The sequence below is a fragment of the Mesorhizobium sp. WSM4828 genome (assembly GCF_055811175.1).
The window spans coordinates 1-53,982 of the sequence record NZ_JBVVQK010000012.1 but is presented as its reverse complement, the minus strand read 5'-3'; the positions used below and the strand labels follow the sequence as shown (position 1 = coordinate 53,982).

At 63.0% G+C, this 53,982-nt stretch carries 60 protein-coding genes and 1 riboswitch (1 of these 61 only partly in view); of the genes, 24 read left to right on the top strand and 36 right to left on the bottom strand.

Annotation, left to right across the window (positions count from 1 at the left end):
* Position 1, top strand: a 1-nt sliver of a protein-coding gene (locus tag AC0L2X_RS15785) for a DUF1330 domain-containing protein (RefSeq protein WP_473599980.1). Its footprint begins 320 nt before the window's first position; only 1 of the gene's 321 nt is visible here; its start codon lies beyond the left edge, outside the window; the stop codon is cut by the window's left edge — 1 of its three bases falls inside, at position 1.
* A 25-nt stretch (positions 2-26) separates the two neighbouring features.
* On the opposite strand, the gene metW is transcribed toward AC0L2X_RS15785, so the two are convergent.
* Positions 27-641, bottom strand: a complete 615-nt coding sequence (metW, locus tag AC0L2X_RS15780; RefSeq protein WP_023677909.1) for a methionine biosynthesis protein MetW — start codon at positions 639-641, stop codon at positions 27-29.
* A 115-nt stretch (positions 642-756) separates the two neighbouring features.
* Positions 757-1,926, bottom strand: a complete 1,170-nt coding sequence (metX, locus tag AC0L2X_RS15775) for a homoserine O-acetyltransferase MetX (RefSeq protein WP_292661143.1) — start codon at positions 1,924-1,926, stop codon at positions 757-759.
* Between the two features lie 93 nt (positions 1,927-2,019).
* A riboswitch (SAM riboswitch) is annotated at positions 2,020-2,097 on the bottom strand.
* Positions 2,098-2,234: 137 nt separating this feature from the next.
* On the opposite strand from metX, the gene hisC reads away from it, so the two are divergent.
* Together hisC and AC0L2X_RS15765 are read left to right on the top strand one after the other, a co-directional pair.
* On the top strand, positions 2,235-3,344 hold the full coding sequence (gene hisC, locus AC0L2X_RS15770; RefSeq protein ID WP_473599979.1) for a histidinol-phosphate transaminase: 1,110 nt from the start codon (positions 2,235-2,237) through the stop codon (positions 3,342-3,344).
* Between the two features lie 6 nt (positions 3,345-3,350).
* Positions 3,351-4,286, top strand: coding sequence for a prephenate/arogenate dehydrogenase family protein (locus AC0L2X_RS15765; RefSeq protein ID WP_473599978.1), 936 nt, complete (start codon positions 3,351-3,353; stop codon positions 4,284-4,286).
* A 30-nt stretch (positions 4,287-4,316) separates the two neighbouring features.
* On the opposite strand, the gene AC0L2X_RS15760 is transcribed toward AC0L2X_RS15765, so the two are convergent.
* Complete coding sequence (locus tag AC0L2X_RS15760) at positions 4,317-5,318, bottom strand: DUF2125 domain-containing protein (protein WP_473599977.1); 1,002 nt, start codon at positions 5,316-5,318, stop codon at positions 4,317-4,319.
* A 114-nt stretch (positions 5,319-5,432) separates the two neighbouring features.
* Here AC0L2X_RS15760 and AC0L2X_RS15755 point away from each other — a divergent pair, with 114 nt between their 5' ends.
* A complete protein-coding gene (locus AC0L2X_RS15755; protein WP_473600044.1) occupies positions 5,433-5,966 on the top strand; it encodes a gamma-glutamylcyclotransferase in 534 nt (177 codons plus the stop codon).
* A gap of 20 nt (positions 5,967-5,986) precedes the next feature.
* On the opposite strand, the gene AC0L2X_RS15750 is transcribed toward AC0L2X_RS15755, so the two are convergent.
* Positions 5,987-6,967 carry a quinone oxidoreductase family protein gene (locus AC0L2X_RS15750; RefSeq protein ID WP_473599976.1) on the bottom strand — a complete coding sequence of 327 codons (981 nt, stop codon included), beginning with the start codon at positions 6,965-6,967 and terminating at the stop codon, positions 5,987-5,989.
* Between the two features lie 324 nt (positions 6,968-7,291).
* On the opposite strand from AC0L2X_RS15750, the gene AC0L2X_RS15745 reads away from it, so the two are divergent.
* Together AC0L2X_RS15745 and AC0L2X_RS15740 are read left to right on the top strand one after the other, a co-directional pair.
* A complete protein-coding gene (locus AC0L2X_RS15745) occupies positions 7,292-8,239 on the top strand; it encodes an aldo/keto reductase (protein WP_473599975.1) in 948 nt (315 codons plus the stop codon).
* 77 nt (positions 8,240-8,316) lie between these two features.
* Positions 8,317-8,937 (top strand): LysE family translocator, encoded by a 621-nt coding sequence (locus AC0L2X_RS15740; RefSeq protein WP_473555166.1) that lies wholly within the window; start codon positions 8,317-8,319, stop codon positions 8,935-8,937.
* A gap of 27 nt (positions 8,938-8,964) precedes the next feature.
* On the opposite strand, the gene AC0L2X_RS15735 is transcribed toward AC0L2X_RS15740, so the two are convergent.
* Both AC0L2X_RS15735 and AC0L2X_RS15730 read right to left on the bottom strand, forming a co-directional pair.
* Positions 8,965-9,765: a lysophospholipid acyltransferase family protein gene (locus AC0L2X_RS15735; RefSeq protein WP_473555169.1), complete on the bottom strand. Its 801-nt coding sequence runs from the start codon at positions 9,763-9,765 to the stop codon at positions 8,965-8,967.
* 107 nt (positions 9,766-9,872) lie between these two features.
* A complete protein-coding gene (locus tag AC0L2X_RS15730; protein WP_473599974.1) occupies positions 9,873-10,781 on the bottom strand; it encodes a LysR family transcriptional regulator in 909 nt (302 codons plus the stop codon).
* Between the two features lie 132 nt (positions 10,782-10,913).
* On the opposite strand from AC0L2X_RS15730, the gene AC0L2X_RS15725 reads away from it, so the two are divergent.
* Positions 10,914-11,534, top strand: coding sequence for a pyridoxamine 5'-phosphate oxidase family protein (locus AC0L2X_RS15725; protein WP_352489416.1), 621 nt, complete (start codon positions 10,914-10,916; stop codon positions 11,532-11,534).
* Between the two features lie 30 nt (positions 11,535-11,564).
* Here the strand turns inward: AC0L2X_RS15725 and AC0L2X_RS15720 are convergent, their stop codons facing one another.
* From AC0L2X_RS15720 to ftsE, 3 genes are all read right to left on the bottom strand, one after another.
* On the bottom strand, positions 11,565-12,152 hold the full coding sequence (locus AC0L2X_RS15720; RefSeq protein ID WP_473555344.1) for a YdcF family protein: 588 nt from the start codon (positions 12,150-12,152) through the stop codon (positions 11,565-11,567).
* A gap of 262 nt (positions 12,153-12,414) precedes the next feature.
* Positions 12,415-13,398 carry a cell division protein FtsX gene (locus AC0L2X_RS15715; protein ID WP_473555172.1) on the bottom strand — a complete coding sequence of 328 codons (984 nt, stop codon included), beginning with the start codon at positions 13,396-13,398 and terminating at the stop codon, positions 12,415-12,417.
* On the bottom strand, positions 13,391-14,050 hold the full coding sequence (gene ftsE, locus AC0L2X_RS15710) for a cell division ATP-binding protein FtsE (protein WP_023677923.1): 660 nt from the start codon (positions 14,048-14,050) through the stop codon (positions 13,391-13,393). Before ftsE ends, AC0L2X_RS15715 begins: the two co-directional genes overlap by 8 nt.
* A 236-nt stretch (positions 14,051-14,286) precedes the next feature.
* On the opposite strand from ftsE, the gene AC0L2X_RS15705 reads away from it, so the two are divergent.
* The 3 genes from AC0L2X_RS15705 to AC0L2X_RS15695 all read left to right on the top strand — a co-directional run bounded on the left by AC0L2X_RS15705 (position 14,287) and on the right by AC0L2X_RS15695 (position 15,736).
* On the top strand, positions 14,287-14,577 hold the full coding sequence (locus AC0L2X_RS15705) for a hypothetical protein (RefSeq protein ID WP_352489419.1): 291 nt from the start codon (positions 14,287-14,289) through the stop codon (positions 14,575-14,577).
* Between the two features lie 183 nt (positions 14,578-14,760).
* Complete coding sequence (hpt, locus tag AC0L2X_RS15700) at positions 14,761-15,303, top strand: hypoxanthine phosphoribosyltransferase (protein WP_254816654.1); 543 nt, start codon at positions 14,761-14,763, stop codon at positions 15,301-15,303.
* A 61-nt stretch (positions 15,304-15,364) separates the two neighbouring features.
* The gene (locus tag AC0L2X_RS15695; RefSeq protein ID WP_473555174.1) at positions 15,365-15,736 is read left to right on the top strand and encodes a response regulator; all 372 of its coding nucleotides are present in this window, start codon (positions 15,365-15,367) and stop codon (positions 15,734-15,736) included.
* Positions 15,737-15,760: 24 nt separating this feature from the next.
* On the opposite strand, the gene AC0L2X_RS15690 is transcribed toward AC0L2X_RS15695, so the two are convergent.
* Positions 15,761-16,711, bottom strand: coding sequence for a DMT family transporter (locus AC0L2X_RS15690; RefSeq protein ID WP_473555176.1), 951 nt, complete (start codon positions 16,709-16,711; stop codon positions 15,761-15,763).
* Positions 16,712-16,934: 223 nt separating this feature from the next.
* On the opposite strand from AC0L2X_RS15690, the gene AC0L2X_RS15685 reads away from it, so the two are divergent.
* Entirely contained in the window at positions 16,935-17,792 is an 858-nt protein-coding gene (locus AC0L2X_RS15685; RefSeq protein WP_473555178.1) for a LysR family transcriptional regulator, read from the top strand.
* 53 nt (positions 17,793-17,845) lie between these two features.
* Here AC0L2X_RS15685 and AC0L2X_RS15680 read toward each other — a convergent pair whose 3' ends face one another.
* Together AC0L2X_RS15680 and AC0L2X_RS15675 are read right to left on the bottom strand one after the other, a co-directional pair.
* A complete protein-coding gene (locus AC0L2X_RS15680; protein ID WP_473599973.1) occupies positions 17,846-20,461 on the bottom strand; it encodes a TIGR02302 family protein in 2,616 nt (871 codons plus the stop codon).
* Positions 20,462-20,673: 212 nt separating this feature from the next.
* The gene (locus AC0L2X_RS15675; RefSeq protein ID WP_473599972.1) at positions 20,674-21,615 is read right to left on the bottom strand and encodes a threonine/serine dehydratase; all 942 of its coding nucleotides are present in this window, start codon (positions 21,613-21,615) and stop codon (positions 20,674-20,676) included.
* 64 nt (positions 21,616-21,679) lie between these two features.
* Here AC0L2X_RS15675 and AC0L2X_RS15670 point away from each other — a divergent pair, with 64 nt between their 5' ends.
* On the top strand, positions 21,680-21,982 hold the full coding sequence (locus tag AC0L2X_RS15670; protein WP_023677929.1) for an ArsR/SmtB family transcription factor: 303 nt from the start codon (positions 21,680-21,682) through the stop codon (positions 21,980-21,982).
* Positions 21,983-21,992: 10 nt separating this feature from the next.
* Here the strand turns inward: AC0L2X_RS15670 and lysA are convergent, their stop codons facing one another.
* From lysA to argH, 3 genes are all read right to left on the bottom strand, one after another.
* The gene (gene lysA / locus AC0L2X_RS15665) at positions 21,993-23,261 is read right to left on the bottom strand and encodes a diaminopimelate decarboxylase (RefSeq protein WP_473599971.1); all 1,269 of its coding nucleotides are present in this window, start codon (positions 23,259-23,261) and stop codon (positions 21,993-21,995) included.
* A gap of 18 nt (positions 23,262-23,279) precedes the next feature.
* Positions 23,280-23,486 (bottom strand): hypothetical protein, encoded by a 207-nt coding sequence (locus AC0L2X_RS15660; RefSeq protein ID WP_023677931.1) that lies wholly within the window; start codon positions 23,484-23,486, stop codon positions 23,280-23,282.
* Positions 23,487-23,557: 71 nt separating this feature from the next.
* Entirely contained in the window at positions 23,558-24,958 is a 1,401-nt protein-coding gene (gene argH, locus AC0L2X_RS15655; RefSeq protein ID WP_473599970.1) for an argininosuccinate lyase, read from the bottom strand.
* 35 nt (positions 24,959-24,993) lie between these two features.
* Here argH and tlpA point away from each other — a divergent pair, with 35 nt between their 5' ends.
* Positions 24,994-25,677, top strand: a complete 684-nt coding sequence (gene tlpA, locus AC0L2X_RS15650) for a thiol:disulfide interchange protein TlpA (RefSeq protein WP_473599969.1) — start codon at positions 24,994-24,996, stop codon at positions 25,675-25,677.
* Positions 25,678-25,679: 2 nt separating this feature from the next.
* Here the strand turns inward: tlpA and AC0L2X_RS15645 are convergent, their stop codons facing one another.
* A complete protein-coding gene (locus tag AC0L2X_RS15645) occupies positions 25,680-28,112 on the bottom strand; it encodes a bifunctional diguanylate cyclase/phosphodiesterase (RefSeq protein WP_473599968.1) in 2,433 nt (810 codons plus the stop codon).
* A 293-nt stretch (positions 28,113-28,405) separates the two neighbouring features.
* Between AC0L2X_RS15645 and ugpB the strand changes: the two genes are divergently transcribed.
* From ugpB to ugpC, 4 genes are all read left to right on the top strand, one after another.
* Complete coding sequence (ugpB, locus tag AC0L2X_RS15640; RefSeq protein WP_473599967.1) at positions 28,406-29,716, top strand: sn-glycerol-3-phosphate ABC transporter substrate-binding protein UgpB; 1,311 nt, start codon at positions 28,406-28,408, stop codon at positions 29,714-29,716.
* Positions 29,717-29,901: 185 nt separating this feature from the next.
* Complete coding sequence (gene ugpA / locus AC0L2X_RS15635) at positions 29,902-30,786, top strand: sn-glycerol-3-phosphate ABC transporter permease UgpA (RefSeq protein WP_473600043.1); 885 nt, start codon at positions 29,902-29,904, stop codon at positions 30,784-30,786.
* A gap of 8 nt (positions 30,787-30,794) precedes the next feature.
* Entirely contained in the window at positions 30,795-31,643 is an 849-nt protein-coding gene (gene ugpE, locus AC0L2X_RS15630; protein WP_473599966.1) for a sn-glycerol-3-phosphate ABC transporter permease UgpE, read from the top strand.
* A 7-nt stretch (positions 31,644-31,650) separates the two neighbouring features.
* Positions 31,651-32,718, top strand: a complete 1,068-nt coding sequence (ugpC, locus tag AC0L2X_RS15625) for a sn-glycerol-3-phosphate ABC transporter ATP-binding protein UgpC (RefSeq protein WP_473599965.1) — start codon at positions 31,651-31,653, stop codon at positions 32,716-32,718.
* A 48-nt stretch (positions 32,719-32,766) separates the two neighbouring features.
* On the opposite strand, the gene AC0L2X_RS15620 is transcribed toward ugpC, so the two are convergent.
* The 3 genes from AC0L2X_RS15620 to AC0L2X_RS15610 form a co-directional block, all read right to left on the bottom strand.
* The gene (locus tag AC0L2X_RS15620) at positions 32,767-33,849 is read right to left on the bottom strand and encodes an ABC transporter ATP-binding protein (protein ID WP_473599964.1); all 1,083 of its coding nucleotides are present in this window, start codon (positions 33,847-33,849) and stop codon (positions 32,767-32,769) included.
* Positions 33,846-35,429, bottom strand: a complete 1,584-nt coding sequence (locus AC0L2X_RS15615) for an ABC transporter permease (RefSeq protein WP_473599963.1) — start codon at positions 35,427-35,429, stop codon at positions 33,846-33,848. Before AC0L2X_RS15615 ends, AC0L2X_RS15620 begins: the two co-directional genes overlap by 4 nt.
* A gap of 166 nt (positions 35,430-35,595) precedes the next feature.
* A complete protein-coding gene (locus tag AC0L2X_RS15610; protein WP_473599962.1) occupies positions 35,596-36,603 on the bottom strand; it encodes an iron ABC transporter substrate-binding protein in 1,008 nt (335 codons plus the stop codon).
* Between the two features lie 202 nt (positions 36,604-36,805).
* Between AC0L2X_RS15610 and AC0L2X_RS15605 the strand changes: the two genes are divergently transcribed.
* The gene (locus AC0L2X_RS15605; protein WP_352567368.1) at positions 36,806-37,348 is read left to right on the top strand and encodes a sigma-70 family RNA polymerase sigma factor; all 543 of its coding nucleotides are present in this window, start codon (positions 36,806-36,808) and stop codon (positions 37,346-37,348) included.
* A 1-nt stretch (position 37,349) separates the two neighbouring features.
* Positions 37,350-37,988: an NrsF family protein gene (locus AC0L2X_RS15600; protein ID WP_473599961.1), complete on the top strand. Its 639-nt coding sequence runs from the start codon at positions 37,350-37,352 to the stop codon at positions 37,986-37,988.
* 9 nt (positions 37,989-37,997) lie between these two features.
* Here AC0L2X_RS15600 and AC0L2X_RS15595 read toward each other — a convergent pair whose 3' ends face one another.
* The 7 genes from AC0L2X_RS15595 to AC0L2X_RS15565 form a co-directional block, all read right to left on the bottom strand.
* Positions 37,998-38,876, bottom strand: coding sequence for a 3-hydroxybutyryl-CoA dehydrogenase (locus tag AC0L2X_RS15595; RefSeq protein ID WP_473599960.1), 879 nt, complete (start codon positions 38,874-38,876; stop codon positions 37,998-38,000).
* Between the two features lie 113 nt (positions 38,877-38,989).
* A complete protein-coding gene (locus AC0L2X_RS15590) occupies positions 38,990-39,919 on the bottom strand; it encodes an electron transfer flavoprotein subunit alpha/FixB family protein (RefSeq protein ID WP_473599959.1) in 930 nt (309 codons plus the stop codon).
* A gap of 156 nt (positions 39,920-40,075) precedes the next feature.
* Positions 40,076-40,825, bottom strand: coding sequence for an electron transfer flavoprotein subunit beta/FixA family protein (locus AC0L2X_RS15585; protein WP_473599958.1), 750 nt, complete (start codon positions 40,823-40,825; stop codon positions 40,076-40,078).
* 207 nt (positions 40,826-41,032) lie between these two features.
* Entirely contained in the window at positions 41,033-41,836 is an 804-nt protein-coding gene (locus AC0L2X_RS15580; protein WP_473555215.1) for a rhomboid family intramembrane serine protease, read from the bottom strand.
* Between the two features lie 25 nt (positions 41,837-41,861).
* Entirely contained in the window at positions 41,862-42,443 is a 582-nt protein-coding gene (locus tag AC0L2X_RS15575; RefSeq protein ID WP_473555217.1) for a cob(I)yrinic acid a,c-diamide adenosyltransferase, read from the bottom strand.
* A gap of 29 nt (positions 42,444-42,472) precedes the next feature.
* A complete protein-coding gene (locus AC0L2X_RS15570) occupies positions 42,473-42,664 on the bottom strand; it encodes a twin transmembrane helix small protein (RefSeq protein ID WP_023677950.1) in 192 nt (63 codons plus the stop codon).
* Between the two features lie 24 nt (positions 42,665-42,688).
* Positions 42,689-43,555 (bottom strand): SDR family oxidoreductase, encoded by an 867-nt coding sequence (locus tag AC0L2X_RS15565; protein WP_473555220.1) that lies wholly within the window; start codon positions 43,553-43,555, stop codon positions 42,689-42,691.
* Positions 43,556-43,612: 57 nt separating this feature from the next.
* On the opposite strand from AC0L2X_RS15565, the gene AC0L2X_RS15560 reads away from it, so the two are divergent.
* On the top strand, positions 43,613-44,467 hold the full coding sequence (locus AC0L2X_RS15560) for a YihY/virulence factor BrkB family protein (protein WP_031212039.1): 855 nt from the start codon (positions 43,613-43,615) through the stop codon (positions 44,465-44,467).
* Here AC0L2X_RS15560 and AC0L2X_RS15555 read toward each other — a convergent pair.
* Positions 44,434-45,324, bottom strand: a complete 891-nt coding sequence (locus AC0L2X_RS15555; RefSeq protein WP_473555222.1) for a DMT family transporter — start codon at positions 45,322-45,324, stop codon at positions 44,434-44,436. The two genes, AC0L2X_RS15560 and AC0L2X_RS15555, sit on opposite strands and share 34 nt — an antisense overlap.
* Before the next feature lie 149 nt (positions 45,325-45,473).
* Complete coding sequence (gene gluQRS / locus AC0L2X_RS15550) at positions 45,474-46,349, bottom strand: tRNA glutamyl-Q(34) synthetase GluQRS (protein ID WP_473599957.1); 876 nt, start codon at positions 46,347-46,349, stop codon at positions 45,474-45,476.
* 122 nt (positions 46,350-46,471) lie between these two features.
* Between gluQRS and AC0L2X_RS15545 the strand changes: the two genes are divergently transcribed.
* The 3 genes from AC0L2X_RS15545 (at position 46,472) to AC0L2X_RS15535 (ending at position 48,099) form a co-directional block, all read left to right on the top strand.
* Positions 46,472-47,113 carry a DNA-3-methyladenine glycosylase family protein gene (locus AC0L2X_RS15545; protein WP_473599956.1) on the top strand — a complete coding sequence of 214 codons (642 nt, stop codon included), beginning with the start codon at positions 46,472-46,474 and terminating at the stop codon, positions 47,111-47,113.
* A gap of 129 nt (positions 47,114-47,242) precedes the next feature.
* Complete coding sequence (locus AC0L2X_RS15540; RefSeq protein WP_023677956.1) at positions 47,243-47,800, top strand: HNH endonuclease; 558 nt, start codon at positions 47,243-47,245, stop codon at positions 47,798-47,800.
* A gap of 35 nt (positions 47,801-47,835) precedes the next feature.
* Positions 47,836-48,099 carry a hypothetical protein gene (locus AC0L2X_RS15535; RefSeq protein WP_473599955.1) on the top strand — a complete coding sequence of 88 codons (264 nt, stop codon included), beginning with the start codon at positions 47,836-47,838 and terminating at the stop codon, positions 48,097-48,099.
* Between the two features lie 19 nt (positions 48,100-48,118).
* On the opposite strand, the gene AC0L2X_RS15530 is transcribed toward AC0L2X_RS15535, so the two are convergent.
* The 7 genes from AC0L2X_RS15530 to blh form a co-directional block, all read right to left on the bottom strand.
* Positions 48,119-48,637, bottom strand: coding sequence for a disulfide bond formation protein B (locus AC0L2X_RS15530; protein ID WP_473599954.1), 519 nt, complete (start codon positions 48,635-48,637; stop codon positions 48,119-48,121).
* Between the two features lie 29 nt (positions 48,638-48,666).
* Positions 48,667-49,254, bottom strand: coding sequence for a YqaA family protein (locus tag AC0L2X_RS15525; RefSeq protein WP_473599953.1), 588 nt, complete (start codon positions 49,252-49,254; stop codon positions 48,667-48,669).
* Between the two features lie 754 nt (positions 49,255-50,008).
* On the bottom strand, positions 50,009-50,767 hold the full coding sequence (locus AC0L2X_RS15520) for a sulfite exporter TauE/SafE family protein (protein WP_473600042.1): 759 nt from the start codon (positions 50,765-50,767) through the stop codon (positions 50,009-50,011).
* Positions 50,768-50,775: 8 nt separating this feature from the next.
* On the bottom strand, positions 50,776-51,210 hold the full coding sequence (locus AC0L2X_RS15515; protein ID WP_473599952.1) for a DUF6691 family protein: 435 nt from the start codon (positions 51,208-51,210) through the stop codon (positions 50,776-50,778).
* The gene (locus tag AC0L2X_RS15510; protein WP_473599951.1) at positions 51,207-51,617 is read right to left on the bottom strand and encodes a YeeE/YedE family protein; all 411 of its coding nucleotides are present in this window, start codon (positions 51,615-51,617) and stop codon (positions 51,207-51,209) included. Before AC0L2X_RS15510 ends, AC0L2X_RS15515 begins: the two co-directional genes overlap by 4 nt.
* Positions 51,614-51,946, bottom strand: coding sequence for a sulfite-sensing transcriptional repressor BigR (gene bigR / locus AC0L2X_RS15505; RefSeq protein ID WP_473600041.1), 333 nt, complete (start codon positions 51,944-51,946; stop codon positions 51,614-51,616). Before bigR ends, AC0L2X_RS15510 begins: the two co-directional genes overlap by 4 nt.
* A 5-nt stretch (positions 51,947-51,951) precedes the next feature.
* Complete coding sequence (gene blh, locus AC0L2X_RS15500; protein ID WP_473599950.1) at positions 51,952-53,244, bottom strand: bifunctional sulfur transferase/dioxygenase Blh; 1,293 nt, start codon at positions 53,242-53,244, stop codon at positions 51,952-51,954.
* Between blh and AC0L2X_RS15495 the strand changes: the two genes are divergently transcribed.
* Positions 53,155-53,775, top strand: coding sequence for a DUF1963 domain-containing protein (locus tag AC0L2X_RS15495; protein WP_473599949.1), 621 nt, complete (start codon positions 53,155-53,157; stop codon positions 53,773-53,775). The two genes, blh and AC0L2X_RS15495, sit on opposite strands and share 90 nt — an antisense overlap.
* Here the strand turns inward: AC0L2X_RS15495 and AC0L2X_RS15490 are convergent.
* Complete coding sequence (locus tag AC0L2X_RS15490; RefSeq protein ID WP_473599948.1) at positions 53,769-53,921, bottom strand: hypothetical protein; 153 nt, start codon at positions 53,919-53,921, stop codon at positions 53,769-53,771. The genes AC0L2X_RS15495 and AC0L2X_RS15490 overlap by 7 nt on opposite strands.
* Positions 53,922-53,982 lie beyond the last annotated feature (61 nt).

Genomic DNA, 53,982 nt, shown 5'->3' with positions numbered 1-53,982 from the left:
GGGGGACGATCTGCTAAGGTTGGCTTTTATCGTTTCAACAGGAACACCGCCTGCTGGCCGAAAAAATTCCAGAACCACCACGGCATGGAGAAGCCGATCCGCTGGCCATTGGCGTCGAGCGCGGTTGCCTTTTCCACCGTCGCGCCAAGCTCGTCGCACAGATTGACGAAGTCGCGAATGGTGCAGAAATGGATGTTGGGGGTGTCGTACCAGGAATAGGGCAGGTCCCTGGTCACCGGCATGCGGCCGTTGAAGAGCAGCGAAAAGCGCACCCGCCAATGGCCGAAATTCGGGAATGAGACGATGGCGCGGTTGCCGATCCGGAGCAGTTCGTCGAGCACCAGCTTCGGATTGCGGGTCGCCTGCAAGGTCTGCGACAAAACGACGAAGTCGAAGCCCTTGTCGGGATAGAATTGGAGATCCTTGTCGGCATCGCCTTGAATGACCGACAGGCCGCGCGCCACGCATTCGTTGACGCCGCGCTGCGACAGTTCCAGCCCGCGGCCATCGACCTTCTTGGTAGCCTGCAGCAATTCGAGCAGCAGGCCGTCGCCGGAACCGACGTCCAGCACCCGCGACTGCGGCGGGATGAGATCGGCGACGACTTCGAGGTCGACGCGCTGGGCGCGGTTGACGCTCATGCGTTCGCCTCTTGCCTCGCGCATGATCCTGATCCGAAAAGTCTGCAACTCTTCGGGGTCATGCGCCGATGCCTGACGCATGATCCCGTTCCGAAAAGTCTGCAGCTTTTCGGGGTCATGCGCCGAGCCCTCTGGCCCGCGCGGCCGAGGCGATGAAGCCTTTGATCGCAGCAAACAGTTCCGGTTCGTCGAGCAGGAAGGCGTCGTGGCCGCGGTCGGTCTCGATCTCGACGAACGATACCGAGGCGCCGGCCGCGTTCAGCGCGTGCACGACCGAGCGGCTCTCCTCGGTCGGGAACAGCCAATCGCTGGTGAACGAAACCAGGCAGAAGCGCGTCTTGGTGCCGGCGAAGGCATCGGCCAACCGGCCGCCATGGTCGGCGGCGAGATCGAAATAGTCCATCGCCCGGGTCATGTAGAGATAGGAGTTGGCATCGAAGCGGTCGACGAAGGTCATGCCCTGATGGCGCAGATAGCTCTCGATCTGGAAGTCGGCATCGAAGCCGAAGGTCAGCGCTTCGCGGTCCTGCAGGTTGCGGCCGAACTTGCGGTGCAGCGCTGCTTCCGACAGATAGGTGATGTGGGCGGCCATGCGCGCCACCGCCAGCCCTTTTTCCGGCCGCTTGCCATGCTCGAAATATTTGCCGCCATGCCAGTCCGGGTCGGCCATCACTGCCTGCCTGCCGACCTCGTGGAACGCGATGTTCTGCGAGGAATGGCGGGCGCCGGTGGCGATCGGCAGCGCCGAGAAGACGCGCTCGGGATAGCTGGAGGCCCATTGCAGCACCTGCATGCCGCCCATCGAGCCGCCCAGCACGCTGAACAGCTGTTCGATGCCGAAATGCTCGACCAGCATCAGCTGCGCCCGCACCATGTCGCGGATGGTGATGATCGGTAGGTCGAGCCCGTAGGGCTTGGCGGTGGCGGGGTTTGTCGAGGCGGGGCCGGTGGAGCCGAGGCAGCCGCCGATGACGTTTGACGAGATGACGAAGAAACGATCGGTGTCGATGATCTTGCCGGGGCCGATCAGCACTTCCCACCAGCCTGGCTTGCCGGTCACGGGATTGGTGTTGGCGACGTGCTGGTCGCCGGTCAGCGCATGGCAGACGAGGATGGCGTTGGAGCGCGCGTCGTTGAGCGTGCCATAGGTCTGGTAGGCGATCTGGAACGGCGACAGCAGCGTGCCGGCGTCGAGCTTGAGCGGCTTGTCGGCGCCGAAACGCAACACCGGGCTCGACGGCTGGTCGGCCTCGTTGTTGGTTTTTCGAGCGCGCAAAGCGACCATGCCATCTCCTAGCCCGGCCTTCAGTTGTCCACCGGTCTGGGCAAACAGCCAGTCAGGGCAACAAAAAACCGGCCATGCCTTCGCAAAGCCGGTTACAAGATGCAAACGGCCCTTTAGCAAGTTGTTTAACGTGGCTGCAAGCCGACCGGCCAAATCACCACGGAACTTTCGCTGCTCTTCTAGGACCGACGCATGGCTTCGTCAACGGCAAGTTCTTGATCCCGAATTGCCGCCCCTCGACATTCCGGGCCACGGCTTGTATTTCCGCTGCGGCTTCCCGGCGGAAGCATTCTCGACGGATTTGTGAGATGAATCAGATACCGGATAAGGCACGGCCGACCCCCCGCGCGGGCATCATGGACATCGAAGCCTATGTGCCCGGCAAGAGCGCGGCGCCTGAAGGTGTAACGAAGGTCCATAAATTGTCGGCCAACGAGAACCCGCTCGGTCCTTCGCCAAAGGCGATAGAGGCCGCGCGCGCGGTCGCCGACAAGCTCGCTGTCTATCCCGACGGCAGCGCCAGGCGCCTGAGGGAAGCGATCGCCGAGGTGCACGGGCTCAACCCGGCGAACATCGTCTGCTCCAATGGCTCCGACGAGATTCTGGGCCTGCTGGCGCAGACCTATCTCGCACCCGGCGACGAAGCCATCATCACCGAACACGGCTTCATGGTCTACAAGATCTACATACAGTCGGCCGGTGCCGTCCCGGTAACGGTCAAGGAGACCGATGAACGCGCCGATATCGATGCGATCCTCGCCGCGGTGACGCCGCGCACCAGGGTCATCTTCCTTGCCAATCCAAACAATCCAACCGGCACCTACGTGCCGTTCCATGAGGTGCGCCGCCTGCATGCCGGCCTGCCAAGAAACGTGCTTCTGGTGCTGGATGCCGCTTACGCCGAATATGTCCGGCGCAACGACTATGAAGCCGGTGTCGAGTTGGTGGGCAGCGCGGAAAACGTGGTCATGACCCGCACTTTCTCCAAATTGGGGCTGGGCGGGGCGCGGATCGGCTGGATGTATGCGCCAATGCACGTCATCGACGCGATCAACCGCGTGCGCGGACCTTTCAATGTCAATGCGACGGCGATCGAAGCCGGCATCGCGGCGATCCGCGACCGCGCCCACATCGAACGCAGCGTCGCGCATAACGAGACCTGGCTGGCCTGGCTGACCGAGCAATTAGCGGGGCTTGGGCTGCGGGTGACGCCGAGCGTCGGCAATTTCATCCTCATCCACTTTCCCGAGGACAAAAAGCATTCGGCGGCGGCGGCCGACGACTACCTCAGCCAGCGCGGCTACATATTGCGGCGCGTTTCCGGCTACGGTTTTCCCAACGCGCTGCGCATGAGCATCGGCACCGAAGAGGCCAATCGCGGCGTTGTCGCAGCACTCGCGACATTCCTGAAAAGCTAGAACACCATGACCTCACCGATGTTCGAAAAGATCGCGCTGGTCGGCATCGGCCTGATCGGCTCGTCGCTGGCCCGCGTCATCCGCCGCGAGGGGCTCGCCGGCCAAGTCGCGATTTCGACGCGCAGCGACGCGACGCTGGCACGGGCGAGCCAACTCGGCCTTGGCGACACCTACACGACGGATGCGAAAGAGGCGGTTCGCGACGCCGATCTGGTCATCGTTTCGGTGCCGGTCGGCTCTTCAGGCACGGTCGCCCAGGAGATCGCACCGGCGCTGAAAAGGGGCGCTATCCTCACCGATGTCGGCTCGACCAAGGCGTCGGTCATCGCGCAGATGCAGCCGCATGTGCCGGATGGCGTGCACTTCATCCCCGGCCATCCTTTGGCCGGCACCGAAAAATCGGGACCGGATGCCGGTTTTGCGGAACTGTTCGAGAACCGCTGGTGCATCTTCACGCCGCTGCCCGGCACCGATCCCGCGGCACTGGAAAAGCTCTCGGAATTCTGGCGCCGTTGCGGCTCCAACATCGACACGATGGACCCGCAGCATCACGACATGACGCTGGCCATCGTTTCGCACCTGCCGCACATCATCGCCTATAACATCGTTGGTACCGCCGATGATCTGGAGTCGGTGACCAAGTCCGAGGTCATCAAATACTCGGCTTCCGGCTTTCGCGACTTCACCCGTCTTGCGGCGTCCGACCCGACCATGTGGCGTGACGTCTGCCTGCACAACAAGGACGCCATTCTCGAAATGCTGGCGCGGTTTTCCGAGGATCTGTCCTCGCTGCAGCGGGCCATCCGCTGGGGCGACGGCGAAAAGCTGTTCGACCTGTTCACCCGCACCCGCGCCGTCCGCCGCTCGATCATCGAGGCCGGCCAGGATATCGACGTACCGGATTTCGGCCGCCAGGCAGTCGAACACCCGCCGAAGGGATAAGCCGCTGCAGGCCGGTTGCAGGCCAGACCTCTAGTCGAGCGGTTTGATCTTGCCGAGCGGGATGAAGCCCAGCGAGGCCTTGCCCCTGACGATCTTCAACGGCATCGACGGCTGGTTGCCGAGCAGCGCCAGTCCGGCAAAGCCGGTTTGGATCTCTTTCTTCTGCTCGGGGATGGCGGTGGCAAGGATCGCCGCCACGGCCTTTGGATCATTGAGCCTGATCGTCAGGTCGGCATTTAGGAGACCGTCGTCATCGACCGACAGCGGTCCGGAAACGGTGATGCGCGCAGTTCCGGACGACAGATCGAGCTCGTGGATTTGGGCCGCCTGGCCACGCAGGCTCTTCGGGTTTGCCTTGATCAGCGCTACGCCGTTCTTCAGCGTCACGTCGCCGCTGCCGTCGAGCGGCGGCAAGACGCGCCCGTCGATGGCCGCCGCGTCGATTTCAAGATCGGTGAAATTGCCGGCATAGTCGATATCCGGGCCGTTCGGGCGCAATTGTCCGCTGGCGGTTCCGGCGCTGAACAGCGAGACGGGATCGGTGTCGTCTGCCGGATCGGTCTGGCCGGACAGGCCTTCGGCCTGCAACGACAGCCGCCTCGGCAGCGGCCAGGACAGCTTCATGTCGGCCCGCAGATCATCCCAGTCGATCCACAGCGGGGTCATGCCGGGAACAGAGGTCCTGAGCGGCCCCCTGAGCTCGGCGGCAGGCGACAAAAGCCGCGTGATCTGCGTGGCGGCGTTGATCTTGCCTGTCGATGCCGCGACGTTGCGGCTGTCGTCCTCGTAAGCCAGGCTGTCGCAGGAAAGGGTGAAGCTGAAGGGATAGCCGCTGACCGCGAGATTGGCGCAGTCGGCCTTGATGCCCTTGTCGTCGAGATCGGCGACCGCCTTGTCGGTTGCGCTCTCGACCAGGTCCGCCAGGTAAAACCAGCCCGCGCTGTAGATGCCGAACAGCACGAGAACGAAAGCGGCAAGCCACAACAGGCGGCGACGTTGGCTGGGCGGCGGGCGCTCGTCACTTGACGTCATGCGGCGGCTTTCGTTAACGCGGGTGGCACGGGCGGGCTGTCGCTTGCGGCAATAACAGGTAGACGGACTGAAACACCACCGGTGGAGTGGTTCGTCACAATCAGGCTTGGCGATATGGGCGATTTTTGGGTTTTTGGCTACGGCTCACTGATCTGGCGGCCGGGTTTCGCGCATGTCGAGACGCGGCGCGCCCGCCTGCATGGCTACCGCCGTTCGCTCTGCGTCTATTCTTTCGTGCATCGCGGCACGCGCGAACGGCCGGGCCTGGTGCTCGGCCTCGACCGCGGCGGCTCCTGCATCGGGCTGGCGTTCCGGGTTCCAGGCGAGCTGCGCAACGAGGTCATCACCTATCTGCGCGAGCGCGAACTGGTGACCAACGTCTATCTCGAACGTGTGCTCAGCATTCGCCTCGACAACAGTGAAACGGATGGGGGCGAGATCGTCGAAGCCATCGCCTATGTCGTGGACCGCAGCCATGAGCAATATGCCGGTGCGCTCGACCCGGCCGAGGCGGCGGCCGTCGTTCGCGGCGCCGTCGGCCAGTCGGGGAGGAATGAGGATTACGTGCTCAGCACGCTGGAGCACCTCGAAGCACTGGGTATAAGCGATCACTGGCTGGAAGACGTGACGAGACGGATCGCGACGTAGCTTCGGTGTCGTGACGCGGGCTACATCCTGAAAATCTGTTTGCCAAGATCGGCGCGATCGAGGCTGTTTGCCACGGCAAGCTTGAACCCGGTCAGCGCGTGGAGGCCGCCGACAGGAACGTGGAAGCCCGGCTGGCCGAAGATGTCGATGATCTCGCGTAGCACAGGCCGGTCGGCTTCGACCGGCGGCGAAAAGAAGTAGCGATAGATATTCGCCCTGATCTCGACGCCGCTCAGCAACACATCGAAATTGTGAAGTTCGAAGCGTTCGGAACTCATGCCGCCATTGATCACCATCTGCCCGCCGAGCGCCAGGGTGCGGATCAATTCGCCGCTGACAGGTCCGCCGACATTGTCGATAATCCCGTTCAATCCGGCGCCACCGGTGATATCCATCACCGCTTCCCGGATACTTGCCTTCAAGTCCGAAAGGTCAAGAATGGCAGCGGCGCCAAGCGTCTTCAGATCGAAGCTTTGGTGCGAGCGCCGCACCAGCGCGATGACGTTGATGCCGCGTCGTTGGGCGAACTGCATCACCATTGTCGAAATCGACGAATAGCCGGCCGTGACAGCCAGCCACTGGCCGGGCCGCACGCGGGAATCCACCATCAGATCCCACGCCGTAATGGGGTTCACCATCTGCCCGGCGCGTTCGACTGGATAGCCGGCAGGCAACGGGATCAGCCATTCGGCGGGAATGGCCGCGTACTCGGCCCAGCTGCCATAATAGCTGAACGCGACAAGCGTGCCCGGTTCCAGCAAGACGTTTGCGCCAACGGCTTCGACGATGCCGGCGCCGTGGTTTCCGGCGATCTGCCGGGGAAAATGCGGCTTCTTCGGTTCGGGGTAGAGGTTCTGGATAAACAGGAAGTCGCCCGGATTGATCGAGGCCGAGACCATCCTGACCAGCACATCGCCGTCGCCGATCCGCGGCATCGGCAGGTCATCCACGTAGAGCACGTCGCGCGGCGAACCGATGGCGTCAAATACAATTGCCTTCATGCCGTTCTCCATAACAAACGATCCGAGGCCAACAGTCTGAGCCCAGCCGACGTGCCGAGACTTGCGTCGGCGCGGCGGAACCTACGGCCCGCCGGCAAAAGTCAGAATTGGCAGATTTGACAATCTATATGCTAAATTTGCCAGATCGTTTCTTCAGAGGCTGCTGGTTTGGATATCCCGGACGTGGCGCGGCGGGTCGCGGTTTTGTGAAGCGCCGGCGGGTTGGAAAGGAGGCTATGCGTTTGACGTCGTCGCGGCGCGACATAGGTTAGCCCGGTCGGCGGCTCCCACCCGCCCCAGCATGAATCATCATGGAGATCAGCCTTGCAGAAACGTCGTCTCGGTCGCACCGACCTATCCATCGCGCCGTTGGTTCTGGGCGGCAATGTGTTCGGCTGGACCGCCGATGAGAAAACCTCGTTCGACTTGCTCGACCGCTTTGTCGACGCCGGTTTCAACGCCATCGATACGGCCGATTCCTATTCGCGCTGGATTGCCGGCCACCAGGGCGGCGAATCCGAAACCATCATCGGCAGATGGATGAAGAGCCGCGGCAACCGCGACAAGGTCGTCGTCATCACCAAGGTCGGCTCGGATATGGGGCAGGGCAAAAGGGACCTGTCCGCCGCCTATATCGAAAAGGCCATCGACGCCTCGTTGAAGCGGCTGCAGGTCGACAGCGTCGATCTCTATCTGTCGCACTGGCCCGACCCGGCGACCCCTTATGAGGAAACGCTCGGCGCTTACCAGAAACTGCTCGACAAGGGCAAAATCAGCTATGCCGGCGCTTCAAACCTCGACGCCGCCCAGTTGCGGGCCGCACTCGACGTAGCAAGCCTGCGCGGCCTGCCGCGCTACGAGGTGCTGCAGCCGGAATACAACCTCTACGACCGCTCGTCCTTCGATGGTCCGCTGCGCGATCTGTGCGTGGCCGAGGACATCGGCGTCATCACCTATTTCAGCCTCGCCAAGGGATTTTTGAGCGGCAAGTACCGCAGCGAAGCCGACCTCGGCAAAAGCCCGCGCGGCGGCGGTGTGAAAGCGTACCTCAATTCGCGCGGCATGCGCATCCTCTCAGCGCTCGATACCGTGTCGGCCAGACATTCGGCCAAGCCGGCGGAAGTGGCGCTTGCCTGGGTCATGGCGCGGCCCGGCGTCACCGCTCCGATCGCCAGCGCGACGACGCTCGACCAGCTCGACAGCCTGGTGCGGGCCGCGTCGTTGCAGCTCAGCCCGGACGATATCGCCGAGCTCGACAAAGCCAGCGCATAGCCACGCACGATCGTTCAAGACCGGCGCGCTGCCTTGCCCTACCGTCCCTGCATCGTCGCAGGATGCAGGGACGCCGCATGGCCGGACAGGTTCTTCTCGATCAGCGGCTATGGCAGCAATTGCTGGCGCTCGTGCTGGCATCGGCCATCGTTATGGGCAGCCCGGGGCCGGCGACGATAAGCGTCACAGCGGTCGGCGCCGCGTTCGGTCTGCGCGATTCGCTCCGCTATGCCTCGGGGATCGTTGTCGGCACGGTCCTCGTGCTTTTGGTGGTGGCGACGGGCATCATGGCCGTTCTCATCGCGCTGCCGAAGCTCGCAGCGCTGTTGGCGGTCGCGTCAGCAGCCTACATCCTCTATCTGGCGTTCAAGATAGCGACGGCGCCGCCACTGGCGGCACGCGTCGGTGGGGCGGCGCTTCCCACTTTCCTGGGTGGATTCCTTCTGGCCGTTGCCAATCCGAAAGCCTATGTGGCGATTGCCGCCGTGTTCGCCGGCGCGTCTTCCGGCGCCGGCGGTCTTGGTATTTCAGCCAAGCTGGCGGTTCTCGCCTTGATGATCGTTGCTATTCATCTCTTGTGGCTTCTGGCCGGCGCGGCTTTTGCACGTTTGCTGCGCAAACCGCTGGCGTCGCGGATCATCAATCTGGTGTTTGCCGCGACGCTGATTGCAACAGCCGCCCTGGCTGCCTTACCCTGAGTCCTTCTGGCATCCGCGGCCGTTGCCTCAGCCTTTCAATTCAGGTTTCGCGTCCAGCTCACCAAGCCTTTTCACCGCCGTCGGCGGCATCGGCGGCGGGTTCGGCGTCTGCGACGCCTCGACGAGGAGCTGGTCGCAGGCGGCTTCCGTCTCGCCGATCAGCCGTTGCATGAATTCGTCCTTGCCGAGGCCGGGCGGGATCGGTGGCAGGAAGCGCGCCTTGATCGTGCCGGGATAGCGCAGGAATTTGCGGCGCGGCCAATAGAGGCCGGCGACGTGAGCGACGGGCACCACCGGAATGCCAAGTTGCGCATAGAGTTCGACGATGCCGTATTTGTAGACCGGTTCGTCGCCCGGCGCCCGGCGCGTGCCCTCGGGATAGATGATCAGCTGGCGCGGATTGCGCGCCAATTCCTGTTTGGTCGCGGCGATCACCGTCTTCAATGCCTTCGAGCGGCTGCCGCGGTCGACAGGAATCATCCGCATCTTCAAAATGTACCAACCGAAGAACGGGATCCAGGTCAGCTCCCGCTTCAATATGTAAACGGGATCGTCGAGATACGGCAGGAAAGCGATCGTGTCCCAGAAGGACTGGTGCTTCGGCGCCAGGATGAAGGAACCTTCAGGCAGGTTTTCCTGGCCGGTGATCTCACTTCTGGTGCCCGCGATCTTGTCGTAGAGCCACATGCTGGTGCGCGACCAGAATTTCGGCACGAACCAGGCGCGATGGCGCGGCGACAGGAAATAATACGGGGTCCAGAGAATCATCTGGACGATCAAATTGAGGTAGAAGGCGAGATTGAACGCCAGCGAGCGGAAATAGAGCATACAGCAAGTGCCCGGTGAGGAGGTGTGCGTTGGTTACACCAAGCGCCGGCAAAAAGGAAACGCTGCGAGGCGGGCGATCGGCCCGGTCTTGCGATGGGCCGTCTTCGTCACGTTTGCCACGCCGCCTGAAGCAGGCGCTGTCTCAGGCGCGGGGCGGCGAAGTCGAGGAATGCGCGCAGCTTCACCGGCAGTAGCCCCTGGCCGGCATGGACGAGGCTCACCGGCCATGGGTCTGGCTCAAACTCTTGCAGCACCGGGCGCAGCGTACCCGACCGGACTGCGGTGGCGATCTGGTAAGAAAGCAGCCTCGTCACGCCGACGCCGGCAATCGCCGCATCGATTGCTGCCTCAGCCGTGTTGACCCGTAACCTGGAGCGGACCGGCACGCTGAATTCGGTCTTGCCGGTGGCGAAGCTCCAGGCTGCGGCGGTGAGCCCTTCGAAGGTGATGGCACTGTGTCCTGCAAGCTCTTGCGGCGTTTTCGGTGTGCCGTGCTCGGCGAGATAGGCCGGGCTCGCGCAAACGACGCGGCGGATCGAACCCAGGCGGGTGGCGATCAGGCTCGAATCGGCAAGCTCGCCGATGCGGATGGCGAGATCGATGTGCTCTTCGACCAACTGGGTTATCCGGTCGGCGAGTGTCAGCCGCACACTTACCTCAGGATAGACGGAGAGGAAGCCGGTGACGACCGGCAGCACATGCAGGCGGCCGAAGACGATCGGCGCAGTGACGATCAGTTCGCCGGTCGGGGCGCTGTATTCCCCGGCGGCTATTCGCTCGGCCTCGCCGACCTCATCGAGAATGCGACGACAGGCGGCGAGATAGACGTGGCCTGCATCGGTCAGCGACATCTGCCGCGCCGAGCGGTTCAACAGCCGTGTGTTCAGGTGCTTTTCCAGGTCCGAAACCTTACGGCTGACCGTCGTCAGCGGAATGCCGAAGCGGCGCCCGGCAGCCGAGAGGCTGCCTGTCTCCGCTGCGGCAACGAAAAGCGACATGGACTGGAGGCGATCCATAGTTCTCCCGAAAATTTTCTTTCCGAAAAATGGAAGGATAGCTTGCAGATATGGCATCTGCATCTCGAAGACGGAAGGCCCTATTTCGGGTCTGAACAATGCAGCGCGCGTCGGCGCGTAAGGAGAGTTTTCATGAACGCTCACACCAGCGATGTCGCCTTTACCCCGACGGTAAAGGCGATCCAGGCCCGCAAGGGCTCGCGCCAGGCCTATGCCCGTGTCGAGGAGCGTGGCGGCTGGCAGGCGGCAATCACGCCCGATCTCGCTGCCTTCATCGAGGCGCAGACCAGCGTCTTTCTGTCGACCGCCAATACGGACGGGCAGCCTTACATTCAGCATCGCGGTGGGCCGGCCGGTTTCCTCAAGGTACTCGACCAGCGGACGATCGGCTTTGCCGATTTTTCCGGAAACAGGCAGTTCATCACCCAAGGCAACCTCAGCGACAACCCGCAGGCTTTCCTGTTCCTGATCGATTATGCGCACCGGCAGCGCATCAAGATCTGGGGCAAGGCGCAAGTCGTCGAGGGCGATGCCGAGCTGACGGCAAAGCTGATGCCGCAAGACTATAAGGCGCGACCCGAGCAGGTCATCCTGTTTACGATTTCGGCTTGGGATTCAAATTGCTCGCAGCACATCCCGCAGCGTTTCGAAGCGGCCGACGTGGCGGCGGCGCTGGCCGAACGCGACAAGCGCATCGAACGGCTCGAACAGGAGATCGCACGCTTGCGATCGGATGCAGCAGCCAGGGAATAAGAGCCAGGGAATAAAAAGTGCCGGTGCCGTTCAGCTTCCGCCTGCGGCGTCGGCCAGCGTCACGCTGTCGGTTCGCTTCATCGGCATGATACCGCGCGCCAGCGCCAGCAGGTATTTGTTGTATTCGGTGAACAGCACGCGCAGCGCTTCGGGCTTGGTCAGCCAGCCGCCATTCTCGAGGTTGGTGTTGACCACCGGATAGGGCTCGAGCCTGGCGCCGTGCAGCAGCCGGCCCATTTCCAGCAGGCTGCGCGGCATGTGATAATTGTTGGTGACGAGAATGACGGTGCCGTAGGCATGGTCCTCGACCCATTTGGCGCTTTCCTCGGCATTGCCGATCGTGTCGAGCGCGGCGCGGTCGATGTCGACGCAGCAGGAAAACAGCCTCTTGTCGCCGCCGGTCGCGGCCTGAAGCTGGCGCCGGCTGGCGGAAGGATGGACGCCGCTGATCAGCAGCCGCTCGCCCTTGCCTGATGCAAGCAGGCCCATTGCGGCGTCGAGGCGCGACTGGCCGCCGGTCAGCACGATGATAGCGTCGGCCCTTGCCGGATTGGCGGGCGTAGTCAGACGGCTGACGGTATTGGCGAACCAGCCGAAGCCGGCGACAAACAGCGCCATAGAGGCGAGCAGAAGGAGAGCCGAGATGCGCAACGAGCGGGCTGCCAGCAGCCGCCCGTGTTTGGCGAACTGATCCGGCTTGGCAAATTCATCAGGCTCGGCGAATACAGGCGGACGCGCAACCAGCACTGGCATGCACCCACCGGTATCGGTCGAGTCCCGAACGTCCATCATGAAATGGTTAATCCCGAAATACAGCCTTTGGTAGGAAAAAAATGCAATTTTCGTGACGATGCGTTTTCATCCGTGATCGATCTTTCCTTTAGCCGGCGTCCGGCTGGCGAATGTCGATGTCGCTGAGATAGGTAACCACGGTGAAATGGGAGGTTGCCGCCGTCAGCGCGCCGATCACCAGCACCATGACAGCGACCCCGAGATAACCCGCCGAGCCGATGGCGAAATTGCCGAACAGGGCGGTCGCCTGGTCGGCCTGCGGCGTTGCCATGTTGCGTGACGACCACCAGGAGAAGACGATGAAGACGAGGATCGCCGCGGCGCCGCCTGCCGCGGCGCCCTTCATGCCGGTGACCAGAAAATGCCGGCGGAATTCGCGCGCGATGAAGCGCGCCTCGGCGCCGACAAAATGCAGCACCTCGATGATGTGACCATTGCCGGCCATGGCGCCGCGCGTTGCGAACACCACGGTCAGCACCGTCGCAGACAGCATCAGCGCCAGCACTGCGATACCGATTGTTACCGTGGTGCGGGCCATGGCAACCAGCCGGTCGACCCAGGTGCGATGATCGTCGAGCGAGGCACTCGGCAGCTTCGGCGTGATCGCCGCGCGCAGTGCGGCGAAATCGGGCGGGTTGTTCTCATCGATGGTGATGATGATCAGGCGCGGCACCGGCAGCTCATCGATGTTCAGGCCCGAGCCCAGCCAAGGCTCGAGCAGCCGGACCGTTGCTTCGCGATCGACGATCCTGGCGCTTTTCACGCCAGGGAATTCGCCGGCGATCTGCGAGGCCAACGCAAGTGCGGCCTCCATGTCGAGGCCGTCGACCGGCTTGATCTGGATGGTCGCTTCGCGCGAGATCTGGTTCTCCCAGACGGAGGCGGTGTCACGCACCAGCGTGACTGCGCCAAACGTCAGGCAGGACAGAAACGTCATGATGGCGATGACCAGCACCAGCGCCCGGCCGGCGATGTTCTGCGCCGGCACGATCGGCGCCATTTTGCGCTGGACGCGGGGCTTTGCCGCCGCGGCGTCCTGACCCTCGAAATGTTCGACGGAGAGCTCAGTCATAGATGTCCAGCCTTCCGCCGGCCAGGATCATTCGCCGTGCGTCGACCTGTTCCATCAGGCCGAGGTCGTGTGTGGCGATCACCACGGCGGTGCCTAGCCGGTTGAGCTCGATGAACAACCGCAGCAAGCGTCGCGCCAGCGGCGGGTCGACATTGCCGGTCGGCTCGTCGGCGAGCAGGATCTCGGGCTGCTCGATCAACGCCCGGGCGATGGCGGCGCGCTGCTTCTCGCCGCCAGACAGCACCGGCGGCAGCACATGCATGCGCTCGCCGAGGCCAACCCATTTCAGCAGCTCGGTGACGTCGGTGCGGTAGGTCGCCTCCTCGCGGCCGCGCACGCGCAGCGGCAAGGCCACGTTCTCGTAGGTGGTCATATGGTCGAGCAGGCGAAAATCCTGGAATACCACGCCGATGCGTCGTCTCAGATGCGGCAATTCGGTTCGCGAGATGCGCGAGCGGTCCTTGCCGAAAATGGTGATCAGGCCGCGCGTCGGCTTCAGCGACATGAACAAAAGCCGCAGCAACGTCGTCTTGCCAGCGCCTGAAGGTCCGCTCAGGAACTGAAAGGAGCGCTCCGGAATGTGCAAGGAGATGTCGCGGAGAATCTCCGGACCCATGCCATAGCGGAGGCCAACATTTTCGAAGCGGATCACTTTCGACGACCTGAAATTCTCGGCGGCAAGATGCCAGCCCTTTCTGTGGAAAGACCATCGGCCGGCATGGTTAACCGACGGTTAATTTGGGGGCTCTTCGAGCGAGTCACAGGGGTTCCGGTGGGGAAGCGTTAACCATTTCCGTTTACCCAAAAGAAACGAACAGCGAACAGGTGCGGTAGTGTTGGGCCATGATGGCTGAGGATCGAACCGCGCGCCCGGTTTCCGGCGAAATCATGACCGATCCGGCCGCCGAGCCGGAACGCATCGTGCGCGACGTGACCGCCGACGTCATCGATGCCGATTATGAGGTGCTGCCCCGCCATTTTATACATCCAGACTTTGCGCCGCCGCCTGCGCGCATGATTTCCACGCCTTCGATCGAAGGCATGGACATGTTGCGCAAGCCCGAAACCGCCGTCGACCGGCCGTTGTGGGTGCATGGTGGGCCGATCTTCTGGATTGTCGGCGTCGGTGCCGCCTTTGCCGCCTTCTGGATATCGGGCGGCCATGCGCTGGTTCGTTAGAGCGGCGCCAGAAAATCAACGGTCACCAGATAAGCGATTCGCGACGCGCTGGGATATCCGACCGTTCGCGGGCGCCCTGCGAAAGATTGGCCTTGCCAGATGGAACGACAGGCCTAGAAACGGGTTGAAGACCGTTTCGGTCGGCTTCGCCTGCAAAGGCGATCATTTCTGGAAAGGCAGCCAATGCCAGTTGTGCGCGGCAAGGACATCGAAGTCCTGTTTTCGGCGTCCGCCATCGCGCGGCGGAACCTGGAACTTGCCAAGGAGATCGCCGGGCACGACTATCACGACCTTCTGGTAATCTCGGTGCTGAAGGGATCGTTCATCTTCGCCGCCGATCTTATCCGTGCCATGCACGATGTCGGCCTGTCGCCGGAGGTCGAGTTCATCTTCATCTCCAGCTATGGCGCCGGCACGACCAGCGGTGAGGTGAGAGTGCTGCGCGACATCGACAACGAGGTCGCCGGTCGCGACGTGCTTCTCATCGACGACATTCTGGAATCCGGCAAGACGCTGAGTTTCACCCGCGACCTCATGCTGTCGCGCGGCGCGCGGAGCTGTGCCATCGCCGTGCTGCTCGACAAGCGCATGCGCCGCCAGACCACGCTCAACGCCGACTATGTCGGCTTCGACTGCCCCGATTATTTCGTCGTCGGCTATGGCATGGACGTCGCCCACGCGTTTCGCGAATTGCCCTTCGTCGGCATCGTCAAGGGCGACGCCTAGTTGGGTTGTCGCCGCTCGCGGTTCAGGAAACATCAACTTTTCCCCGCCAAATATCCTGCCCATGGCAAAGCTCCTGATCGTCGAGGACGATGAATCCGTCCGCACTCTCGCCGCCCGTGCGCTCGAACGCGCCGGGCATAACGTCACTGTTGCTGCCGACGGCGCGCACGGTCTTTCTCTGATCCGTGCGGCGCAAGGGAGCTACGACGTTGTGCTGTCCGATATCCGCATGCCGGAAATGGACGGCATCGAGATGGCCAAGGCGGCAGCGGCGCTGTTCCCGGTGATGAAGATCATGCTGATGACCGGCTATGCCGACCAGCGCGAGCGCGCAGAGGAATTGGACGGCATTATTCTCGACGTCGTGCAAAAGCCGTTCACGCTGGCTGAAATCCGCGCCCGCGTCGAACAGGCGCTCGCCTGCTTCGCCTAAATTAAAGCCCAAGGCCGGCCGCCTTCAGGCAGGGTCGCAGGTCGCCGCAATGGCTGGCGCGCCGCTCCGGCGCCGGCTGGCATTGAGGGCAAACAGGCCGGCGCCGATGATGAGGGCTGCGCCGGTCGCCGTCGCCGGCCGCGGCACTTCGGCAAAGAACAGAAAACCCCATAGCGGGGACCAGATGATACCGGTGTATTCGAAGGTGGCGACGCTGTTGGCGGGCGCCAGCCGATAGGCCTGCGACAACAGGATCATTCCGGCCGAGGCAACGAAGCCGCATGCCCCCATCTTGAGGAGATCCAGCGTCGTCGGCCAGACCCATGGCCGGACGAGGAATTCGAGGCTCGGATGCACAGCATGGTCAATGCCTGCCAGCCAAAACAATGCCGCCACCAAGGCGGCGCCGACCAGATAGGCGCCGTTCTGATAGAACGCCATGACAGTCGAGGATTCGGTGTCGCCGATCTTGCGTGCCATCAGCTGCGAGAAACCGTAGAGCAGAGCCGAGCCTAGCGACAGCAGCGCTGCCCAGTCGAACAAGCCGGCGCCCGGGCGCACCATCACCAGCACGCCGAGCATGCCGACCAGGACGGTGGCGAGCGCCTGCCAGGACACGCGTTCGCCGAGATAGGGGCCGGCCAACGCCATGATGAACAGCGGCGCCATGAAATAGAGCGCCACCGCGTCAGCCAGCGGCAGGGCGGCGATTGCCAGATAGTAGGCCGTATAGGAGGTGAACTGGATGAAGGCGCGCATCGTCAGCATGCCGAACCGCTTCGACAGGATCGCCTGCAATCCGACATCGGCGTGGACAAGGAAAACCAGGATCGGCAGGGCGACGATCGAGCGGATCGCCATCACCTCGGTGACCGGATAGTGGCTCGACACCGCCTTGACCAGCGGGTCCTGCAGCGAAAAGACCAGCACGCCGAGACAGAGGCTGAGGATGCCGAGCACAAGCCGATTCTGCATAGGCGCTCCTGTCTCCCGCGTGCGCGGCCGAAAGCAGGCCTGCATCCGGGTAAAAAGAACCCGCCACCGTTTCGGGCAGCGGGTACGAGTGAGGACTTTTGATTGGTCCGCAGCCGATTTCGCGGCCGCATATCCAATGGGTAAGGCGACTATCGTCCGCCGTTTGACATGTTGCAAACGAATTGGAATGATGCCAGCAATCAGATTTCCTTATGGTGGGCACATGCGACCCAATCTCGACAGCGACCTGTTGCGCACCTTCGTGGCGGTCGCCGACACCGGCAATTTCACCAAGGCGGCGGAGCGGGCCGGCCGCACCCAGTCGGCGGTCTCGATGCAGATGAAGAAGCTCGAAGGCATGGTCGGCGACAGTCTGTTCGAGCGCGGCTCGCGCGGTGTGGCGCTGACGCGGCGCGGCGGCGAGCTCGTCGCCAACGCCAGGCGCATCGTTTCACTGCTCGACGAGACGGCGGCATCGATGGTCGCGGCGCCGCTTGGCGGGCCGGTGCGCATCGGTATCCCGGAGGAATATGGCCACGCGATCCTGTCGCGCGCGCTCGGCGCCTTTGCCAAGCGCCATCCTCAGGTCGACATCACCGTCCGCTACGCGCATTCCGGTGCGCAGATCGCGGCGCTCGCCGCCGGCGATCTCGATTTGGCGGTGGTGTTCGAATGGCAGGATCTGTCGGGCGGTGAAGTGCTGATGCGTGACCCGACCGTATGGGTGACGTCGGAGCTGCATCACATGCATGAGGAGCGGCCGGTGCCGATCGCGCTCTACAACCGTGCCGGCTGGTGCAAGGATTTCGCGATAAAGTCGCTGGAACAGCGCGATCTCGCCTATCGTGTCGCCTACACCAGCGATACCAATGGCGGCCTGCGGCTCGCCGTCACCTCCGGGCTGGCGATTGCGCCGATCTCGCGCAGCAACATCCCGGCCGGCTGCCGCGAGCTTACGGCCGCCGACGGGTTCGGCGACATCGATTCCTCGAACGTGGTGCTGCGGCGCAATCCGAACGCTTCCGGCGAGGCCATCGACGGCATGGAAGAGGCGATCCGCGAGGCGTTCACCAACCGTTAAAACGTGCCGCTCATCACGGACCGCACGCGGCGATCTTCCGAATATAGGCAGCCTTACTTCAGCTCCAGCAACCGCTCCAGATAGCTGCGCTCGATATCGGGGCTGAGCGCATTACCGAGCCGCTTGCGGATCGCTTCGAGGATCTGGCGGGCACGCTGCACGTCGATCTCGTCAGGCACCCTTACCGAACTTCCGTCGTCGGGACCCTCGCTGGTGCGGGGCCGCCCGAGCGGGTCACGGTCGGCATTCTGCTGGCGTCCGCCTTGCCCGTTGCCACCCTGGTCGCCTTGCATCGCCTGCAATTGCTTCATCATGTCCTTGGCGCCCCTGCGCAAGGCTTCCAATGCGCGGCCCTGGTGACCGACGGCCTGGTCACCTTCGCCCTCGCCGAGCGCCTGTTCGGCATTGCCCATGGATTTGCCGGCCTCGCCAAACCCCTCATTGGGGTCGAGGCCCATGCCTTCGAGGCTCTTCCTCAATTGATCGAGCTCGCTCTGCAGCTTGCCCTGGCCTTCCTGCAATTGCTTCAGCGCATCAGCAAATTCCTGCGGCGTCATCGGCTTCGGCCGGCCGAGCGGATCGCGGTCGTCACCCGGGCCGGGTTTGCCCTCTTCGCCCATCGGGCCTGGCTCACCGTTCTCGCCGAGCTGCTCGTCGCGGTTCTGCCCGCGCTGTTGCTGGCCGCGCTGCATCTGGTCCATACGGAAAGTGTCGTTCATCATCTCCTGCTGGCGCCGCATGATCTCGCCCAGCTTGTCCATTTGCTGGCGCATCTCGCTGTCTTGCTGGCCGCCTTGCTGCTGACGGCCTGCCTGCAGATTGTTCATCATGTCCTGCAACTCGGACAGCAATTGCTGCGCCTGGTCGCGATTGCCGGATTTCGCCAGGTTCTCGATCTGGTCCATCTTGCGGTCGATGTCGCTCTGGCGCAGTTCCTGGCCGTTCTGCTGCATCTGTGGCGCATTCGGATTCTGCTGCGCCCGCGCCGCGAATTCCTGCAGGAACTGGTTCATCGCCTCGCGCAGTTCCTTCATCGCCTTCTCGATCTCTTGGTCGCTGGCGCCGTTCTTGATCGCGTCCTGCAGCGCCTGCTGCGCCTGGCGCAGCCGCTTCTCGGCCGCCGAAAGATTGCCTTCCTCGATGCCAAGCGCGATCTCCCAGAGGTAAGCGACCTCGTCGCGCAGCTGGTCGTCGCTGTCTGCCATCTTCAATCGGGTGCGGGCGCTCATGATGGCCAGGTAGTGCGCCATGTTGTCGAACGTGTCTTCGGGCCTGAGCGTGATCGCATCCATCAGGTCGAGCACGCGGTCCTTGGCATAAGCGTCGAGCGCCAGCAGGCGGCGCTGCTCGACCACAGCCCGCGCCAACGGGTTGGAGAATGGCCGCTCCGGCATCACCAGCGTCTTGGTTTCGCTGGTCGCCGTGTGTCCGGCACCGTCGGTGGCGACAAGCGACAGCTTGACATTGCCACCGGCCCAGACATGGTCGGTCAGGTCCTTCGTCGTCTTGGCAGCATTGGCCTTGCCGCCGCGGCGCGGCAATGTCAGCGGCATTTCCGGCGGGCCATAGAGCGGATGCACGTTGGGCACTTGCGGATCGGCCAGTGCGAAAACTGCCTTTGCGGAGGCCGCGCCATAGTCGTCGTCGATCTGGTAGTTGAGTTCGAAGGCGCCGTTGACGGCGCGTTTCGGCTCGCCGACAAAGCGGATCTGCGGCGGCTTGTCGGGAATTATGGCGAAGGCCCAGCGGCCGAGCTCGCCGTCGCCGGACTGCAGCGTCAGCGTGCCGTCGGCCGTCAACTTGCCGCTGAACTGGCGCACGGTGGAAGGCGTTGCCGGACTTGCATCAGTCTTGGCGGCTTGCGGCCCGGTCGGATCGATGGCGCGGGTGTTGCCGCCGGTGTCGGCGTAGCTCAGCGTTTCCTCGCCCGAACCGCCGGTGACGCGCAGCGACACATCGCTGCCTTCCGGAACGGTGAAGGTCGGCGCCGCTTGATTGGCGTTGTCGGCAAGGACCGGGGCGTTGAGGAATACCGGCGGCCTGCCGGTATAGGCCGGCGGCGTCACCCAGGCATCAATGCGCGGCGGCACGACGTCGCGGGCGGCACGGGCAACAAAACCGTCGCTCAGCCTGCCGCCCGATGGTCCGAAGGAGAAGGCAAAGGCAGTGACCAACAAAAGCGCCGCGACGGCGCGCAGCGCCCACGGGTCGCGTTCCGGCACGCGTGTGCGCGGCACGTCGCCGCCAAGCTCACCCAGCCGGTCCGCCATGCGCCGCTGATGCTCGCGCCACAGGGCTTGCGAAAAAATGCTTTCCTTGCCGCTCGGGCGATCGGTCTGGACCTGCACCGGGCTGTGCAGCAATCGGTTGGCCGCCTCGATGCGGCGGTCGACCTCGGCACTGGATGGCGTGCGGAAGAAACGCAGCGGGTAGAGTGCGGCAAGCGCTGCGACGCCGAATGCCGTGATGAGACCGATCCGCGCCAGATCGGGCAAAAATGGGAACAGGCCGAGCCACGAGATGCTGAGGAACAGGCTGGCGACGACGATCAGTGGCAGCAGCAATGGCCAGCCGCGTTCGACGATTATCGAGACCTGCGTCCCCAGCCGGCTCAAGGCAAGGCGCCTGGCCAGACTGCGATCGCTGGTGAAAATGGGTCGTTGTGTCATCGGCCCTTCCTGGCCGGGCGGGATAGCCCAGGCCTCACGAGTCTATCGCATGGGCCCGAAAAGTCGATTTTCGGGAAGCACGATGCGAAGACCTAAAATCTTAGCGCGTACTTCGTGCGTCCAAGCGGATGCACATCGTCCTAAGGATACCAACAAACACGGCGAAGGCGAGGCGGTTCCCCAAAACGTGAACAATAATGCCCCGGATATTGTCAGAATTTCGCCGGATTGGCGTTTGCGCCGCAGACCAGTACGGCAACGCGCTCGCCTGCAGCCGGTGCGTAGCGGCCGGACAGTAGCGCCGCGAAGGCGGCCGCACCACCCGGCTCGGAGATGATTCGCACTCGGTCCCAGAGCGCGGCCTGGGCGGCGATAATGTCGTCGTCGCCGACCAGGATCGAGCGCTCGACGAATGCCTCGGCGATAGGAAACATCATTTCGCCGACACGCTTCGGCGCGAGCGAATCGGCGGCGATGCCCTCCGCCGGCGCGTCGACGGGCCGGCCCGCCTCGAAGGCGCGATGAAGCGTCGGCGCACCCTCCGGCTCGACAGCGATGATCCTGATGCGGCCGGCAAACCAGGCGGCGATGCCGCCGATCAGGCCGCCGCCGCCGACGGCGACCAGCAGGGTGTCGAGCTCCGGCAGGTCGGCCTCGATTTCGAGGCCGAGCGTGCCTTGCCCGATCAGCGTCTCCTCCTGGTTGAAGGCGTGGATCTGCAGCGCGCCGGATTTTTCGGCGAAGCTCTCGCTGGCGGCCAGCGCCTCGGCATAACGGGCGCCGCCGACGATCAGCTCGGCGCCGTAGCCGCGGATGCGGTCCAGCTTGGCCTGCGGGCTCACTTCGGGAACAAAGATGGTCGCCTTGTGGCCGAGCCGCATGGCGGCATAGGCGACGGCGGCACCGTGATTGCCGCCCGACGCGGCGACGACGCCGGCCGCAGGAACCGGCCGTTCGAGGAGATTGGTGAACGCACCACGCGCCTTGAACGAGCCGGAATGCTGCAAGCACTCAAGCTTCAGGTCGACAGGTAGAGGCGGGCGGCCGAAATCGGCCATGTCGACGCGCAGCACCGGCGTGTGGCGCACGTAGGGCCGGATGCGCGGCTCCATTGCAGCGATGCGCTCGCGTGTGATCGTGTGGCCGTGCAGCATGCTTTCACTCCCCAGAGCTGACATTCAGAGTTGACATTACTTAGTAACTTGGCAAAGTACCTAAATGCAAGAGGTCGACGTCTTCAAAGCGATTGCCAACGAGCGCAGGCTGCAGATCCTCGATTGGCTCAAGGACCCGCGCGCGCATTTTCCGCCGCAGACGGACGGCGATCTGGTCGAGGACGGCGTCTGCGCGCTGCTGATCGCGGAAAAGCTGGGGATCACCCAGGCAACGCTCAGCGAGCATATGCGCGTGCTCACCCAGGCAGGGCTTTTGCGCAGCAAGCGCATCAAGCAGTGGATATTCTATCGCCGAAACGAGGACAGAATCGCCGAGACCAGGGCGCTCATTCAGCACCGGCTGTAGCTGCAGAGTTCTACTTCAACCAGTCCGGCACCGAATCCAGTCCGATCAGCTCGTCATAGGTCTGGCGCGGGCGCACAACGTGGAAGCGGTCGCCGTCGACCAGCACTTCCGGTACCAGCAGCCTGGTATTGTAGGTGCCGGCCTGGACGGCGCCATAGGCGCCGGCGGTGGAGACCGCGATCAGGTCGCCGGATTTCAGCCGGGGCAGGTCACGGTCGAGCCCGAGATAGTCGCCGGTCTCGCAGACCGGGCCAACGACGTCGACCTTCATGCGTGGTGCTGCGGCCGGCTGCTGCGCCACCGGCCTGATGTCGTGGAAAGCGTCGTAAAGCGTCGGCCGGATCAGATCGTTCATCGCGGCGTCGACGACGAGGAAGTTCTTGGCGTCGCCCTCCTTCACGAAGATCACCTGCGAGACCAGGATGCCGGCATTGCCGACGATCAGCCGGCCCGGCTCGAACATCACTTTCAGCCCGAGCTCGGCGACATGCTTCCTGACGATCCGGGCATAGGCATCGGGCAAAGGCGGCGGGTTGTTGTCGACGCGGTAGGGAATGCCAAGGCCGCCGCCGACATCGATGTGCTCGATGGCATGACCGTCGGAGCGCAAGGCGCCGACCAGCTCCACCAGCAGCGCAAAGGCGTCGTCGAAGGGCTGCAATTCGGTGATCTGACTGCCGATATGGGTGTCTATGCCGGTTACCTTGATGCCCGGCAGCTCAGCCGCGCGGGCATAGACCTTCCGCGCCTGTTGCCAGGGAATGCCGAACTTGTTCTCGGCCTTCCCAGTCGAAATCTTCTTGTGCGTCCTGGCGTCGACATCCGGATTGATGCGCAGCGAGATCGGCGCGATCTTGCCCAGCGCGGTGGCGCGAGCCGACAGCAGCTCCAGCTCCGGTTCGGATTCGACGTTGAAACAGAGAATGCCGGCCGAGAGCGCAAAATCCATTTCGCGCGCGGTCTTGCCGACGCCCGAAAACAGGATCTTGCTTGCCGGGATGCCGGCCGCCAAAGCGCGGCGCAATTCGCCCTCCGAGACCACGTCGGCGCCGGCGCCGAGCCTTGCCAGCACCGTCAGCACGGCCTGGTTGGAATTCGCCTTCATGGCATAGCAGACGAGAGCGTCGAGCCCGGCAAAGGCCTCTGTGAAGACGCGAAAATGCCTGGTCAGCGTCGCCGTCGAATAACAATAGAACGGCGTGCCGACGCTGGCGGCGATGTCTGATATCGCCACGTCCTCGGCATGCAGCGCGCCGTCGCGGTAGTCGAAATGGTTCACGAGATTTGGTCCGAAAAATCAGAGCAGCGGGTCGAGGATGAATTTCTTGTCCTCGACAGGTTTTTCCGGCTCCGGCGGCAAAGGTTGCTTGGCCTTCTCGGCGTCCTTGCGGGCCTGCACGGCTGCCGCGTAGGGCGTATCGAGCGCAGCCTTCCTGCCGCAAGCCGCAACGGTGGCCATTGCTGCCAGCAGCGTCAGCGTCACCAAAATCCTGCTTCCGGTCATCGTGCCATCCGTCCGAAACTGTTGCCCGCAGCCGCTTCTAGCCGAGTTTTGCGGCCATTGCACCCCGCGTCTTACGCCTTGGCGAGCCGCTTTTTCCAGTAGCGGATCTGCTTGCGCACCTCGGACGGCGCGGTGCCGCCGAAGCTCGTGCGGCTCATTACAGAATTCTGCACGGCGAGAACCGAAAATACGTCGGCGCTGATACCGGGGTGAATGGACTGCAGGTCCTCCAGCGAAAGCCTGTCGAGCCCGATCTTCCTGTCCTCGGCCAGCGCCACCGCCCGGCCAGTGATATGGTGCGCCTCGCGGAACGGCAGGCCGAGCGTGCGCACCAGCCAGTCGGCGAGGTCGGTCGCAGTCGAATAGCCGGCGCCGGCCGCCTTCTTCATCGCCGCGGTGTTCACTGTCATGTCGCGCACCATGCCGGTCATCGCCGCCAGCATCAGGTCGAGCGTCTCTGCCGCGTCGAAGACGGATTCCTTGTCTTCCTGCATGTCCTTGCCATAGGTCAGCGGCATGCCCTTCATCACCGTCAGCAGACCGACCAGATGGCCGGTGACGCGGCCGGTCTTGCCGCGAACCAGTTCGGCAGCGTCGGGGTTCTTCTTCTGCGGCATGATCGAGGAACCTGTCGAGAAACTATCCGACAGCCTGACGAAGCCGAATTGCGGCGTCGACCAGATGATGATCTCTTCGGCCAGCCGCGACAGATGCGTCGCGGAGATCGCCGCCAGGCCGAGGAACTCGAGCGCGAAATCGCGGTCCGAAACGCTGTCGAGCGAATTGCGCATCGGCTCGCGGAAGCCAAGCGCCTTCGCCGTCTGGTGCCGGTCGATGGGAAAGCTGGTGCCGGCAAGGGCGGCAGCGCCGAGTGGGCTTTCATCCATCCGCTCGATCGCGTCGCGTACGCGAGACAGGTCGCGCGCAAACATCTCGACATAGGCCATGCAGTGATGGCCGAAGGTCACCGGCTGCGCTGCCTGCATGTGGGTGAAGCCCGGCATGACCGTTGCCGCATGCTCCTCGGCCCGATCCAGGAACGCCGTGATCAGGCCCTTCAGCGCCTCGGCGACGCGAAAGCACTCGTCCTTGACCCACAGCCTGAGGTCGACCGCCACCTGGTCGTTGCGCGAGCGGGCGGTATGCAGGCGGCCGGCGGCGGGGCCGATCAGATCGGCCAGACGAGCCTCGACATTCATGTGGATGTCCTCCAGCCTGGTCGAGAACTCGAATGTGCCGGCCTCGATCTCTGCCAGGATCGTGTTCAGCCCGTGAGCGATTTTTTCTTGATCGGCCGCCGAAATAATACCCGTTTGCGCCAGCATCTGGCTATGGGCGATCGAGCCGCGAATATCCTGCGCATAGAGCTTGCGGTCGAACGAGATCGACGCGTTGATCGCTTCCATGATCGCGGCCGGACCCGAGGCAAAACGTCCGCCCCACATCTGGTTGCTGGCCTTCTTGTCGTTCATCGCTATAACCCGTGCTCCGGAGCAGTTTTTGAAAAATGGCAGACGGTAATAGATTTTTCCCGGCTTTGCGTCTCATCCTCGCCGCTTTGGTTGCGGGCGCGCTGGCCGGCGCGGTCGCGGTATATGTCAGGGAAAGCAGTTCTGGCAACAAGGCGCCCGCGCAAGTGGCCGCCGGCGGCGCCAAGGACGACGTCGCCTGCGCCGGCAAGACCGACCGTGCCAAGAAGATCGCCGCCGCTGCTACCGGCCAGGTTGCCGCGCTTTTGCCGGCGGATCCGCCGCAATCGCTGAAAAGCCTTGCCTTCAACGGCCCCGACGGCAAGCCGACGACGATCGCCGATCATGCCGGCAAGACGGTGCTGCTCAATCTGTGGGCGACATGGTGCGCACCTTGCCGCGCCGAAATGCCGGCGCTCGATGCGCTGCAGAAGGAGATGGGCAGCGATGCGTTTCAGGTTGTTGCCGTCAACGTCGATGCCGGCGACGATGCCAAACCGAAGAAGTTCCTAGAGGACACCGGCGTCAAGTCGCTCGGCTATTATCGCGATGCCACCATGGCGCTGTTCAACGACGTCAAGACGCGCGGCCTGGCGCTGGGTCTGCCGGTCACCATGCTGATCGATGGGCAAGGCTGCCTGATCGCCCATATGAACGGCCCGGCCGAATGGTCGGGGCCGGATGCCAAGCGTCTGGTCGAGGCGGCGCTTCAGCCAGGATAGGCTCAGACCGTGCGCAGGCGCGGCTTGAGCACGGCAATGCTTGCGCCGCGTCGGCTGGCGGTGCGGATTGCCGGAGCGGCCACGCCCGTCAGTTCGCCGAATGTCTCGATCGGAGCCGGTTTGCCGAGGTAATAGCCTTGCCCGATCTCGCAAGCCTCGGCGTCCAGGAACTGCAATTCACCCGGCGTCTCGATGCCCTCCGCAAGGACCGGTAGGCCGAGACCGCGTCCAAGCCCCAGCACGGCGCGAACGATCGCCGCGAACTGGCCGTTCTTGTCGACCGATCTGATGAACGACCCGTCGATCTTGATCTTGTCGAAGGGAAAGGCGCTAAGGTTGGACAGCGAAGAATAGCCGGTGCCAAAATCGTCCATCGCCACATGCACGCCAAGCGCCTTGACCTGCCTCAAGGTTGCCAGCGCGCGCGGCATGTCCTTCACCAGGGCCGTTTCGGTGATCTCCAGTTCGAGTCTGCCGGGGGCCAGGCCGGATCTCGACAATGCGTCGTGCACCTTGCGGCTGAAGTTCGGATTGTGAAGTTGCACGGCGGAGACGTTGACGGCGACCATTAGCGGGTTTGTCCAGCGAGCAGCATCGTTACAGGCCGTCGTCAGCACCCAGTCGCCGATCTGGGCGATCGCGCCACTGTCCTCTGCCACGGGGATGAAAACGGCCGGAGAAATGTCACCCCGCTCCGGATGCTGCCAACGGACCAGGGCTTCGAAGCCGATCATCCTGCCACTGCGGATTTCCTTCTGCGGCTGGTAGACGAGGTGGAACTCCTTGCGGGCGATCGCCTGGCGCAATTCATGCTCCATCACGCGCTTGTCGCGGGCCGCGGTGCCCATGGCTATCTCGAAAAACCGGTAAGTGTCCCTGCCTTCGGTTTTGGCGCGATGGAGTGCCGTGTCGGCGTGGCTGATCAGGCCGGCTTGGTCTTCGGCATCCAGCGGAAAGAAGGCGATGCCGATGCTGGCCGAGACGAGGCCGGAGCCGACCGAAACCCTGTTTTCCTCCCGGATCGCCGCCAGCAAGTCCTCGGCTATCCGACCTGCGGCCAGGGGGTCGGGGAGGTTCGGCGCTATGATGGCAAATTCGTCGCCGCCGAGACGCGCGAGCAACTGCCCTTGGCGCGGGATGCCGGCAATGCAGTGCGCCAGCTTCTGCAGCATGGCGTCGCCGGCGCCGTGGCCGTAGAGGTCGTTGACCTGCTTGAACCGGTCGAGGTCGAGCAGCAGGAGCGCCAGATATCCATCCTTGCCGCCACGATCCATCGATGCGAATTCTGCTTCCAGCCGGGAAGAGAAGCTCCGCCGATTCGCAAGCCCGGTAAGTGGATCGAAATGCGCGAGGCGGAGGATCTCTTCTTCCGCCTTCTTGCGCTCACGGATGTCGCGGACGGCAAGCACCGTATGAGGCCTGCCGCAGTAAGTGATCTTCCTGGCGATCAGCTCGACAGGAATTCTCGCGCCGTCGCTGCCCCTTAATTTCGCTTCCTGCGCCTGTTCGCCGAAGCCGGATATATCGGCTGCGCTCCGTCCGTCGAAAAGCTCGCCGAGTTGCATCGTGTTGAGGGTGGCTGTCGCTGTTCCGGTCAGCTTAGCCATACTGTCATTGGCGCTGACGATGCGGGTGCCATCGCAAACGATCAGACCTTCCACCGCCGCATTGGCGAGATCGTGCATGCGATCGGCCTCGAGCTTCTGGCGGCGAAAGCGCAGGTCGATCCACAGGGCGGTGCCCGACAGCACAAGGATTATCAGGCTGGCGACCGCTGCGGCAAAGGCCTGGGAAACGGGATCGATTGAATGTGCCGATATTTCAATCGAGGAATCCGGAATGATCGACACCGCGGCCATCGCGATGAAATGCAAGCTGCAGATCGCCAGCGTCAAAAGCGCGGCGCCGCCAAGTGTGGCGAGCGCTGACGGGCGGCGCAAGACTACAAGAAGGGCCAGTGCCGCAAGGGTCACGCCGGCCAGAAGCGATATCGCGACAAGGAGCAGGTTCCATACGACCCGGCCTTCGACCTCGAAAGCGGCCATGCCGATGTAGTGCATCGTCGCGATGGCGCCGCCCAGGATGGCGCCACCGACGAGGAAATGGTCGATGCCGCGGCGCAAAGTGGCGACCCACATCCCAAGCGCGGTCAGGATGACGGCGGCGGCAAGCGAAAAGGCGGATAATGCCGGGTTGTATGCGTTCGGTATTCCCGGCGTAAACGCGGTCATGGCGATGAAATGCGTCGCCCATATGCCGAACCCGGTCGAGGCAGCGGCAATCATCAGCCAGACAAGCCGGTTTCGCTCGGTCGATCGGCCGACATGCTTAAGGAGATTAACCGCTGAGAAGCAAGAAATTCCACAGACGAGTGCGGCAAGCGCAACCAGTCTCGGATCGTGCTGACTTACAATACAATTATAGACCGTCAGCATCCTGGTTCACTCGGTCTGCCAAAACTAACAGGGGAGGTGTGACTGATTAGCTCTTGGAGATTTTAACGAATGGTTAACCCGCGGGCCATGAGGCGGGTCTTTTCGGGGGAAAACCGACGCTGCTGCGCCGAAAAGGCGGTGATGTAGTTTCTGACGCCGCGTTTCGGGGACTGCAGTTTAGTAGGAAATGATGTTCATTGATCCGCAACAAAACCGTTGTCCGATTGTCATCAGCGCCACATATTGGCTTTGCGGAAGTGCCCCTTTCGCCAATGACAAACGGGAGATGAAACATGAAGTTCCTCGGCTTCGCGGCCGGTATCGCCGCCACCTTGACCCTGCTTTCCACCACCTCCGCCTTCGCCGTCACGCAGATCAGCTGGTGGCACGCAATGACCGGCGCCAACGCCGAGGTCGTCGACAAGATCTCCAAGGATTTCAATGCCAGCCAGAGCGACTATGAGCTCGTTCCGGTGTTCAAGGGCACCTATCCGGAGACGCTGAATGCGGGCATCGCTGCCTTCCGCGCCGGCCAAGCGCCCGATATCCTCCAGGTGTTTGATGTCGGCACCGGCGTGATGATGGCGGCCGAGGGTGCGATCAAGCCGGTGGCCGATGTGATGACCGGTGCTGGGATGACCTTCGACAAGAGCCAGTATCTGCCCGGCATCGTCGGCTATTATTCGAAGCCGGACGGCACCATGCTGTCGTTCCCCTACAACTCCTCCTCGCCGATCCTTTACTACAACAAGGACATCTTCCAGAAGGCAGGCCTCGACGTGAACAATCCGCCCAAGACCTGGAACGAGGTTTGGGAGGCTGCCAAGAAGATCAAGACGAGCGGCGCCGCCTCTTGCGGCTATACCTCGACCTGGCTGACCTGGATCCACCTGGAGAATTTCGCGGCGTGGAATGACGTGCCTTGGGCCAGCCAACAGAATGGCCTGGCCGGCGGTGACGTCGAACTCAAGATCAATGCGCCGATTTTCGTCAACCACTTCCAGGCGCTCGCTGACCTGGCCAAGGACGGCACATTCAAATATGGCGGACGCACCTCCGAAGCCAAGCAGATATTCCTCGCCGGCGATTGCGGCATCTTCACCGAATCTTCGGGCGGCCTCGGCGATATCGTCAAGTCCGGCATGAACTATGGCATCGGCCAGCTTCCCTACGACAGCGACGCCAAGGGTGCCCCGCAGAACACGACGCCGGGCGGTGCCAGCCTCTGGGTGTTCGGCAACAAGTCGGACGAGGAATACAAGGGCGTTGCCGCCTTCTTTGCCTATCTGTCCAAGACCGACGTGCAGGAATATCTGCACCAGAAGTCGGGATACCTGCCTGTGACGCTCGCCGCATACGAGGCGACCAAGAAATCAGGCTTCTATGACAAGAACCCCGGCCGCGAGACACCTATCCTGCAGATGATCGGAAAGTCGCCGACCGACAATTCGAAGGGCGTGCGCCTGCCGAATCTGCCGCAGGTGCGCGATATCCAGAACGAGGAGCTGGAGAAGATGCTGGCCGGCCAGCAAACCGCTCAGCAGGCGCTCGACAATGCGGTCGCGCGCGGCAACGCCGCGATCAAGGAAGCCCTGGACAACTAACGAGATCATCCCGGTTAAAGCGCGTCGCGTTTGAATGGCCACATGCGACGCGCTTTAAGCTCTTGTTCTTATGCATGTCGTTATCCCAAAACCGCTGCGCACTTTTGGGCGACATGCATTAGTCGGTTGGAATATCGCCCACGCGCGCGCGCGTGGGCGATGCCTGGATAGCGAGGGAAATCAGCCTGTCTGCACGCATCGCCTTTCCCAACAAGATCCTGCCCTACCTGCTGGTGGCACCACAACTCGCCATCACCCTGGTTTTCTTCTACTGGCCGGCCGGTCAGGCGCTTTACCAGTCGATGCTCAGGCAAGACCCGTTCGGGCTGAAGAGCAGGTTCGTCTGGTTTGCCAATTTCCGGAAGGTGCTGGCCGATCCGGCCTACCTCAACTCGATCAAGGTCACGGTGGTGTTCTCGCTTGCGACCGCGATCGTTGCCATGGTTGTGGCTCTGCTGCTCGCTGTCATGGCCGAGAAGGCCGTGCGCGGCAAAGGTCTCTACCGCACACTGTTGATATGGCCTTACGCCGTGGCGCCGGCGATTGCCGGCATGCTTTGGCTTTTCCTGTTCAATCCCTCGATCGGCTCGTTGGCCTATTTGCTGAGAAGCCTCGGCATCGCATGGGACCCGCTGCTCAACGGCACCCACGCCATGATCCTGCTGGTGTCGGCTGCTGCCTGGAAGCAGATCAGCTACAACTTCCTGTTCTTCGTCGCCGGCCTGCAGGCGGTGCCGAAAACGCTGATCGAGGCGGCGGCCATGGACGGCGCGGGCGAGACCAAGCGCTTCTGGACCATCGTCTTCCCGCTGCTTGCGCCGACAACCTTTTTCCTGCTGGTCGTCAACACCGTTTATGCCCTGTTCGATACGTTCGGCATCGTTCATGCCGTCACCGGCGGCGGGCCGGGCAAGACGACCGAGACGCTGGTCTACAAGGTCTACAATGACGGCTTCGTCAATCTGATCCTGGGCGACTCGGCGGCGCAGTCGGTCATCCTGATGGCCATCGTCATCGCGCTCACAGCTATCCAGTTCCGCTATGTGGAACGCAAAGTCCATTACGGCTGAGGGCAGCGATGATCGGCCAGTCCTCGCTCCGCACCTTCATCGCCCATGCCGTGCTCATCCTCGGCATATTGATCGTGGCTTTTCCGATCTACTACACCTTCGTGGCCTCGACGCACACGCTGCAAACGATCCTCAGGCCGCCGCTGCCGCTGTTGCCCGGCGGCCAGCTATTGAACAATTACAGCGAGGCGTTGTTCGGCGGCATTGGTCGTATCGGCGGGGTCAGCGTCGGCAGGCTGCTCCTCAACACCACGATCATGGCGCTCGGCGTCGCGGTCGGAAAGATCTTCATCTCGATCCTGTCGGCCTACGCGATCGTGTTCTTCCGCTTTCCGCTGCGCATGACCTTCTTCTGGCTGATCTTCATCACCTTGATGCTTCCAGTCGAGGTGCGCATCCTGCCGACCTACAAGGTGATGGTCGACCTCGGCATGATCGACACCTATGCCGGCCTGATCATCCCGCTGATCGCCTCGGCCACCGCAACGCTGCTGTTTCGCCAGTTCTTCATGACCATACCGGGCGAGTTGGTCGAGGCGGCGCGTGTCGACGGTGCCGGGCCATGGCGCTTCTTCTTTGATATCCTCCTGCCGCTGTCGCGGACTAACATCGCGGCGCTGTTCGTGATCCTCTTCATCTATGGCTGGACGCAGTACCTTTGGCCGCTTCTCGTCACCAACAGCAACGACATGAACACCATCGTCATCGCGCTGAGAAAGATGGTTTCCTTCGCCGATGCCGACACCCAATGGCACCTGGTCATGGTTACCGCGATGCTTGCCATCGTACCGCCGATCCTGGTTGTCGTGCTGATGCAACGCTGGTTCGTGCGCGGTCTGGTCGAATCCGAAAAGTGAGAAGCCGATGGCGACCGTGGATCTGAAGGATGTCAAGAAGATCTATCCCAGCGGCGTCGAGGCCGTGAAGGGCGTTTCCATCGCCATTCCCGACAAGGAGCTTTGCGTGCTGGTCGGCCCCTCCGGCTGCGGCAAGTCCACGCTGCTGAGGATGATCGCCGGGCTGGAGACGATTTCTGCCGGTACAGTCGCCATCGACGGCAAGGTGGTCAACGCCATTGGCCCGACCGAGCGCGACATCGCCATGGTGTTCCAGAACTATGCGCTCTACCCGCATATGAAGGTCTATGACAACATGGCCTATGGCCTGCGCAACCGCGGCACGCCGAAGGACGAGATCGACAGCAGGGTACGCTCGACTGCCAAGGTGCTGGAGCTTTCCGCGCTGCTCGACCGGCGCCCGCGCGAGCTTTCCGGCGGTCAGCGCCAGCGCGTCGCCATGGGTCGCGCCATCGTGCGCAACCCGAAGGTCTTCCTGTTCGACGAACCACTGTCCAACCTCGATGCGAAATTGCGCGGGCAGATGCGCATTGAGATCAAGAATCTGCAGCGCTCGCTTGGCGTAACCTCGGTTTATGTCACGCACGACCAGCTTGAGGCGATGACGCTGGCCGACATCCTCGTCGTCATGAACGCCGGACTGGTCGAGCAGACCGGCGCGCCGCTTGATGTGTACGAGAAGCCGGCCTCGACCTTCGTCGCTTCGTTCATAGGCGCACCGCCGATGAATCTGCTGGCGCTCACAGGGGCCTTCCCAAGCTTGGTATTGGCGGACGGTACTGTGATTGGCTTGGCGCCTCGACAGGGCAAGGCGGTGACACTCGGCTTTCGTCCGGAGGACGCCGATATCACCTTCGCGGCAGAGGCGCCGGCCGGCGCGCTCGCCCTGCCGGCGACAGTGGAAGCGGTCGAACCGGTCGGTGCCGAAAGCTTTCTCCATTGCGTGGCAGCCGGCAGCCGCATCGTGGTGCGCGTCTCAGGCCGCGCCAGCGCCAAGCCAGGCGACCAATTGCGCGTCGTGGCCAGGTCCGAAAAGCTGCATTGGTTCGATCAGGCCGGCAAACGGGTCGATTGAGACTGGTCTTTCATCCTGCCGAGTGGTGCTATGCGTGCCCAAAATCGTTCAGGCAAACACATGCGCCTTGCCCGACACGGTCAGCCGCACGATCTCGCCGATCGCCGGCGCGTCCATGCCCGGCTTGCGCAGGATCAACGGCGTGTTGCCGATGGCGGCGGCGTCGGGCGGATCGGGGCTGTTCAACAGACGCACCGCGATGCTGCACATCGAGCCGGCGAACTCCGATTCCGTCACTTCGCCGAACAGCATGTCCGGCGTGCCGGACATGCCTTCACGCGATGTGCGTTTCAGCAACACCTGCTCCGGCCGCAGCATGATGCGGGCGACGTCGCGCCGCTCCGAGCTGTCGACGGCGATGCGGCCGAGCGGCGAGATGGCGAAGCCATCGGCGATCCTTGCCGGCAGGACGATGGCGTCGCCGAGGAATTCGGCAACCATCCTGTCCTTCGGTTTAAAATAGAGCTCGCGCGGCGTGCCGACCTGCGAGAAGTTGCCGTCGCGCATTACCGCGACCTGGCTGGCGAATGACAGCGCCTCGGCCTGGTCGTGGGTGACCAGAATGGTGGTGATGCCGGCTGTTTCGAGGAGCTCGGCCACGGCCTTGCGCATCGAGGCGCGCAGGCCGGTGTCGAGCGCCGAGAATGGCTCGTCGAGCAGCATCAGCCGCGGCTTCATCGCCATGGCGCGGGCGAGCGCGACGCGCTGCTGCTGGCCGCCGGAGAGTTCGTGCGGGCGGCGCTTCAGGATCCCTTTGTCCAGCCCGACGACATAGGCGAGCTCGGCGATGCGCTCACTGCGCTTTTCCTCGTGACGCCCCATGCCGAAGCCGATATTGGCGGCGATGCTCAGATGCGGGAATAGAGCGCCGTCCTGCGCTACCAGCCCGATGCCGCGGCGATGCGCCGGCACGGCCGTGTCGCCATCGGCCAGCACCTCGCCATCGAGCACGATACGGCCCTGGTCCGGCGCCTCGAAGCCGGCGATCAGCCGCAGCAACGTGGTCTTGCCGCAACCGGACGGCCCGACGATCGCCGTACGGCTGCCGCTGGCCACGCTGAGGTCGACGCCGGCAAGTGCTGCGACGGGGCCGTAGTGCTTGTGAATGCCGCTCAGCTCGAGAAAGCTCATCGACCGGCCATCCGCTTCGACTGGACGTAGAGCAGCCAGGTCAAAGGCAGCGACGTCGCCACCATGATCAGGGCATAAGGCGCCGCAGACGCATAGTCGATCTCGCCGCTATAGGACCAGAACGCCATCGCCAGCGTGCGGGTGCCGTTGGGCGCCAGCATCTGGGTTGCGGTCAATTCGTTCATGATGCCCAGCGCGACCAACGCCATGCCGGCTGCGGCGCCCGGCGCCGACAGGCGGATGGTCGTCGACCACAGCGCCTTGAGCGGCGACCGGCCGAGGCTGGAGGCGGCGCGCTCGAGCTCGACCGGCGCCTGTGCGATCGACGCCCTGAGGCTAATCAGCGCGCGCGGCAGGAACATCAGCGCATAGGCGACCAGGATGGTGAACAAGGTCTGGTAGAGCGGCATGGCGATGCGCACGGCGGTGGTGACCAGCGCCAGGGCGATGACGACGCCGGGCAAAGCGCCGACGATATAGTTGCAGCCCTCCAGGACGCGTTGCAGCCGCCCCGGTGCGCGGATCGAGATCCACGCCATCGGCATTGCCGCGACGGTGGCGAGCAGCGCGCCGGCAATCGCCAGGAACAGGGTCTGGCCGAGCGCCAGGCCGATCTCGTCGAGCCGCCAGACATCGGCGCCGCCGGCCACAAGCCAACGGCCGATAGTGACGAACGGCACGCCGAGCGCCAGCAGCGTGGTAGCGGCGGGCAGCAGCAGGCAAGGAATGGTGGCGCGCCCAAGACCCGTGCGCTGCTGCTGGCGCGCAGCACCCGAACCGACGCGGGCATAGCGCTCCTCGCCGCGCACCAGCACCTCCAGCCCGAGTAGCACAAAGCAGCAGGTCACCAGCACGCCGGCCAGCATGTTGGCGGCGGGACCGTTGAAGGTCGACTGAAACTGGTCGACGATCGCGGTGGTGAAGGTGTCGAAGCGGATGAAGACATAGAGCCCGTATTCGGCCAGGAGATGCAGGCCGACCAGCAGGGAGCCGCCGCAAATGGCGAGCCGGAGCTGCGGCAGCACGACACGCCTGAACACACGCCACGGGCCGAGCCCAAGCGCTGCCGCTGCATCCTCGAGAGCGGGATCGAGCCGGCGCAATGCCGCCGCCACCGGCAGATAGAGGAACGGGAAATAGGCGATGACCGACACAAGCACGCCGGCCCACAGGCCGTGCAGTCTGGGCACCATGGTGATCCAGGCGTAACTGTGGACGAAGGCGGGAATGGCGAGCGGCGCCACCGACAGCCAGGCCCATAAGCGGGCACCCGGCAGATCGCTGCGCTCGGTCAGCCAGGCCAGCGCCACCGACAGCACGATCGAGATCGGCACCGCCAGCACCACCAGCAGGCTGGTGTTGACCAGAAGCTCGCCGACGCGCGGCCTGAACACGAGCGCCGCCACCGTTTCCCAGCCGGTCTGCACGGCCACCCAGACGATGAAGGCAAGCGGCAGCAGCGCGAACAGCGAGACAAAGACGGCGGCCAGCGAAATCCATGAGACCGACCAACGACGTGCCCGCACGGCCGTGGTATCGGCCGGCAAGCCTGAAGGTGCGAGATCGATCGCCGACTGCATCAGATCAGACGTTGTGCCGTTTCCGCCCGGAGGCGGAAACGATCGTCGGCCAATGCGGCGAGCAGCTTGCGGTCATGGACAGATGCCATCTTGAAAGCAGAGCGCTCCCGCGGAAAGCGAATTCCCACAGGAGCGCAGTCGGTTGCCCTTTTAGGACGAACGCCGGCTAAAGCAAGCCGGCCGCCGTCATCAGGTCAGTCACCTTTTTCGAGTTCAGTGCCGTCGCGTCGACTTTCGGCGCCTGCAAATCGGCCAGCGGCACCAGCTTCGGATTGGACTCGGCGCCCTTGCCGACGGCGTATTCGAACGAATCGCCTGTTTTCAGCACGTCCTGGCCGCCCTTGCCGGTGACCCATTTCAGGAAAGCCTGCGCTTCCTTCGGGTGCTTGCTCGAGGCGAGCACGCCACCGCCGGAAACTGAGACGAAAGCGCCGGGGTCCTGGTGCTTGAAATAGTGCAACTCGATGTTCTTGCTGTTCTCGCCGGTCTTGGCCTGATCACCGTAGTAATAATAGTGATAGATCACGCCGCCTTCGACCTCGCCGGCATTGACCGCTTTCATCACTGTGCTGTTGCCCTTATAGGCGGTAAAATTCTCCTTCATCGCCTTCAGCCATTCGGCCGTCGCTGCCTCACCCTTGAGCTGCAGAAGCGCGCTGACGATCGCCTGGAAATCGGCGCCGGAGGGCGAAGCGGCCCAACGGCCCTTCCAGCTCGGATCGGCGAGATCGAGCAGCGATTTGGGCAGCTGGTCGGCGGTCAGCTTGGTCTTGTTGTAGGCAAAGACGGTGCTGCGCGCGGCGACGCCGACCCATTTGCCGCTCGCCGGCTGGTACTCCTGCGGAACCTGGGCCAGCGTCTCGGTGTCGACCGGTGCGAACAGGCCGGCCGCCTCGACTAATGCCATGGCCGGCGAATTCTCAGTCAGGAATACATCGGCGGGCGAAGCGGCGCCTTCCGCAACGATCTGATTGGAGAAATCGCTGTCGCCGCCATTGCGGACGGTAACCTTGATGCCGGTTTCCTTGGTGAATCCCTCCGCCCAGGCCTTGGTCAGGTTTTCGTGCTGGGCGTTGTAGACGACGATGCCCTCGTCCTCTGCTATTGCCGGGCCGGCGATCAGGCTGATTGCAAGTGCTGTCGCACCGGCAAGGGCGGAAAGAGCATACTTCATGGCGTCGTCCTCGATTTCGATGGTCTTTGGCTTGGCACGCTGCACCTATCAATACATGACTAACGCAGTCAACATTGCTGGCCCACTCAATTGCTCAAAAGGAGCAAACTTTCGTGATGCTCAGCTAATTTGCCTTGGACATTATTTCGCCGGCCCCGTAACAAATCAGCGCCGAGACGCGAATATCGGGGAGTGAACTCTTGTGAGCGGCAAGGACGAGGCCGAGCTTTCACGGCTGCTGCGGGCCGCGATCGCCGGAGACGAAAGGGCCTATGCCGACTTTCTGCACCGGATCGCCGCGCTCGTTCGTGGCTTTGCCCGGCGTAAGATCGTGCAGGGCGGGGTGGATCCCGAGGATGTCGTGCAGGAAACCTTGCTGGCCATTCATGTGAAACGACACACCTGGCGCCGTGATGCGCCGGTGCTGCCTTGGGTCTATGCAATAGCCCGTTTCAAGCTGATCGATGCGTTCCGGCGGCGCGGCCGGCGGATCGAGGTCGAGATCGACGAAATCGCCGAGACCTTTGCCGAGCCGGAATCAGAGACGGTGAGCGAGCGCGACGTCAACCGGGCGCTCGACAGCCTCTCGCCGGCACAACGTTCCGTCGTCGCTGCCGTATCGGTCGAAGGCCGGTCAATCGGTGAGACCGCAGCCAAATTCGGCATCAGCGAGACGGCTGTGCGGGTGTCACTGCACCGCGGGCTTGCCGCCATTGCCAAACGGTTCAGGGCGGGGCGGGAATAACATGAGGACCGAAGATCTCATCAAGGCGCTCGACGCCGATGCCCGCAGCGAGGCGCTGCCGCTGGGCGCCGCCTGGTGGCTTGCCGCCGGCGCGGCCATCGTGATCGCGGCCGCGGTTTTCTGGCTGACGATCGGCCCGCGCCCCGACATTGCGATCGCCATGCACACGATGCGGTTCCTGTCCAAATTCGTCTTCACGATCGCTCTTGCCGCCAGCGCCTTTGCCCTGGTGCGTGCGCTGTCGATGCCCGGTGCATCGACCGGCCGGGTGGCGAGCTGGATGGTCGCCGCGCCGCTGCTGGTGATTGTGGCCGTGATTCTCGAACTCTTCGCCGTGCCTGCGTCCGACTGGGGCACGCGCCTGGTCGGGACGAACATGGTCATCTGCCTGACCTTCATTCCGTTGATCGGCATCGGCCCGCTTGCCGTCTTTCTCGCGGTGCTGCGCCAAGGCGCGCCGACAAGGCCGGTGCTTGCCGGTGCGGCGGCAGGCCTGCTTGCCGGCGGGCTCGCGGCGACCTTCTATGCGGCGCATTGCTTCGACGATTCGCCGCTTTTTGTCGGCACCTGGTATACGATCGCGATCGCCGGCCTTGCCGTGCTCGGGGCGCTCGGCGGACGACTTTTCGTGCGCTGGTAGTGACGGCGATCAGCGCGTCGGAACGGGATGCTCGCCGCGATAGTCGTAGAAGCCGCGCCCGGTCTTGCGGCCGAGCCAACCGGCCTCGACATATTTGACCAGCAGCGGGCAGGGGCGGTATTTCGAATCCGACAGCCCGTCATGCAGCACCTGCATGATCGACAGGCAGGTATCGAGCCCGATGAAATCGGCAAGCTGTAGCGGCCCCATCGGATGGTTGGCGCCGAGCTTCATAGCGGTATCAATGGCATCGACCGAGCCGACACCTTCATAGAGCGTGTAGATCGCCTCGTTGATCATCGGCAGCAGGATGCGGTTGACGATAAAGGCCGGGAAATCCTCCGAGACGGTGATCGTCTTGTCGAGCTGCTTCACATAGGTTTTTGCCGCCTCGAAGGTCTGGTCCTCGGTGGCGATGCCGCGCACCAGTTCGACCAATTTCATCACCGGAACCGGATTCATGAAATGTATGCCGATGAAGCGTTCAGGGCGGTCGGTCTGCGAAGCCAGCCGCGTGATCGAGATCGATGACGTGTTCGTCGCCAGGATAGCCTCGGGGTTGAGCTGCGGGCAGAGCTGGGCATAGATCTTGCGCTTGACCGTCTCGTCCTCTGTCGCTGCTTCGATCACCAGATCGGCGCCAGCAAGGTCGGCCATGGCCGGTGCCGCCGAAATGCGCGCCATCGCCTCATTGCGCAGCTTTTCCTCGAGTTTGCCGGAGCCGACCTGACGGGCCATGTTGCCGCTGACGGTAGCGATGCCCTTTTCGATGCGGTCGGGCGAAACATCGTAAACCAGCACCTTATAGCCCGCCAGCGCCGACACGTGGGCGATGCCGCCACCCATCTGGCCCGCGCCGATGATGCCGATCGTCTCGATCTTGCTCATTACCGATCCCGTCGAGGCCTTTGCGGCCCGTTTTTTGTGCAGTGCAAACTAAAAGGGCGGGGCGACTTCGTCTACCCCACCCCTCAGAATTTAATACGCTTTGGCAGAAGGCGTCAAAGCGCCTTTTGCAGTTCCGGCAGAATGACGAAGAGATCGCCGACGAGACCGTAGTCGGCGACCTGGAAGATCGGCGCTTCCTCATCCTTGTTGATGGCAACGATCACCTTCGAATCCTTCATGCCGGCAAGGTGCTGGATGGCACCGGAGATGCCGACGGCAATATAAAGGTCGGGCGCTACCACCTTGCCGGTCTGGCCGACCTGCCAGTCGTTCGGCGCATAGCCGGCATCGACGGCGGCGCGAGATGCGCCAACCGCCGCACCGAGCTTGTCGGCGACCGGCAGGATGACCTCCTGGAACTTCTCGGAGGAGCCCAGCGCACGCCCGCCCGAGATGATGATCCTAGCCGAGGTCAGCTCTGGACGGTCGGTCTCGGAGAGCTTGTTCTCGACAAAGCTCGACAGGCCGGGATTGGCCGCCGCCTGGACCGTCTCGACCGGTGCGGAACCGCCCTCGGGTGCTGCCTGGAAGGAAGCAGTGCGCACCGTGATCACCTTCTTGGCGTCACTCGACTGCACCGTCTGGATGGCGTTGCCGGCATAGATCGGCCGCTTGAAGGTGTCGGGCGACACGACTTCGATGATTTCCGATATCTGGGCGACATCGAGCAGCGCCGCAACGCGGGGCGCGATGTTCTTGCCCGACGAGGTCGCCGGCGCGATGATCGTCTCGTATGGCTCAGCAAGCGAAACGACGAGTGCCGCCAGCGGTTCGGCGAGACGCTCGGTCAGTTCGTCGGCTTCGGCGAGCAGCACCTTGGTGACGCCCTTGAGCTTGGCGGCGGCGTCCGCTGCCGGCTTGGCACCTTTGCCGGCAACCAGCACATGCACGTCCGAACCGATCTGCAGCGCCGCCGAAAGCGCCTTGGCGGTCTGGTCGGAAAGCGCAGCGTTGTCGTGTTCGGCAATCAGAAGAATAGCCATTGATGGTTTCCTGACTTTCGTCTTCGAGGCGCCTGAAATCCGGTCAGGCCGAGTCGAAAACGGTTGGTTTCGAGAACCGGAGCGGAGCGTACTTCAGTACGTGAGCACCGGAAGCGGAGAAACCGGCCGTTTGCAGGCCGGCCTCATCGGATTTCCTTACAGAACGCCGGCTTCGTTTTTTAGCTTGTCTACCAGTTCGGCGACACTCTTGACCTTGACGCCCGCCTTGCGGCCGCCCGGCTCCTCGGTCTTGATTACTTTAAGCCGCGGCTTGACGTCGGCGGCGTAGTCGGCAGGGCTCTTCTCGTCGAGCGGCTTCTTCTTGGCCTTCATGATGTTGGGCAGCGACGCGTAGCGTGGCTGGTTCAGTCGCAAATCGGCCGTGACGATCGCCGGCATCTTCAGTTCCAGCGTCTGCAGGCCGCCATCGACCTCGCGCGTCACCGTGGCCTTGTCACCTTCGAGCACGATCTTGGAGGCGAAGGTGCCCTGCGCCCAGCCGAGAAGTGCGGCCAGCATCTGGCCGGTCTGGTTGGAATCGTCGTCGATCGCCTGCTTGCCGAGAATGACCAGGCCGGGCTGTTCCGCCTCGACGACGCCCTTCAGCACCTTGGCGACGCCGAGAGGCTCAGTCTGCTCGTCGGTCTTGACCAGGATGGCGCGGTCGGCACCCATGGCGAGCGCCGTGCGCAAGGTCTCCTGTGCCTGCTGCGGCCCGATCGACACGACGATGATCTCTTCGGCCTTGCCAGCTTCCTTCAGCCGGATCGCCTCTTCCACCGCGATCTCGTCGAACGGGTTCATCGCCATCTTGACGTTGGCGAGTTCCACCGCCGAACCGTCCGCCTTCACCCGGACCTTGACGTTCGCATCCACAACCCGCTTCACGGGCACAAGGATCTTCATTTGCCTGTCACCTCTTTCACGATAGTCTCTTCACGCTCGTCGGGCGCGCTATAGCAGCGTGCACCTCTTCAGAGTTGTCGAAAGCCGACATTCCGGACGGAATTCTGGTCTTCGCCACGCCACTAGGGTGGCGCTTCCGTAGTTGCGGCGACCCCGCGCGTCAATATCCGGGCGCACTCGGATCCTCGGCGAAGCACTCAAATCGGTTCAGTCCGGACCGGAAACGCTTCCCCGGCCCCAGCGCGGCGCCGGCTGCGCAGGTTGTGGTTCGCTTGGCGCCGGCTCTGCGGCAGCAGGCACCTGGCCGGCGACCACCACAGCCTCTTCATCCGCAGCGGCGAGCAACGGTACGCCGCGGCTGCGCAAGATAAGCACCAGCACGGCTCCGGCGATGATGCCGCCGATATGGCAGGCCCAGGAAACCTGGTCCTCGCCACCCTGCGCGAACATGAAGATTTGGAACAGGATCCACAGGATGAGCGGGATGAAGGCCGGGATGCGCAACGGGATGCGGGCGAAGACCAGCACCCATACCTTCACCCGCGGATAAAGGATCAGATAGGCGGCGACCACACCGGCGATGGCGCCCGACGCGCCGATCAGCGGCACTTGCGAATCCCAGGCCACCAGACCCTGGAAGAAAGCGCCGGCGATGGCGCAAAGCAGGTAGAAGACGAGATAGCGGACATGGCCGAGTGCATCCTCGACATTGTCGCCGAACACCCACAGGAACAGCATGTTGCCGCCGAGGTGGAAGATATCCGCGTGCAGGAAGGAATAGGTCAGATAGCTCAGGCTCTCCGGAATGACGACAAATTGCGGAGCGAGCTCGACGCTGTCATGCACAACAGACGGGATGAAGCCGAGGCCCAGTACCGCGGCGTTGGCGAAGTCCTCCCCGCCAAGCGTTGTGACAAAGTAGATCAACACGTTTAGCGCGATCAGGCTGATCGTCACATATTGCAGCTTGATGTGCCGCAGCCGGTTGGTGTCGTAAAGCGGGATGAACATCGGGCCTCTCCCGCTTCCGGCGGATTCAGCGGTTCTTGCCGGGAACCCATAGCACGTCGGCATTTCCATTGTCATTGACCGCGCGTGCGGCGACGAACAGAAAGTCCGAGACACGGTTGATGTATCTTATCGCCTCGCGGTTGACGTGCTCGTCTGGAGCTTGCGACAGTGCCACCATGATGCGCTCGGCGCGGCGGGCCACCGTGCGGGCGAGGTGAAGGGCAGCCGCTGCCGGCGTACCGCCGTTGAGCACGAAAGATTTGAGCGGCTCAAGGTCCTTGTTGAGGAGGTCGATGTCCTGTTCGACGCGGTCGGTCTGCGAGGCGATGATGCGCAGCGGCTCGTAGTCGAGCGGCTTGCCATTGTCGGGGACTGCCAGATCGGCGCCGAGGTCGAAAAGATCGTTCTGGATGCGGCCAAGCATCGCATCGATCGCCGGATTTACTGCCGCTGTATGGACGCGGGCCATGCCGATGCAGGCATTGGCCTCGTCGACGGTGCCGTAGGCGTCGATGCGAAGGTCGGATTTCAGCCGCCGCTCACCAGAGCCGAGGCCGGTGGTGCCATCGTCGCCAGTGCGGGTGTAGATCTTGTTGAGCTTGACCACGGGTTACCTCCCGGCTGGTGGCTGCTGCGTCACTTACGGGTGAAATACACCGCCAGCATGATCAGCACCAAGGCCACGAACTGCAAGAGCACGCGCGTCTGCATCAGCTTGTTGGAGGTCATGCTGGAGCCGCCGCGCATCATGTTGATGAGGCCGCGGATCAGCACGATCACCACGGCGACCATGACGAGAACGGCGAGGATGTTGAAGACGGTTGCCATGGTGTGTTCCAGGTTGGATTGCGTTCAGGCGCGTTTGGCGAGCAGACGATAGAGTACCGATGACGGCAGGATGCGTTTAAGGATCGCGCCGATCCTGGCCGGCACCGTTACCACATAATGCGGGCGCGGGCGCCGCGACAGAAGCGCATGGCGCAAGGCGGCATAAACCACCTCCGGCCCGGGCTTCAGCCGCGACGTGCTGCCGCCGGCCCGCAGCCGTTTGAGTTGCGCCGCATAGGCGACGCGATGAACCGAATTCTCGTGATCGATATTCGCCAGGAACCATGCGAGGCTGTTGCTGGCGATCTTCGATTTCACCGGCCCCGGCTCGATCAGCGAAACATTGATGCCGCTGCCGAGGAGTTCTTGATAGAGCGACAGCATCAGCCCTTCGATAGCGTGCTTCGATGCCGAGTAGGCGCCGCGGAAAGGCACCGGCGCAAGGCCGAGGATCGATGAGCAATGAACGAGACGGCCATGGCCCTGGCGGCGCATCACCGGTACGACGCGGCGAGTTAGATCATGCCAGCCAAAGACATTGGCCTCGAACTGCTGCCGCAACGCCTCGACCGGCAGGTCCTCGACGGCGCCGGGCTGTCCATAGGCGCCGTTGTTGAAGAGCGCATCGAGCCGACCGCCGGTCCGTTCCAGCACCGACGCCAGCACCGCCTCGATCGATCCGGGCTCGGTGTAGTCCAGATAAAAGGCCTCGATGCCGTCGGCCTCGAGCGCGGCGATATCCTCGGGCTTTCGGGCCGTTGCGAACACCCGCCAGCCTTCCTTCTTAAGAGCATGGGCGCAATAGGCGCCTATACCGGAAGAGGCACCTGTGACAATGATGGTGCGCAACTCTTCTCCGGAAGGAATGGTGGTTTGACCTAGGGTTGTCATTTACCGCAAACCCTTCCCATATTCGCGGCGTCGGGACAATCGAAGGGAACGCGGTTCTTGTTGCGGAAGATCGTAGCCCTCAAACGCGTCCTCTACGACGCGCTCGGCCATTTCAACACCGACGACGGCTGGGCAATGGCCAGCCATCTGGCAATCACCGCGCTGATGGCGCTTTTTCCTTTCCTGATCTTTGCCACGACGCTGGCGAGTTTTTTCGGCGCGCAGGCTTTCGCCGACACCGCCGTGCACCTTGTGTTCGACACATGGCCCGAGCAGATCGCCAAACCGATCGCGCGCGAAGTGCTCAACGTGCTTACCGTCCGGCGCAGCGACCTGTTGACCTACGGTATCGTGCTTGCCGGATACTTCGCCTCGAACGGCATCGAGGCGCTGCGCACCTCGCTCAACCGGGCCTATCGTGTCTCGGAAACGCGCGGCATCATCTACCGGCGGGTGCAGAGCATCATCTTCGTGCTGATCGCGACGGCCGGGTTTTTGGCGATCAGCGTGCTGCTGGTCTTCGCGCCATTGCTGGCACGGCTGGCCGAGTCGCATTTCGAATGGATAAAACCCTATATGGGCACGATCACGCTGTGGCGTTACGTCATCGCCTCGGTCGTCATCATCGGCGGTCTGTTCGCCGTGCATTTCTGGCTGCCGGCCGGCAAGCGCCGCTTGGTTTCGATCGTGCCGGGCATCATCTTCACGCTGGTAGGCTGGCTCATCGGGTCGACCATCTTCGCCGCCTATCTCGATCATTTCTCGTCCTATGTGACGACCTATGCCGGCCTCGCCTCGATCATGATCGCGGTCGTATTCCTGTATATCGTCTCGGCGATCTTCATCCTCGGTGGCGAGCTCAACGCCGCGATCAGCCGCTATTTAGAGGCACGTGCGAGAGTCGGCGGCTGAGCCGTCGCCAGCCCGACGCCGAGCGTCGCGATCGCCATGCCGGCGATCTGGAGCGGGCTCAATTGCTCACCGAACAATGCCCAGGCGATGACCGCGGTGACGGCCGGCACGAGGTAAAACAGCGAGGCGACCTTCGACATCTCGCCGTCGCGGATCATCACCATCAACAGGAAGATGGCGCCGATCGACAGCACCAGCACGAGCCAGGCCATGGCGAAGATCAGTTCGCCGTTGACGATCACCGTTCGGGTCTCGAAGGCGAGCGAGGCCAAGGCCATCACCGATGCGCCGCCGACATATTGCCAGAACGTGGCAGCCACCAGATCTCCGCCGGAGGCGAAACGCTTCTGCCAGATCGTACCGGCGCTCATGCCGAGTACGGAGACCAGCGAGGCGCCCAGTGTTTCGGCCGTCACGCCGCCGCCGAGCGCGCCGAGCTTCGGCCAGAGCACGATCACCACGCCGATCAACCCGAGGCCGAGACCGGTCCAGTGGCGCGGCAGGATGGCCTCGCCCAGAAGCCGGCCGGCGAGCACTGCCGTGATCAGCGGCTGCAGGCCGACGATCAAGGCTGAAAGCCCGGCGGGCATGCCCCTGTGGATTGCCCAGAACACGCCGCCGAGATAGATGCCATGCATCAGGATGCCGGCACCGGTCGCGTGCAGCGCCTCGTCGCGGGTAGCGCGGCTCGAACCAAGTGCGGCCATCAAAGCGACAAGCAGGATTGCAGCCAGGACAAAGCGCGCGGCCAGGAAAGTAAAAGGCTCCGCCCACGGCATGGCATAGCGCGCGCCGATGAAGCCGGTCGCCCACAGGACGACAAAAGTGGCGGGGACGAACCGCTTGAGGCTGTGCATTTCCGGAGGCCGCGGTGAATTCGGATGAGGGATCGACTGTCGCGACTGCTTAATGCGGTTCGGAGCGGCAGGCAAAACCAAACGGTTGATCCATAGAATTATTGGAATTGAAGGAGCGCCGTTGATGGCCGTCAGCTCACCGGTCCAGTCTAGAGACCGACCAGCCGTTTGACATCGGCCGGCGATGCGCCCGCCTTACGCTGGGCGGCAAGGCCGGTATCACCAAAACTCTTCGACAGCTTTCGTCCGTCCGGGCCGAGGATCAGGCGATGGTGAAAATAGGCCGGCTGCGGCAGGCCAAGCAGTTGCTGAAGCAGCCGCTGCACGCTGGTCGCGGAATAAAGGTCCTGGCCGCGCACGACATGGCTGACCCCCTGCAGCGCGTCGTCCATGATGACGGCGAGATGATAGCTGGTCGGGATTTCGCGGCGCGCCACGATCACGTCGCCCCAATCCTGCGGACGGGCTTCGACACGACGCGTCGCGGAGAGCGTCTCGTCCGTGTATTCGGCCCATGACAGGTCCTTGCCGGCGCGCGCCATTGCAGCATCAACGTCCAGCCGCCAGGCAAATGGTACATTTTCGGCGATGCGCCGCTTGCGTTCGCTCGCCGTCAACGCCTTGTCGGCGGCGGGATAGAGCGGCACGCCGTCCGGGTCGCGCGGCCAGTCGCGACCGCGCTTTTCGCTGTCGGCGATGAAGGCGCGGATCTCACTTCTGCTCATGAAGGCCGGGTAGACAAGCCCTTCCTTGATCAACCGCTCGAGCATAGCCCGATATTCGGCAAAGTGCTCGGACTGGCGGCGCACCGGTTCTTCCCAGCCAAGCCCCAGCCATTTCAGGTCGCGAAAAATGCCCGCCTCGAATTCCGGCGTGCAGCGCGTCGTGTCGATATCCTCGATGCGCAGCAGCAGGCGTCCACCCGCCGCCTTTGCCAATTTCTGATTGAGCAGGGCCGAATAGGCATGGCCGAGATGCAGTTCGCCGTTCGGGCTCGGCGCGAAGCGGAATGTCAGCAGTGTCATTGTCCGGCGGCAATCGGGTTGTGCGGCGCTTTCGCCAATTGCTACTTTGCGCCGGTGGCGTCGTGCGTCCAGAGGGACACGTGACGAAGCGTGCGGCACTTTTGATTTTGGAACAAGCAGACATGCAACGCATCGCCAGTCTTGACGACATTGCGCAAGGGCTGGATAGGCTATGCTTACTCGACCCACGCCTGGAACAAGTGCGCGGCATGGCCGGCGAAGTGCCGCTCAGGTTGTCGGAGCCGGGATTCAGGAGCCTTGCCTCGATCGTTGTTTCGCAACAAGTGTCCCGCGCGAGCGCCAATGCCATCTTCGGCCGGCTGACGAAACTGCTCGATCCGCTGACGCCGCAGGCGATCCTTGCCGCCGACGAGGCGATCTTTCGCGAGGCCGGGCTGTCGCGGCCCAAGCAGAGCGGTCTGATTGCCGTCGCCCGGGCGGTGGCCGACGGGCTCGACCTCGATCACCTCTGCCGGCTCGATGCAAGCGAGGCGATCGCGGCCATGACCAAGGTGCCGGGCATCGGCTCGTGGACGGCTGAAGTCTACCTTTTGTTTGCCGCCGGACACCCGGATATCTTTCCGGCGCGCGACGTTGCTTTGCAGAGCGCGGTCGGCCATGCACTCGGCATCGACCCGCGTCCGCCGGAGAAAATGCTGATCCGGCTTGCCGAATCATGGAGCCCGTGGCGCGGTGTCGCATCGCGGCTTTTCTGGGCTTATTATCGCGAATTGAAGGGCAGGGATGCCGCGCCTCCGGCCTGAATCCGCAAAAAAGCATTGAAATCATGCGTTTTTGAGACCCGGCATGATCGACAATCCGCTTCACATCCCTGTCATGTCGGGCTTACAGTATCCGCGTCGACCGGTTCTAGGGTGAAGGAGGTCAACGACGTGACGGTTGCCGTATCTCCGGATGGGCTTCCAGCGCTGGTGCTGAATGCGGATTACCGTCCGCTCAGCTATTACCCCCTGTCGCTCTGGTCCTGGCAGGATGCCATCAAGGCGGTGTTCCTCGAGAGGGTGAACATCGTCGCCGAATACGAACACGCCGTCTCTTCACCGACCTTTTCGATGAAGCTGCCGAGCGTCGTCAGCCTGAAGGCTTACGTGAAGCCGTCGAGGCATCCGGCGTTTACCCGTTTCAACGTCTTCCTGCGTGACCGTTTCCAGTGCCAATATTGCGGCACGCCGGACGATCTGACGTTCGACCATGTCATTCCTCGCCATCGCGGCGGCGCCACGACCTGGGAGAATGTCGTCGCTGCCTGCTCGCCCTGCAATCTGAGGAAGGGCGGCATGATGCCGGCCCACGCCAAGATGTGGCCGCTGCAGAAGCCCTACCAGCCGACGGTGCATGATTTGCATAATAACGGCCGGCTGTTCCCGCCCAACCATCTGCACGAAAGCTGGATGGATTATCTCTACTGGGATGTCGAACTGGAGCCGTAGGGCCGGCTTCAACATCGGGGCTGTTTGGCCGACGCATGTACAAGATCACGATCGAGTGCCTCGACGTCGCGCCGCGGTCAGGTGCGCAAGCTGCCATCGAGATAGAGCAAGAGTTTCGCACTTATCGGACTTGGCACGAGCGGCCTAGCTGCACCTATGCCGATGGGAAACTTTTGCTAATCGCACGAAATAACTTTGACGCCCACGGAAAGGCCCTGCTCGACGAATTCTGGGACTGTCTGGCCGCGTATCTCGGTGAGCACGGAGCGATGCACATCCTTAGCGTCGAGCAGGTCTGAGCAGCCCTAATCTGTTTGCTCAATCGCGGGCGAAGGCGCTGCGGAAGGCTACGACTGCCAGGACAAAGCTGGCGATGGCGTTCCAGCCGGCCAAGGATAGGCCGAGGATGCGGAGCGCCGCCTTGTCGCAGGAGGGCGGGACGAATTTGTCGAGCGCGTCGAGCACGCCCTTGCCGCCGGTGTCCACCGGCCCGGCGGCTGCGGTGCAATCGGTCGGGCCCGGCCACCACGCCCATTCGACGCCGGAGTGATAAACGCCGAGATAGACGCCGTAGAGCATCAGCAGGCCGCCAATGGCCAGCAGGCCACGGCTTATCCAGGCTGGCGCCTTGAGGGCCGACGCAAGCACCGCCAGCAGCATCAAGGGCACGCCGACGTAGTAAGGCGTGCGCTGCTCGAGGCAGAGCTTGCAGGGGATGTAGCCGCCGAGATACTGGAAAGCCAGCGCCGAGCCGACCGTGGCGGCCATGGCGACAGCGAGAAACAGGGCGGTGCGCAGCCGCTGGCGTCCGGTATCGGGATTCACGGTCGCTGTCATCGGACTCAGTCCATTCGGTTCGATGCCGTTCAGACGGCGTATTTGACGACGATATAGAGCAAAATCAGGGCAGCGGCGGCGGCGCCGGCAATCTGGCCAAGGCGCTTTTCGATGAAGTGGCGGATCGGCTCGCCATAGCGGCGTAACAGCCACGCGAGAAACAGGAAGCGGGCTCCGCGGGCAACAATTGCCAGCACGATGAAAAGCAGCAAAGGAACGCCGATGACGCCGGACAGGATCGTCACCACCTTGATCGGCGGCAGATGGGCGAGGCCGGAGGTGACCAGCATCAGGATGATGAAGCCGACACCCGACGAGACGCGCATCGCCTCGAACTCGTTATATTTGCCATAAAATTCGAGGATCGGCCGCGCCACCGCATCATAGGCATAATGGCCGATGAACCAGCCGGCGATGCCGCCCAGCACCGAGGCGACGGTCGCGACCAGCGCGTAACGATAGGCGCGATCCGGCCGCGACAGCGCCATCGGCAGATAGAGCACGTCGGCCGGCACCAGGAACACTGAGCTCTCGACGAAGGCGATGAAGGCCAGCCACCATTCGGCGGATTTGCTCGCCGCCAGCGACAAGGTCCAGTCGTAAAGTCCGCGAAGCATCGGCACTCCTAATGCACGCCCAAACCAGTAGCGGTCTTGGGATCACGACATGGCACAAACAAGACTTGGAAGCGCCCCGCATCAACCTCGTCGGACAAAGTGCGCTTCAATGACATGCGCCGCCTGTCTAGAAAGATTTTCCGCGCTGCACAATGGCAGCTGCTTCACGAAATCGAAAGGCTGCGCTTGGGCGAGACCGGATCTCGGGAATTGGCCAGTTGACGAACAGGCCTCCAACCGTATAGTCCGCGCCCATCCAGGCCGCACGGCCTGAGCCCCTATGGCGGAATTGGTAGACGCGCTCGACTCAAAAAGTGGTTTGTCTACCATGCGACGGAGTGTCGCAAAACCAAAAACCAATAAGAAAATCAAAGCGTTAATGAATCGGACCTTTATTCCTCAAAGCCTCACAAAGCCGTCCAGGTGCAGAATAGGAGCCGCGTCCGCAACTGCCCGCGGCGCCAATGGCGTATAAATGGCGTTCATCACAAAGCTGAGGCACGACGCGATATTGACCCCCGCCGGTTTGCGGCGCTTCTACGCCATGATTTGAGGGACGTCTGCCACGCGCCGAAGTCGGCCGTTCGGGGCGACTTGATCACCGTCTGGAAGCCGACCTTCCCGAGAGCCTCGGATCGACGCGCTTGCGCCAACAGCCGACATGGAGCCGCACCACAAAGCAAGTCGATCCAGCCTGGAACCTTGAAACCGGCTGCACACGGCGCGGGGTGATTTCTCGTTATGGAGGCAGCGTCTAGCGGCCTTCGCTCCGCCACAGCACGTAGCCTGCGACAATGAAAATAACGATGGCGAAGATGCGGTTGAGCGTGTCCCTGCCGGCGGAAAGCCGAGTGGCGACAGTCATGCCGATCATGCCCCCAAGGATACCGCCGCCAATGAACTCGGCCGCGAGCAGCCAGTCGATCAGCCCGGAGGCGGCGTAGTTGATGGCAGTTGCGAGGCCGAAGGCGGAGACCGCGAGCAGAGAGGAGCCGACCGCGTTGATCATCGGCATCCCCGTGGCGGCCAATAGGGCGGGCACGATCAGGAACCCGCCGCCAATGCCGAAAAATCCGGACGCACCACCCGCGAGGATCGCAGCGAACGCCGTCAGCAGGCACATACGTCGATCCACGGGCCGAGCCGTTGCGGCTACGGTCTTGCGTGATTTGAGCATCAGGACGCCGATCACGATCATCAGCAGGGCGAACAGGACGAGCAGGTGCTGACCGTCCATAGCCTTCCCGAAGCTGGAGCCGGCGAGTGCGCCCACCGCACCGACAGCGGCAAAGACGATCGCGCAGCGCCACCAGATGTGCCCTTTCAGCGCATGCCCGGCGAAGTTGGCAATCGCGTTGGCCGAAACGGCAAGTGCGCTGGTGCCGATTGCGATGTGAGGGCTGGAAACGCCAACGACATAGAGCAGGAGCGGTGCGGCAAGAATCGAGCCGCCACCACCCAGTAGGCCGAGCATCAAGCCAACGATACCGCCCGAGCCGACGGCGCTCACCATGGCGCCGGTCACGGCCGCACCGGCTTGAAGAACCGGTCGTGAAATATCATGCCGGCGACCATTGCCAGCGCGAAGAGCCAGGTTTGCCAGAGGCCAAGCGACAGCAAGGCGACAGCGGGGCCGGGGCACAGGCCGCCGAGCCCCCAGCCCAGGCCGAAAAGCGCCGAGCCGACGATCAGCCGCGCATCGATGCTTGTCGACACCGGGAAATGGAACGTCGGGTCGAGTATCGGCCGCGGCATGCGCCGCCCCACGCGGACTCCGACGAAGGCCACCGCGACGGCGCCGCCAAGCACGAAGGCCAGGCTCGAGTCCCACGCGCCAAAGACGTCGAGAAAGCCTTGCACGCGTTTCGGGTCGAGCATGCCCGACAGCGACAGGCCGAAGCCAAAGACCAGACCGGCGCTGACGGAAACGATGATTTGCGAGTTACGAACGGTCATGGTGCGGCGCACTTCAGTAGAGCGACGGCGAGCACGCCGGCCGCGAGGAACGTGACGACGGCGGCGAAAGAGCGCCGCGACAACCGGGCAAGACCGAGGACGCCGTGGCCCGAGGTGCAGCCCGAACCCATGCGCGTGCCGAAACCCACCAGCAAGCCCGCGACGACGATCAGTGGCCACGACCCGGTGACGGTGACCGCCGGCATATGCCCGAATAGTGCGAGGAACAACACCGGTCCGAGGGCGAGGCCTACGACGAAGGCGCCGTTCGTCAGGATGTTAGCTCCCTGCGCCAGACGTCCGACAATGCCACTTATGCCGGCGACGCGCCCATTCAGGACAAGCAGCAAGACCGCAGAGAGGCCGATGATCATGCCACCGATCAGCGACGCCCAGTAACCGCTCACGACGTGCCCCGGGGTTCGCAGAAGATACCATAGAGAGCCTCGATGAGCTGCGCCGCCTTGTCCGCCGTAAGGCGGTAGAAAATCTGCTTGCCTTCGCGTCGCGTCTCGACAATCCCAGCCTCGCGCAAAACGGTGAGTTGCTGAGAGAGCGTCGGCTGGTGGATATCGAGCTTTTCCTCGAGCGCGCCGACCGAGTATTCGCCCTCGGCAAGCGTGCAGGCGAGCAGCAGCCGGACCGGATGGGCGAGCGTCTTTAGCAATCCCGCGACTTCGCCGGCGCGGACCTCCATGGCGGCAAGGCTCATGCCTTTCGTTTTCAAATCGTCCATCGCAGTCACGATGCCGCTCCCTGGAGCGCGTCGAGCGGAAATTTGAGATAGCGCCGGCCGTTGTCTTCCGGTTCTGGAAGGCGGCCGCCGCGCAGATTTACCTGCAGTGCGTGGAGGATCAGCTTGGGCATGGGCAGCAAGCGATCGCGCGCCTCGCGCAGTTTGACGAAGGCAGCCTCGTCCATCCCGGCGACATGCGGGTTGGCGCGCTTCTGTTCACCGACCGTGCTCTCCCAGCGTGGCGTCCGGCCTTCCGGCTGGTAGTCGTGGCCCGTGAAAAGGCGCGTCTCGTCCGGCAGCGCGAGGATATTCTGAATGGATCGCCACAGAATCTGGGCATCGCCGCCAGGGAAGTCGGCCCGCGCTGTGCCGCTGTCTGGCATGAAGAGGGTGTCGTGAACGAAGGCGGCGTCGCCGATAACGTAAGTCACAGAGGCAAGGGTGTGTCCTGCCGACAACATCACATGGGCGTCGATGGAACCGACCTTGAACCGATCGCCATCCGCGAACAGCCGATCCCACTGTGAACCGTCCTGTGCGGAAGGCCGGTTGTAGATGCCGTGCCAAAGCTTTTGGATATCGGCGACACGCGCACCAATGGCGGTTGGCGCGCCGGTCTTCTCCTTGAGGTAGTGCGCCGCGGAGAAGTGGTCGGCGTGCGGATGGGTGTCGAGGATCCATTCGACCGACAGTCCCTCGTCGTCGACATAGGCGAGGATGGCGTCGGCGCTCCTGGTTCCAGTCGCGCCGGACTTCTCATCGAAGTCGAGCACCGGATCGATGATGGCGCATCTCTTCGTCGCCGGATCAGCAACCACATACTGGATTGAATAGGTGCGCGGGTCGAAGAAGCCTTTTACGCGCGGACGCTCGCGGGCAGTTTTTTCCAGCCATTTGACCGCGCCGAAAAGGTCGAAGCCGTGGCTCTTTCCGAAGGATACGACATCGTCGACCTCCATCCGCCCATCGAGCACTTCCCCCAGCACGTAGAGCGTCAGTGCCCGTGCGCCGCTTTTGCAATGCGCAATGACTGGCCCTGCCGAAGCAGCCAGAGCGGATCGGAACGCGTCAATATCGGCCCGCGTGATCGTCGCGCCGGTGACTGGAACGAAGCTATAGCGAAGGCCGGCATAGCGCGCTGCTCGCTGCTCGGCAACGTTTCCAGGCTGGCCAGCCTCCTTCCCGTCGGGTCGTGCATTGATGAGCGCATGAAAGCCTTCGCCGGCCAAATGCTTGAAATCGGCAACGTTCGGCTGACTTGCAACCGAGAACGTGTCAGTGATGGCAATGGAGCGCATGCGGGCATCCTTCCTCATATCAATATACATTTACACATAATGTATAATGATGGCTCTGGCAAGGACTTCCGTACGGCCTGCGTCGAGGGTCGTATCATTGAACCCAATAGCCGCGGTCACACGTTTCGAATGTCTGGGAGAGTCAACAGCTCCAATTTCGCCGAAGGCCCGCTATCGGCCGAAAAACAAATGGCTGCAGAGAGTCCGCTTGGGTTTTCGATCGCGGCGATCCAAGGCGCCGAGGGCGGTCTGACAGCCCCGGACGGTGCAGCGCTCATCGGCCCTGACATCGTAGCCGCCCTGTCTCACCGCCACGTATCCCGTAACCATCAGATGCTTGGCAAGGGTGAAGTCGTCCAGGCAGCAGCCGACGAGATGAAGGACCGCTACCTGCTATTGCTCCAACTTGGGCCGGATATGGCGCTCAACTGGACCGTCGGAGAGATGGGGCCGCTTCAATATTGGATTACGCCTGAGGATCTTGCGGCCAAGCGATTCCAGAACGCAATTCTGACAATCGAAGCCTACTGACTGATGTTCGGCCCAAGACCGTCGGCAATGCGCCCAATGTCGGCCGGCGAAGTCGCCTTTGCCAGCGCCTGAAAGCCGACATCGCCAGCGGCCACGGTGGAGGTCGTGGTTGCGCCAATTACGGTCGTTTCGGTTATGGCGAACAAGGTCGCATGTATATCCCGCAAGCAGACTTTCGGCCTTTACGGCGTTTGGGAGTTCACTTGA

What these genes read in the sequence shown, in the direction of transcription:
- metW (WP_023677909.1), bottom strand. Translation starts at nt 641, where the DNA reads ATGAGCGTCAACCGCGCCCAGCGCGTCGACCTCGAAGTCGTCGCCGAT.
- metX (WP_292661143.1), bottom strand. Translation starts at nt 1,926, where the DNA reads ATGGTCGCTTTGCGCGCTCGAAAAACCAACAACGAGGCCGACCAGCCG.
- hisC (WP_473599979.1), top strand. Translation starts at nt 2,235, where the DNA reads ATGAATCAGATACCGGATAAGGCACGGCCGACCCCCCGCGCGGGCATC.
- AC0L2X_RS15765 (WP_473599978.1), top strand. Translation starts at nt 3,351, where the DNA reads ATGACCTCACCGATGTTCGAAAAGATCGCGCTGGTCGGCATCGGCCTG.
- AC0L2X_RS15760 (WP_473599977.1), bottom strand. Translation starts at nt 5,318, where the DNA reads ATGACGTCAAGTGACGAGCGCCCGCCGCCCAGCCAACGTCGCCGCCTG.
- AC0L2X_RS15755 (WP_473600044.1), top strand. Translation starts at nt 5,433, where the DNA reads ATGGGCGATTTTTGGGTTTTTGGCTACGGCTCACTGATCTGGCGGCCG.
- AC0L2X_RS15750 (WP_473599976.1), bottom strand. Translation starts at nt 6,967, where the DNA reads ATGAAGGCAATTGTATTTGACGCCATCGGTTCGCCGCGCGACGTGCTC.
- AC0L2X_RS15740 (WP_473555166.1), top strand. Translation starts at nt 8,317, where the DNA reads ATGGCCGGACAGGTTCTTCTCGATCAGCGGCTATGGCAGCAATTGCTG.
- AC0L2X_RS15735 (WP_473555169.1), bottom strand. Translation starts at nt 9,765, where the DNA reads ATGCTCTATTTCCGCTCGCTGGCGTTCAATCTCGCCTTCTACCTCAAT.
- AC0L2X_RS15730 (WP_473599974.1), bottom strand. Translation starts at nt 10,781, where the DNA reads ATGGATCGCCTCCAGTCCATGTCGCTTTTCGTTGCCGCAGCGGAGACA.
- AC0L2X_RS15725 (WP_352489416.1), top strand. Translation starts at nt 10,914, where the DNA reads ATGAACGCTCACACCAGCGATGTCGCCTTTACCCCGACGGTAAAGGCG.
- AC0L2X_RS15720 (WP_473555344.1), bottom strand. Translation starts at nt 12,152, where the DNA reads ATGGCGCTGTTTGTCGCCGGCTTCGGCTGGTTCGCCAATACCGTCAGC.
- AC0L2X_RS15715 (WP_473555172.1), bottom strand. Translation starts at nt 13,398, where the DNA reads ATGACTGAGCTCTCCGTCGAACATTTCGAGGGTCAGGACGCCGCGGCG.
- AC0L2X_RS15705 (WP_352489419.1), top strand. Translation starts at nt 14,287, where the DNA reads ATGACCGATCCGGCCGCCGAGCCGGAACGCATCGTGCGCGACGTGACC.
- hpt (WP_254816654.1), top strand. Translation starts at nt 14,761, where the DNA reads ATGCCAGTTGTGCGCGGCAAGGACATCGAAGTCCTGTTTTCGGCGTCC.
- AC0L2X_RS15695 (WP_473555174.1), top strand. Translation starts at nt 15,365, where the DNA reads ATGGCAAAGCTCCTGATCGTCGAGGACGATGAATCCGTCCGCACTCTC.
- AC0L2X_RS15690 (WP_473555176.1), bottom strand. Translation starts at nt 16,711, where the DNA reads ATGCAGAATCGGCTTGTGCTCGGCATCCTCAGCCTCTGTCTCGGCGTG.
- AC0L2X_RS15685 (WP_473555178.1), top strand. Translation starts at nt 16,935, where the DNA reads ATGCGACCCAATCTCGACAGCGACCTGTTGCGCACCTTCGTGGCGGTC.
- AC0L2X_RS15680 (WP_473599973.1), bottom strand. Translation starts at nt 20,461, where the DNA reads ATGACACAACGACCCATTTTCACCAGCGATCGCAGTCTGGCCAGGCGC.
- AC0L2X_RS15675 (WP_473599972.1), bottom strand. Translation starts at nt 21,615, where the DNA reads ATGCTGCACGGCCACACGATCACACGCGAGCGCATCGCTGCAATGGAG.
- AC0L2X_RS15670 (WP_023677929.1), top strand. Translation starts at nt 21,680, where the DNA reads ATGCAAGAGGTCGACGTCTTCAAAGCGATTGCCAACGAGCGCAGGCTG.
- AC0L2X_RS15660 (WP_023677931.1), bottom strand. Translation starts at nt 23,486, where the DNA reads ATGACCGGAAGCAGGATTTTGGTGACGCTGACGCTGCTGGCAGCAATG.
- argH (WP_473599970.1), bottom strand. Translation starts at nt 24,958, where the DNA reads ATGAACGACAAGAAGGCCAGCAACCAGATGTGGGGCGGACGTTTTGCC.
- tlpA (WP_473599969.1), top strand. Translation starts at nt 24,994, where the DNA reads ATGGCAGACGGTAATAGATTTTTCCCGGCTTTGCGTCTCATCCTCGCC.
- AC0L2X_RS15645 (WP_473599968.1), bottom strand. Translation starts at nt 28,112, where the DNA reads ATGCTGACGGTCTATAATTGTATTGTAAGTCAGCACGATCCGAGACTG.
- ugpB (WP_473599967.1), top strand. Translation starts at nt 28,406, where the DNA reads ATGAAGTTCCTCGGCTTCGCGGCCGGTATCGCCGCCACCTTGACCCTG.
- ugpE (WP_473599966.1), top strand. Translation starts at nt 30,795, where the DNA reads ATGATCGGCCAGTCCTCGCTCCGCACCTTCATCGCCCATGCCGTGCTC.
- ugpC (WP_473599965.1), top strand. Translation starts at nt 31,651, where the DNA reads ATGGCGACCGTGGATCTGAAGGATGTCAAGAAGATCTATCCCAGCGGC.
- AC0L2X_RS15620 (WP_473599964.1), bottom strand. Translation starts at nt 33,849, where the DNA reads ATGAGCTTTCTCGAGCTGAGCGGCATTCACAAGCACTACGGCCCCGTC.
- AC0L2X_RS15615 (WP_473599963.1), bottom strand. Translation starts at nt 35,429, where the DNA reads ATGCAGTCGGCGATCGATCTCGCACCTTCAGGCTTGCCGGCCGATACC.
- AC0L2X_RS15610 (WP_473599962.1), bottom strand. Translation starts at nt 36,603, where the DNA reads ATGAAGTATGCTCTTTCCGCCCTTGCCGGTGCGACAGCACTTGCAATC.
- AC0L2X_RS15600 (WP_473599961.1), top strand. Translation starts at nt 37,350, where the DNA reads ATGAGGACCGAAGATCTCATCAAGGCGCTCGACGCCGATGCCCGCAGC.
- AC0L2X_RS15595 (WP_473599960.1), bottom strand. Translation starts at nt 38,876, where the DNA reads ATGAGCAAGATCGAGACGATCGGCATCATCGGCGCGGGCCAGATGGGT.
- AC0L2X_RS15590 (WP_473599959.1), bottom strand. Translation starts at nt 39,919, where the DNA reads ATGGCTATTCTTCTGATTGCCGAACACGACAACGCTGCGCTTTCCGAC.
- AC0L2X_RS15585 (WP_473599958.1), bottom strand. Translation starts at nt 40,825, where the DNA reads ATGAAGATCCTTGTGCCCGTGAAGCGGGTTGTGGATGCGAACGTCAAG.
- AC0L2X_RS15580 (WP_473555215.1), bottom strand. Translation starts at nt 41,836, where the DNA reads ATGTTCATCCCGCTTTACGACACCAACCGGCTGCGGCACATCAAGCTG.
- AC0L2X_RS15570 (WP_023677950.1), bottom strand. Translation starts at nt 42,664, where the DNA reads ATGGCAACCGTCTTCAACATCCTCGCCGTTCTCGTCATGGTCGCCGTG.
- AC0L2X_RS15565 (WP_473555220.1), bottom strand. Translation starts at nt 43,555, where the DNA reads ATGACAACCCTAGGTCAAACCACCATTCCTTCCGGAGAAGAGTTGCGC.
- AC0L2X_RS15555 (WP_473555222.1), bottom strand. Translation starts at nt 45,324, where the DNA reads ATGCACAGCCTCAAGCGGTTCGTCCCCGCCACTTTTGTCGTCCTGTGG.
- gluQRS (WP_473599957.1), bottom strand. Translation starts at nt 46,349, where the DNA reads ATGACACTGCTGACATTCCGCTTCGCGCCGAGCCCGAACGGCGAACTG.
- AC0L2X_RS15545 (WP_473599956.1), top strand. Translation starts at nt 46,472, where the DNA reads ATGCAACGCATCGCCAGTCTTGACGACATTGCGCAAGGGCTGGATAGG.
- AC0L2X_RS15535 (WP_473599955.1), top strand. Translation starts at nt 47,836, where the DNA reads ATGTACAAGATCACGATCGAGTGCCTCGACGTCGCGCCGCGGTCAGGT.
- AC0L2X_RS15530 (WP_473599954.1), bottom strand. Translation starts at nt 48,637, where the DNA reads ATGACAGCGACCGTGAATCCCGATACCGGACGCCAGCGGCTGCGCACC.
- AC0L2X_RS15525 (WP_473599953.1), bottom strand. Translation starts at nt 49,254, where the DNA reads ATGCTTCGCGGACTTTACGACTGGACCTTGTCGCTGGCGGCGAGCAAA.
- AC0L2X_RS15520 (WP_473600042.1), bottom strand. Translation starts at nt 50,767, where the DNA reads ATGGTGAGCGCCGTCGGCTCGGGCGGTATCGTTGGCTTGATGCTCGGC.
- AC0L2X_RS15515 (WP_473599952.1), bottom strand. Translation starts at nt 51,210, where the DNA reads ATGACCGTTCGTAACTCGCAAATCATCGTTTCCGTCAGCGCCGGTCTG.
- bigR (WP_473600041.1), bottom strand. Translation starts at nt 51,946, where the DNA reads ATGGACGATTTGAAAACGAAAGGCATGAGCCTTGCCGCCATGGAGGTC.
- AC0L2X_RS15495 (WP_473599949.1), top strand. Translation starts at nt 53,155, where the DNA reads ATGAAAGCCTTCGCCGGCCAAATGCTTGAAATCGGCAACGTTCGGCTG.
- blh (WP_473599950.1), bottom strand. Translation starts at nt 53,244, where the DNA reads ATGCGCTCCATTGCCATCACTGACACGTTCTCGGTTGCAAGTCAGCCG.